Genomic DNA, 57,104 nt, shown 5'->3' with positions numbered 1-57,104 from the left:
ACCCGCTCCGCGCTCCGCCGCCCTGCCGGTTCCCACGGGCGATATAATGATGCCAGGATGGCGGTGGAGAGCTGGATCGTAGAGCCGAAGGACGCGGAGGCGGCCGCGCTTGCGGCCGCGCTGGATCTCCATCCCCTGGCTGCGGCGATGCTGCGCCGGCGGGGGGTGACGACCGTCGAAGCGGCCAGGCGGTTTCTCCATCCCAGCTTGGACGATCTGTCCGATCCCCTGGCGCTCCCGGAGATGCCCGGCGCGGTTGAGCGGGTGGCGCTCGCGCTGGCGGCGGGCCAGTCCATCGCCGTTCACGGTGACTACGACGTCGACGGCATCTCCGCCACGGCGATCCTCGTGCGCGGGCTGCGGGCGCTCGGCGGCGACCCGGGATGGTATCTCCCGCATCGGTTCCAGGACGGCTACGGGCTTGGGCTGCGGGCGGTCGAGGCCCTTGCGGCCCGGGGCGCGCAGGTGCTGATCGCGGCGGACTGCGGGATCACCGCGACGGAGTCGGTGGGACGGGCGCGGGCGTTGGGATGCGACGTCCTGGTCCTTGACCACCATGTCCCCACAGCCGAGCGGCCGGAGGCGACGATCGTGGCACCGCCGCGGGGGTCCGGCACCGCTCCCTTCTGTGCCGCGGGGTTGGCGTTTGCGTTCATCCTGGCGCTCGGGCGGCATCTGGGCGCCGCCTCGCCGCTCCAGCCGGGCCTGGTCTCGCTTGCCGCCCTCGGGACGATCGCCGACGTCGTTCCCCTGCTCGATGACAACCGTCGGTTGGCCGCCGCGGGACTGGCGGAGATGCGGGCGGCACCGCTGGCCGGGATCCGCGCCCTGGCCAGCGTGGCGGGGATCGCCGATGTGGATGCGTGGCACGTGGGATGGCAGTTGGGCCCGCGCCTCAACGCGCCGGGACGGCTCGGCGATCCATCGCCGGCCCTGCGGCTGCTGCTGACCGACGACCCGCAAGAGGCACGTACCCTCGCCGATCTCCTCGACGCCACCAACCGCGAGCGGCAGGCCGTGCTCGGGCGGGTTCTCGCCGAGGCCCTCGTTCAGGCCGAGGAGGACGCCGGGGCGCCGGCGTTCGTGGTGGCGGGCGACGGGTGGCACCCGGGGGTCGTCGGACTCGTCGCCGGTCGCCTGGCGGAGCGCTACCGCCGCCCCGTGGTGGCGATCGCGCTCGATCGGGACGCCGGCCGCGGGTCCGCACGCAGCGTGGAGGGCTTCGACCTGACCGAGGCGCTCGGGGCGTGCGGGCCACACCTGCTCGCCTTTGGCGGCCACGCCATGGCGGCCGGCCTGTCGGTGACGCGGGAGGCGGTGCCGGAGTTTCGACGGGCCTTCCAAGCGCGGGCCGCCGCAGGCGCCGCGGCATGGACGATCCTCCCGCGGCTCCGCATCGACGCGGAGGTGAGGTTGTCCGAGGTCACCCCATCGTTGGTGGATGCGCTGGAACGTCTCGGGCCTTTTGGGTCGGGAAACCCCGAGCCGCTGCTGGCGTCGCGCGGGGTCCGGGCGGTCAACCGCCGGCTCGTCGGCGGCGGGCAGCACCTCAGGATGGACGTGACGGACGGAGATGCGCTCGTGGAGGCGATCGGGTTCGCGATGGCGGCGCGCGGCGAACTGCTCTTGTTCACCGAGGCTCCCATCGACCTTGCCTTTGTTCCGGAGCGGGACCGGCTGGTCCCCGGCCGGATCCGGCTCCGCGTGCAGGCCCTCGACGTGCCGGGAATGGATCCGGAATCGATCTTGACCGACACCGGAGCCCTGCTCGACCGCCTCTTCCAGCACGCCGCGGAGTACCTCGATGAGACTCGAGGCGACGGGGTCGAGGAGGCGGCGGCGCTCTACACCAAAGTCGTCGGCGTGACCTTCGACGGACGGCAGGAGGCGATCGCCGCCCTGCGCCCCGGTGACCCGTTGCAGTTGGTCAGGGAGCCGGGGAACGAGCACGACCCGCACGCCGTCCGCGTGCTGGCCCCCGATGGCCGGCAGTTGGGATACCTGCGGGCGCCGCTGGCCGGTCGTCTGTCGCCGTCCATCGACGCCGGGGCGCGATATCGAGCCACCGTTCTGACCGTGACCGGCGGCGGGGACCGGTCGCTCGGCGTCAATATCTTTCTCGAACGCGACGACCCCGACCTCGGATCCGCGGGGTGGGATGTCCGGGGGCGGCCTTCGGCGCGGGCGATCCAAGAGCGGCTCCCCGCTTCCCTGAACGGCGGGCGGCCGCTGCCGGCACCACACCGCGAGGCGCTGGCGGCGATCGCGGCCGGGAGGTCGGTCGTGCTCGCGCTCCCGCCGGGCCGGGGCTGGGCGACCGCACTCGCCGGCGCGGCGGCGTTGACCGCCCAGGACGGGCGCTGCGCGCTCCTGATCGCGCCGCTCCGCCGGCAGGTGCGCCACCGGACCGACCAGATGACCGCGCGTCTGGGCGCCATGGGATTTCGGGTGTTGTCCGTCCACGGATTCCAGGACTTCCGCGAGCGCGAACGGGTCGCGGCGGCGCTTCGGGCCGGCGGGGTGGACGTGCTTGTGGCGAGTGCCGAGGCCGTGACCGGCGGGTGGGTGGGGGGCCACGCCGAGCGGGTCTCCGCGGTCCTGATGGACGGGGTGGCGGCGGAGACGGGGGCGGTCGCGGAAATGTTCGGTGGGCGGCCCGTGCTGGCGGTGACCGCGCCCGCTCCGCGCGACACGCTGGCTCGCCTCTATCCGGGCGCGGAAGTGATTTCCGATCCGGCCCTCAGAGCGGCCCTGCGGGTGGTCGATCGCCGCAACACCCCCGGGGCCCTCGGCGTGATGGAGGAAGCCCTTAGCCGAGACGAGAAGACTCTCATTTATGCCGGCGGGAGGGCAGAGTGCGTGCGTCTGGCGCGGCACCTGCGCGAGCGCGCTCGCGATCGATCCTCGAAAGTCGGGTACCTGCACGGTGGACTTCCCGCGCGCGTTCGCCAGATTGTGGCGCATGCTTTCCAGGAGAGCCGGTTGGGAATCCTGGTGGCCACGTCGGCGCTCGATGAAGAAATGCTCCCCGCGGACGTGCGCCAGGTGATGATCGCCGCGCTTCCCCCGGACCGGGCGCGATTCTCGGAGGCGCTTGGCTCGATGGGGTTCGAGACGCGCCCGCTCGCGCTGACGGTGCTTTTCGGCACGAACGAGATTGACGCGAGGCGCCGCGAGTTGGCCGCCCGCGCCCCGGACCGGGAGATCCTGGCCGCGATCTACCGGGTGCTGCGAGGGTGGCGCGGTGACGCACCGCTCGCTTGGCCGGATGACGCGACGTGGGCGGCGCTCAGCGGTGCGCTGCCGCACCTGACCCCAGCGACGGTCGACGCGGCGGCGGTGATCTTCGAGGAGGCGGGGCTCGCGACCCGGGAGATGGTGGACGCGCGACTCGAGATGCAGCTGCTCGATGTGGGTCGGCGAGATCTCGGGGCGTCGCTGCGCTTCCGGGAGGGGATGCGCGAGCGCGAGGCGTTCGACGCATTCGCGCGCTGGGCGGTTCGCGCGACGGGGTTCGAGTTGCTCCAGGTCGCCGCCGGGGCGGCTGGCGCAGGCTAGTGGGCGGCGGTTGCGGGTTGGCGACGTGGACCGGGCGAGGCCCGGCCGCCCCTCGAACAAGCGGCCCGGGGGCGCCGGGACGGCGGCGATGAAGCGATTTCATCTCACCCGGGGCAGCACCGAGGAGAACCTTCCCCCCGATGCCGTTCAGCTGTTGGCCCGTGTCAAACAGCTGACGCCGCACGCCGATCTGGAGCTGATCCGGCGGGCCTACCTGTTCGCGCAGGAGGCCCACGCCGACCAAACCCGTGCCTCCGGTGAGCCGTACGTCAACCACAGTGTCGCCGTCGCGTCGCTCCTCGCCGACCTTCGCCTGGACGCGGTAACGATCGCGGCGGCCCTCCTGCACGACGTTCCCGAGGACACCGCGCACACGATCGAGGCGATCCGCGACAAATTCGGCCCGGAGGTCGCGGGGCTGGTGGACGGGGTGACCAAACTCGGCCGGATCGAGTGGAAGAGCCGGGAAGAGCGCCAGGCGGAGAACCTCCGCAAGATGTTCCTGGCGATGGCTAACGACATCCGGATCATCCTGATCAAGCTGGCCGACCGCGTCCACAACCTGCGCACGATCGAGTATCTCCCGGAGTGGAAGCAGAAGCGCACGGCGAACGAGACCTTGGAGATCTACGCGCCGTTGACCGAACGGCTCGGCATCGGGAGCATCAAGCGCGAGTTGGAGGACCGGGCGTTCGCGGTCCTGCAGCCGGAGGCCTACCGGGAGATCGCCGGCGAACTCGAGCGCGCCAGCCAGGAGAAGGTGGTGGTGCTGGCCAGCGTGGTGGAGACGCTCCACCGCGAGTTGAACCGCGCGGGAATCCGCGTGGACCAGAGCCGCATCACCGGACGCCCGAAGCATGTCTACAGCATCTACCAAAAGATGCAGCGGCCGAAATATCAAGGGCAAGGGGTGGGCCGGATCTACGATCGGCTGGCGATCCGGGTGGTGGTCAACGATGTCCGGGAGTGCTACGAGACCCTCGGCGTCGTGCACTCGCTGTGGACGCCGATCCCCGGCGAGGTGGACGACTACATCGCCGCCCCCAAGACCAGCGGGTACCAATCCTTGCACACCGCGGTGATCTGCGAGGGCCAGCCGCTGGAGATTCAGATCCGGACGGCGGAGATGCACCACGCCGGCGAGAACGGGATCGCCGCGCACTGGCGGTACAAGGAGGGCGGCAAGAAGGCCGATCCCGGATTCGAGCAGAAGCTTTCGTGGCTCCGACAGTTGCTGGAGTGGCACCAGGACCTTCAGGATCCCCGCGAGTTCGTCCACTCGGTCAAGATCGACCTGTTTCAGAACGAGGTGTTCGTCTTTACGCCAAAAGGCGACGTCATCGACCTCCCCGCGGGGGCGACCCCTATCGACTTCGCCTTTCGCATTCACACCGATGTCGGCTACCACACCGTGGGCGCGAAGGCGAACGGACGCTTGGTCCCGCTGAGCCACCGGCTGCAGTCCGGGGACATCGTGGAGATCTCCACCAACAAGAGCAGCGCCGGCCCGAGCCGAGACTGGCTGGCGTTCGTCCAGACCAGCAACGCCCGCACGAAGATCCGCCAGTGGTTCAAGCGGGAGCGACACGACGAAAACATTCTGCGCGGCAAGGATCTCCTGGAGAAGGAACTGCGCCGGTTCGGGAGCGTCGCCGCCCTTCGGCCGGAACGGCTCCGCGAGGCCGCCGCCGAGTTCGGGCTCCCCGACGAGGAGGAGCTTTTGGCCGCGGTGGGCAACGGCGATGTCTCGCTCCTGCAGGTGGTGCAGGCCCTGCGCGGCGAGCGGCCCGTCGTGGAGGAGGCGCCGGCGCTCCCCACGGCCGCGTCGCCGCCGTCCCAGACCGCGCACGGGATTCGGGTGCGGGGGGTCGACAACGTCTTGATGCGGTTTGGGCGGTGTTGCAGCCCCTTGCCGGGGGATCGCGTGCTCGGGTACATCACGCGCGGTCGCGGGGTGAGCATTCACCGGGCGGACTGCCCGAACATCCAGTTCCTGCGGGGGCAGCCGGAGCGGTTGGTCGAGGTGGAGTGGGAGGCCTCACCGGACGGCACCTACCAGGTGGAGGTCGAGATCGAAGCGCTCGACCGGGTCGGCCTGCTCAAGGACATCCTGGCTGCGGTGACCGAGACGAAGACGAACGTGGTCTCGGTGAACGCCCGAGTCCGGAAGGACAAGGTGGGCATCGTCAACCTCGTCGTGGACATCGGGAATGTCACGCAACTCACCGCGGTGATGCAGCGCATCGGCCGGGTGCCGGAAGTCTACAACGTCGAGCGCGTCGTGCCGCACTAGCGGTCGTGCGCACGGGGTCCCCGCACGCGGGCGACCGGGGGGCGATCCCCCGGAGGACCGCGGGGCGATTCAGGGTGGAGGAGGCGGCGATGATCGAGACGGCAGCTCGGGTAGAGGTGTTCACGGAATCGGTGATTCGGGAGATGACCCGGCTCGCCATGGAGCACGGCGGAATCAACCTCGCCCAGGGATTCCCGGATTTCCCGGCACCGAAGGAACTCCTCGACGCGGCGGCCCGGGCGCTCGCGCAGGGCTACAATCAATACGCGATCACCTGGGGAGCGCCGAACTTTCGGCAGGCGATCGCCGAGAAGGTCCGTTGGTTCAACGGGATCACCGCGGATCCGGAACGCCACATCACGGTGACCTGCGGGGCGACGGAGGCGATGATGGCGACGCTCCTGGCCACGGTCAACCCCGGCGAGGAGGTGGTCGTCTTCGAGCCGTTCTACGAGAACTACGGCCCGGACACCAAACTGTCGGGCGCGGTGCCGCGGTTCGTTCAACTGCGGCTGGAGCCGGGGTTCCCGTTTGACCCGGCACAACTCCGGGACGCGATCACTCCCCGCACCAAGGCGATCATCATCAACACCCCGCACAACCCCACCGGGAAAGTCTTCAGCCGGGCCGAGCTGGAGATCATCGCCGAGCTCTGCCGGACACATAACCTGTTGGCGATCACCGATGAGGTGTACGAGCACATCCGCTACGACGGGCAGCCGCATCTCAGCGTGGCGACCCTCCCGGGGATGGCCGAGCGCACCGTCATCGTGAACAGCATGTCGAAGAGTTACAGCGTCACCGGGTGGCGCGTGGGGTGGACGATCGCTCCCGGCCCGATCGCGGACGTGATCCGGAAGGTGCACGACTTCCTCACCGTTGGGGCGGCGGCCCCGCTGCAGGAGGCCGGGGTCACCGCGCTGCGGCTGCCGCGGGAGTACTACGACAACCTGTCGGTGATGTATCAGCGCAAGCGCGACACGCTCCTGGGGATCCTCCAAGACGCCGGGTTCCGGTGCCTCGTGCCCTCGGGGGCCTACTACATCATCTGCGACATCACGCCGTTTGGGTTCGACGACGACTACCAATTTACGATGCACCTGATCAAGGAGGTGGGGGTGGCCCCCGTGCCGGGGTCCTCCTTCTTCCACGATCCCGCACTGGGGCGGCACTACGTCCGCTTCGCGTTCCCGAAGCGCGAGGAGACCTTCGATGAGGTTCGATCCCGGCTGCGGCGCCTGCGCCCCCGCGCCCGGATCACCGCCGTGCCGGCGGGGCAGCCCGCCGCCGAGCCGGCCCGGGCGCCGCGTCCGGAATCGGGGCGCAAGGGGCGGTCGGGCCGGTGACCCAGGTGGTCCCGGAACCTTCCCCGGCGCGCGGCGGGGCGATCGCCGAGGAGGCCCCGTCGTGGGGGGCCTATCGGGATGAGTTCCCGATCTTTCGCGAGGCCACGTACCTCAATTCGTGCTCGCTCGGCGCGCTCGGGATGAGGGTGCGGCACGCCGTCGAGCGGTGCCTCGACCTCTGGGCGTCGATGGGCGCCTCCGCCTGGTACGGACCCTGGTGGAAGGAGCTGGACGACCTGCGCGGCTCGGTCGCCCGCCTCATCGGCGCCGGGGCGGAAGACGTGGCGTTGTTCCCGTCAATTACGGGAGCGGTATCGGCGGTGGCGAGTTGTTTCGACTATCGCACGCGCCCGCGGGTCGTGGTCGCGGACATCGATTTCCCCACCGTCCCCTATCAGTGGCTGGCCAAACACGCCGCCGGGGTGGAGGTGACTTTCGTCCACAGCCCGGACGGCCTTACGGTGCCGCTGGAGCGCTTCGAGCGCGCGATCGACGAGCGGACGCAGCTGGTGGCCACCTCGCACGTCTATTTTCAGAGCGGGGCAATCCAGGACGTGGCCGCCCTGGCGCGAATGGCGCACCGCCACGGCGCCCTCCTGCTGGTCGACGCCTATCAGTCGATCGGTCAACTGCCGTTCGACGTGCGCGCCGCCGGGGTGGACTTTCTCGTGACGGGCGGGCTGAAGTGGCTCCTTGGGGGTCCGGGGATCGCGTACCTTTATGCACGCCGCGACCTGCAGGCGTCGCTGCGCCCCGGCGTGGTGGGGTGGTTTGCCCACCGCGATCAGTTCGCGTTCGATATCACCCACTTTGCGTACGCGGATGGGGCCCGCCGGCTTGAAGGGGGCACCCCCGCGATCGCGGCCGTCCACGCCGGCCGGGCGGGGCTGGAGTACGTCCACGAAGTATCCCCGACCCGACTGCGCGCGCGCCAGATGGAATTGACCGCGGCCCTGGTCGAAGCGGTGCGGGGCATCGGGCTGGAGCCGCGCCTGGTTGGCGATGTCGCCGCGCACGCTGGCATCATCACCGTCCCCGTCCCCGATCCTCCCGCGACGGTCGCGGCGCTGGCGCGGGAGCACATCATCGTCGATCAGCGGCCCGGAGTCGTGCGCCTATCGCCGTACTTCTACAACACCGTCGAGGACATCGAACGGACCGCGGCCGCGCTGCGGCGGCACGCGCGCTAAGCCCGGCCGATGCGAGCTCTCCTGCAGCGGGTGCGCCGCGCCGACGTGCGCGTGCGCGGCACCTCTCCCACCGAAGCGGCGGACGATCCCGGGGAGCTGGTCGGTCAGATCGGGCCCGGGCTGGTGGTGCTGCTCGGGGTGGGGGTGGAGGATACCCTCGAGGCGGCACGGCATCTCGCGCGGCGGGTGGCACACCTCCGCATCTTTGAGGACGAGGCCGGCCGACTCAACCGGTCGGCGCTCGAGGTTGGCGGGGAGATCCTCAGCATCTCCCAGTTTACCTTGTACGCCGATACGAGCGGCGGCCGGCGGCCGGGCTTCTCGAGAGCCGCCCCACCGGAGACCGCGGAGCCGCTGTACCTCGAGTTCAACCGCGCGCTTGAGGCAACGGGCCTGCGCGTCGTGCCGGGCCGGTTTCGGACCCACATGACCGTGGCGATTCACAACGACGGACCGGTCACCCTCATGCTGGACAGCCGGGAGCGATGAAGCCGCGCACGGAGGTTTTGGAACTCGCCGCCTGCGGGGCCGCCGCGGGCGCGGTGGGGGCGTGGGGGTTGGCCGCCGCGGCCCGCGTCGGGTGGCTTCGGGTGCTGCTGGACCTGTTCCCGCGGGCGAGCTGGGACGCGGTGACCTGGGGGATGATCCCGGCCGTGCTCCTCGCGCCGCTGATCCTCCAGGGGATGGTCGTCGCCGCGCTCGGTGCGGCGCGCCCGATCCCCGCGGGGCGTGGGGTTGCCGGCAGCGTCGGGGGAACGCTGCTCTTCGTGTTCACCGCCGGGGCGGTGTTTGCGGGAGCGGAGCGATACCTGCCGGCCTCGGTGATTGGAAAGCTGGCGCGGGCGCTTCCGCCGTCGACGATGCTGCTCGGCGGGCTGCTGGTGCTCGCGGGGTGGCTCCTCGCCGCCGGCCGTGCGCTGGGGAGCCTGTGGCTGCGCCGCGCGGCGGTGCCGCTCGCCATTTTGGCGGGGGCCGCGGCGTGGATGCGCGCCCGTGGATGGGTGCTGGCCGCGGCGAACGTTCTGGATCGTGCCGAGGCGGTGGTCTTCTTCACCGCGGTGGTGGTGGGTGGCACGCTCGGATCGGTCTGGGCCACACGCCGGGACGCGCGGGATTTGACAGCGCCGAAGAACGGCCGGTACAATGTGCGCAACCTGCCCGACTCGATCGAGCCGGGCGACAGCGGGGAAGGGCGGTCCCGTCGACGGTGAGCAGGTAGTCCTCACCGCGAACGGGTTTTTTGTCGGGATTTCCACAGGAGGAGACCCAGGATGGTCGTGAAGGCGCCGCGGGGGATGCAGGACATCTTGCCCGCAGACGTTGGCCGGTGGCGTCGTGTCGAGGCCGGGATGCGAGATCTTGCTCGCCGGTACGGCTACCGCGAGATCCGGACGCCCGTTGTCGAGCACGCCGAGGTGTTCCAGCGCGGGATCGGCAGCGGGACCGACATTGTGGACAAGGAGATGTACACGTTCCTCGACCGGGGCGGGCGGACCCTGGCCCTCCGCGCGGAGGGCACCGCGCCGGTGATGCGGGCGTTTCTTGAGCACAACCTCGGCGCCGCCGGGTTGCCCGTTAAGGTCTACTACATCTGCCCGATCTTCCGCTACGATCGGCCGCAGGCGGGGCGGTACCGGCAGCACACGCAGTTCGGCGCTGAGGTGCTCGGGAGTTCCGACCCCGCCGCGGACGCGGAAGTGTTGAGCCTCGGCGTGCGCCTGGTGGAGTCGTTTGGGGTGGCGGACGTCGAGGTCCATCTCAACAGCGTCGGAGACGCCGTGTGTCGGCCCCATTACGTCCAGGTGCTGAGGGACTACTTTCGCCCGCACCTCGCCGAGATGTGCGAGGATTGTCAGCGGCGCTTCGAAACCAATCCGCTGCGCCTCCTGGATTGCAAGCGGGACGAGCAGATCGTCCGCGGCGCTCCGCCGATCCTCTCGTACCTCTGCAACGACTGCCGGGTTCACTTTGAGGGGGTGCAGGCGCACCTGGGAGCGATCGGGATCCGCTACGCGCTCGATGCGCGCATCGTTCGAGGGCTCGACTACTACACCCGGACCGCGGCCGAGGTCTACTCGGGCAGGCTGGGGGCGCAGAGTGCCGTCTTCGGGGGCGGGCGGTACGACGGGCTTGCCGAACAGCTCGGCGGGCCGCCCACCCCGGGCGTCGGGTTCGGGTTGGGGGTCGAACGACTGCTGCTCGCGCTCGACGAGGAACGGGGCCTCCCCGCGGAGCCACCCCCGGTGGACGCCTACATCGCCACGGCCGGCGCGGAGACGGCGCGCGCGCTCGCGCTGGCGGATCGGCTCCGTGCGAGCGGCCTCGCCGTGGACACCGATGTGATGGCGCGCGGGCTGCGGGCCCAGATGAAACAGGCGGACCGTCTGGAGGCGACCTTCGCCGTGGTGCTGGGGGAGGAGGAGCTCCGGCGGGGGGTGGCTGGCGTCCGCGAGATGGGAACGGGGGCCCAAGACGAGGTCGCGCTGGAGGCGCTGTCCGAGGTGCTGGCGGCGCGGGTGCGGGCCCGGGTGGTCGGAAAGGGATCCGGATGAGTCACGAGCTCGGCGACTGGCGGCGGACCCACACCAACGGCGGTCTCCGCCGGGCCGATGTGGGCCGGCTGGTCACGCTGATGGGATGGGTGCAGACCCGGCGCGACCTCGGCGGGCTGATCTTTATCGACCTCCGCGATCGCGAGGGGATCACGCAGGTCGTCTGCAACCCCCAGGAGGCCCCGGAGGCCGCCGCGGTGGCCGCCCAGGTCCGCAGCGAGTACGTGCTCGCCGTGCGGGGGATCGTGGGCGACCGCCCCGCCGGGACCGCCAACCCCAAACTCGCCACCGGTGAGGTGGAGGTGCGGGTCCGCGATCTCCGCGTGCTCAACATGGCGGAGACGCCGCCCTTTCCGATCGCCGACGCGGTCGGGGTCGACGAATCCGTCCGCCTAAAGTACCGGTACCTCGATCTGCGGCGGCCGGCGATGTACCGGCATCTGGCGCTCCGCCACCGCCTGGCAAAGGCCGTGCGCGATCATCTCAGCGCGGAGGGATTCCTGGAGATCGAGACGCCGATGCTGATCAAGAGCACCCCGGAGGGGGCGCGGGATTTTCTCGTGCCCAGCCGCCTGCACCCGGGCAAATTTTACGTGCTCCCCCAATCCCCGCAAATCTTCAAGCAGCTGCTGATGGTCGCCGGGGTGGAGCGGTACTTTCAGATCGTGCGGTGCTTCCGCGACGAAGACGGCCGCGCCGACCGCCAGCCGGAGTTCACCCAGATCGACATCGAGATGTCGTTTGTCGGGGTCGATGATGTGATCCAACTCGCCGAGGCGGTGGTTGCGGCGGCGGTGCGGGACGCGGTCGACGTCGATGTCCGGCACCCGTTTCCCCGGATGACCTACGCCGAGGCGATGGATCGATACGGGAGCGACAAGCCGGACGTTCGATTCGGCATGGAGATCGTCGATTGCTCCGATCTCTTCCGCCACAGCGAATTTCAGGTCTTCGCCAGGGCGGTCGGCGCAGGCGGGGCGGTCCGGGGGATCCGCGTGCCGGGAGCGGCCGGCTACAGCCGGCGGGAAGTACAGCAATTGGAAGAGGTGGCGAAGGGCGCCGGCGCGCCGGGGCTCGTTCCCGTCCACCTGGATGGGGAAGGGGCCCGGGGGCCGGTGGCACGTTTCCTCGACCCGTCACAGTTGGCGGCGCTCCGCGAACGGCTGGCGGCGACGCCCGGGGATCTCCTGCTGCTCGTGGCCGACGCTCCCCGCCAGGCGAGCCTGGCCTTGGGGCGGCTGCGGCTCGAGCTCGGCCGGCGGTTGGGGCTCTTGACCGACCGACTGGCGTTTGTGTGGGTGGTGGAGTTCCCGTTGCTGGAGCACGGGCAGGACGCCGACCGTTTGGTCGCGGTGCACCACCCGTTCACGGCGCCGCTGGACGAGGATCTGCCGCTGCTGGACCGCGATCCGCTCCGTGCGCGGGCCAAAGCCTACGATCTGGTGCTGAACGGGGTGGAGCTCGGCGGGGGAAGCATTCGGATCCACCGACAGGAACTCCAGGCCCGGCTGTTTCAAGTCCTGGGGATTTCCGACGCGGCGGCGCGGGAGCGCTTCGGGTTTCTGCTGGATGCGTTTCAGTATGGAGCGCCCCCGCACGGCGGGATCGCGGTGGGGCTCGATCGGATCGTGATGCTGCTCGCCGGCCAGGAAACGATCCGCGAGGTGATCGCCTTCCCCAAGACCCAGAGCGCGGCGGATCTGATGACCGGGGCGCCGTCACCGGTCGAGGTGGAGGCGCTGGACGAGGCGCACATCCGGTTGAAGATGCCCCCGGCGTGATGCTATCATCGAAGCGGCTCCGGCGGTGCGCGCGAGCCTTGTAGCTCCGATCCAACAGGTCCACATTGGGAGCCCGGACTCCGGACGGGGACGGCACAGCCCCGGTTGGCTCTGCGGCCGCGGAGGCCGACAGAGGGGGATAGCCGGAACCACTCGGGAGGGCACCCACTTGATGCCTCGGGTTCGGGAGCTGCGGGCCGCGGCACCGCGGGAGCCCGAATGGTTCACCGCGGCCGCTCCACCCCGACCCAAAGTCCTTCATCCCAACGGTGCCGGATCCTGAGCCGCACGCGGCGGCCGCGCTCTACCCGCGTCGGCACGATCCAGTGCAGCAGCTCGTCCCCCCGGGTCCCGAGCCGCGGCAGAATCCGTCCGTCCGACACCTCCTCGTAGCTGTACAGCCGGACCGCGTTCGCGACCCCCGTGGCCAGCGGGGTCAGCGAGACCGTGCGATTGACCGGGTCGATCTTCCTCTGGAAGTCCGTGACGCAGGCGAGGACCGGCAGCGACATTTCCGCGGTGGCCCACGGCTCGCCGAACGAGGAGGCGGTGGACCCGGGGGCAACCTGCGTGGGGAGTCCGGAACGGTGGCCCATCCGGACGAGCTGCACGATGTGATGCGCGCGCGCCGGGATCACCGCCGCCCGCGGGGATCGGCGGAGCACCCTGGCGAGCGCGGCGACCATCGGCCACGCGGTCAGCCATGACGACCACATCTCACAGACGATCACCTCCGGCGGGTCCGCCGGCAGGCGGCCACGGAGCACGCTTCGCGGCAGCGGTACGAAGTTCGGGAACGTCCTGCGGAGACGCTTCAGGTACGGGTAGATGGTGCGGTCGATCTCAAACCCGTAGACGCGCCGCGCGCCGGCGGCGAGGGCATAATACGACATCGGGCCGATGCCCGCGCCAAGATCGTAAACGGTTCGACCGGGGACCGTGCGGGCGATCGCCGTCCGGTACGCGGCGTTGCGGTCGAAGTCGTTGAGCATGTCCCAATGGAATCCCACATCCGGCGGCATCGGTCGGGCCCCCTCATGACGTTCCACCCCTAGTTCACACCCGATCCGAGTCTATACCTCTTCGGGCGTCCCCGGCGGTCCCGGGGAGAGATAGTCTCTCTCAGGCGGTCAAGCCGCAAGGGAGGCATGATCTTCTCCCCGAAAGTGGCACCTCTTGCCATGTCTTATTCGACAGCCACTTTGACATAAAAGGGAGGCGGGACCGCGCATCGAAACAAAGGCTAGCGCGGTGCCCGTGCGCGCATGGAAAGGTCCGCCGGTGCCGATCGGTCCCCTCCCGAACCCCGCGTCTCCCCAGGCTCAGGCGACCTGGAACCTGTTCGTCTTCGTGCTGGCGCTTGGAGGCGCCGTGTTCTTGCTCATCGCCGGGCTGATCGTCGTGGCGGTCGTCCGGTTTCGCGACCGCCCGGGGCGTGCGGAACCGCGACAGGGTCCCGCGTCGCCGAGGGCGGAGATCGCCTGGGTCGTCGGCGCCGGCATCCTGCTCCTCGCGATCTTCGTGGCGACGGTCATCACGATGCGGATCGTCGATCCGCCGGCCGGACGGCGCATCCCGGATCTCGTGGTCACCGGGCACCAGTGGTGGTGGGAGGTGAGCTACCCCGGTCAGGGGATCGTGACCGCGAACGAGATCCACATCCCGACCGATCGGGCGGTGCTCGTCCACCTCATCTCGGCCGACGTCATCCACGATTTTTGGATCCCGCAACTCGCGCGCAAAATGGACCTCACCCCGGGCTATCCCACCGACATCTGGCTCCAGGCCGATAGGCCCGGCGTGTACCTGGGCGCCTGCGCCGAGTTTTGCGGCGCCCAGCACGCCTGGATGCGAATTCGGGTGATCGCCGAACCGGCCGCGGCGTTCGCGGCTTGGGTGCAGCAGCAGCGCCAACCCCCGCCGCCCCCGCCGGGTCCGGAGGCGGCCGTGGGCGTGCAGCTCTACCAAGAAGACACCTGCGGCCGCTGCCACGGGACCGGGATCGGCCCCGATCTCAGCCACGTCGCCAGCCGCCAGACGCTGGCCGCGGGGCTGCTGGAAAACACCCCCGCCGACCTGGCCCGGTGGCTCGCCGATCCGCAGTCGGTCAAGTCCGGGAGCCTGATGCCCAATTTCCACCTCAGCGCCGCCGACGTGCGGGCGCTGGTCGCCTACCTGGAGACCCTGAGATGAGCGAAGGCTCCGCGGCCTTTGCGGGCGCGGTTTCTCCTCCCGCGGCGGCGGAGGGCGCGGGGCTCTACCGGTGGATCGCCTCCCTCGATCACAAGCAGATCGGCATCATGTATTTGATCAGCACGTTCGTGTTCTTCGTCGTCGGCGGCATCGAAGCGCTCTTGATTCGCACCCAGCTCGCCGTCCCCAACAACACGATGCTCGGCCCGCAGGCGTACAATCAACTCTTCACCATGCACGGGACCACGATGATCTTCCTCGTGGTGATGCCGATGCTGATCGGGCTGGCGACGTATCTCGTCCCGCTCCAGATCGGCGCGCGCGACATCGCCTACCCGCGCATGAACGCGCTGAGCCTCTGGCTGCTGGTGTTCGGCGGGCTGCTGCTCTACTACAGTTTCCTGGCGGGAGGGGCTCCCGACGCCGGGTGGTTCAGCTACGCACCGCTCAGCGAGAAACCCTACGCGACGACGACGGGGGTGGACTACTGGGCGCTGGGGTTGCTGGCGACCGGCATCGGCACCGTTGCCGCCTCGATCAACCTCATCGTCACGATCCTGACGCTCCGCGCCCCCGGCATGTCCATGACCCGGCTGCCGCTGTTCACATGGATGGTGCTCGTCAACTCCATCCTGATCCTGTGCGCCCTGCCGGTGCTGAACGCGTCGCTCGTGATGCTCCTGATCGATCGGCTGCTCAACGCACACTTCTTCGCCCCCCAAACGGGAGGATCGGCGGTCCTCTGGCAGCACTACTTTTGGGCGTTCGGCCACCCCGAGGTCTACATCATGGTCCTCCCCGCCTTCGGGATCATTTCCGAAGTCATCCCCGTCTTCTCGCGCAAGTCCATCTACGGCTACGAGTTCGTGGCCGCCTCGACCGCGGCGATCGCGTTTCTCAGCCTGACGGTGTGGGCGCACCACATGTTCGCGGTGGGACTGGGGCGGTCGGCCGACCTCTTTTTCGCCGTGGCCAGCATGCTGATCGCGATCCCGACGGGGATCAAAGTGCTGAACTGGTGCGCGACGATGTGGGGCGGGGCGATTCGGTTGACGACCGCGATGTTGTTTGCACTGGCCTTCCTCGCCATGTTCACGATCGGGGGGATCACCGGCGTGAGCTTCACCGCCGTGCCGATCGATTGGCAGGTCGAGGACACCTACTACGTGGTGGCCCACATGCACTACGTGCTCTTTGGCGGCACCGCGTTCGCGATGTTCGCGGGAGTGTACTACTGGTTTCCGAAGATGACCGGTCGGATGCTGTGGGAGTCGTGGGGAAAGTGGCACTTCTGGCTGACGTTTGTGGGGTTCAACGTGACCTTCATGATCCAGCACCTCCTGGGGTTGATGGGGATGCCCCGGCGGGTGTTCACGTACCCCGCGCTCCCGTACTGGGGAACGTTCAACATGATCTCGACGGTCGGGGCCTATCTCCTGGCGTTCTCGGTGCTGGTGTTCCTCTGGAACGTCGCCGCCAGCCTGCGATCCGGGCGGCCCGCCGGCGAGAATCCGTGGCACGCCTGGACCTTGGAGTGGGCAACACCGTCACCGCCCCCCGAGCACAACTTCGATCTGGTGCCGCCGGTGCGGGGCCGACGTCCGTTGTGGGACCTGGAGCATCCCGACCGAGCGGCCCCGGCCCGGGGAGGCGGGTCGCAGCGAGCGGCCGGCCGCACGGCGATCCCCGCCCCCCGACTCGGGATGCTGCTCTTCATTGGGACCGAGGGCGTGTTCTTCCTGATGCTGATCCTGGCCTACGTGTACTACCACGCGGCGGCGCACACGGGCGTCGTGGCGGCGCGCGTGCTCGCGCCGGGTCGCGCCGCCGTGAACACGCTGTGCCTGATCGGGAGCAGCGTGACGCTCTACTGGGGGGGAAAGAGCCTGGAACGCCGCCGTCCCGCCGCCCTCGCCGGGTGGCTGGCCGTGACGATCGCCCTCGGCGCCTTGTTCCTGGTCGGTCAGGGGCGGGAGTGGCTCGCGCTCGTCCACGCGAACGTGACGGTGAGCCGGGACCTGTTCGGGACGACGTTCTTCACGCTGACCGGCTTTCACGGGCTGCATGTCCTCGTCGGGTTGATCCTGCTTGCCGTATTGTTCACCCTGGCGGCCGTCGGGCAGTTCCCCGGGCCGAGATCCGCGGGGGTGGAAGTGGTGACCCTCTACTGGCACTTCGTCGATGCGGTTTGGATCGTGATCTACGGCCTGATCTATCTCTGGGCGCTGGTCGGATGACCGCAACGGCGGAGGGGTGACCATGGCGGATGATCGCACCGTGCGCGGGGGGCTCCCGCAGGGCGCCCCCTCCCCGGCGCCGCCGGGGCGCGAGGGGTGGACCGCGGCGAAGCCGGAACGGCTCCCCAGCCGGACGCTGGTGCCGATCTGGGCGGCGCTGGGGATCGTCCTGCTCCTCTGGGGTGTCGTCACCGCGTACCTGGTCGCTGGCGCCGGGGCGGTCCTCCTGGGCGTGGCCGCACTCGGATGGATCGGGGAGCTGCGCCGTGAACGGTAACCGTCCCGCCTCCCCACCGGCGGAGTCGGCCGCGCCCCCGGGCCGGCGCGAGGCCCTGACCCGGGTGAGCGTGGCCCTCGGCGCGCTCGGCGCCGCGATCGTCGCCGTGCCGATCGTCGGGTTCCTGCTCGCGCCGCTGTTCGAGCGGCAGGTTCAGGTGTGGCGGCCGGTCGGCGCGGCGGACGGGTTCCGAATCGGAGAGACGGTCAAGGTCGACTTTCCCGATTCCTCGCCGCTGCCGTGGGCGGGGATCGTCGCGCAGACCGCGGCGTGGCTGCGGCGGGAGTCGGAGGACCACTTCGTCGCATTTTCGGTGCACTGCACCCACCTGGGGTGCCCGGTGCGGTGGCTTCCCGGTGCCGACCTGTTCATGTGCCCGTGTCACGGCGGCGTGTACTACAAGGACGGCACGGTCGCCGCCGGCCCCCCACCGAAGCCGCTGTCGCAGTACCCGGTGCGGGTGCGCAACGGACAGGTCGAGATCCAGACGAGCCCGATTCCGATCACGACGTGATGCGGATGGGAGTGCTGAAGCGCGCCTGGCGCGCGTTCGACGATCGGATAGGGGTGTCGGACATCCTCGGTCCCGTGCTCAAACACCCGGTGCCGCCCGACGCCCGCTGGTACTACATCTTTGGCAGCGCGACGCTCTTCGCGTTCCTCGTGCAGGTGGCGACCGGGATCGCGCTGGCGCTGGCCTACATTCCCTCGACGGCGAACGCCTACGATACGCTGCAGTTCATCACCCATCAGGCGCCGTTCGGGAGGCTTCTGCGCGGGATGCACTACTTTGGCGCCTCGGCGATGGTCCTGCTGATCGGCGTCCACATGGCGCGCACCTTTTTGATGGGGGCCTACAAGTTTCCACGAGAGGCGAACTGGCTCACGGGCGTGGTCCTGTTTGTGGTGACGATCATCATCGCGTTTACCGGTCAGCTGCTGCGGTGGGATCAGACCGCGGTGTGGTCGATTGCCGTCGCCGCCGAGCAGACGGGGCGGATCCCGCTGATCGGCCCGGCCCTGGCGCGGTTCCTGCTGGCCGGGGACACCTGGGGCGGGCAGACGCTCAGCCGGTTTTTCGCCTTCCACGTGTTCTTCATCCCGGCGGTGATCTTTGTGTTCATCGGCGTGCACCTCTGGTTGGTGCTGCGCCACGGCATCTCGGAGCCCCCCCGCGCCGGGCGGGTCCTCGATCCGCGGACGTATCGGGCCTGGTACCGGGCGTTGCTCAGCCGCGAGGGGCGGCCGTTCTGGCCGGATGCGGCGTGGCGGGACCTCCTCTTCGGGGTCGGCGTCATCGCCGCGATCGCTTTTGCGGCGGTCGTGTTGGGCCCCCCGGAACTCGGCAACCCGCCGGACCCGACGATCATCCAAGCGGACCCCCGGCCCGATTGGTACCTGCTGTGGTACTTCGGGTTGCTGGCGCTGCTCCCGCCGGCGATCGAGACCCCCGTGATGGTCCTGGCGCCGCTGGTGGCGTTGGCCGTGCTGTTGCTCGTGCCCGCCGTCTCCAACCGCGGGGAGCGCAGCCCCGCCCGCCGCCCATGGGCGATTGGATTCGTGTTCCTGACCTGCCTCATGATCGGCACCCTGTGGATTGCCGGGGCGAGGTCGCCCTGGTCCCCGGTGTTCTCCGCCGGACCGATCCCGGCGCGGATCGTCGGGACGACGGCCCAACCCGTTGCGTGGGGAGGGCGGCTGTTCTACGACAAGGGGTGCGAGTACTGCCATACGATCGCGGGGTACGGCGGCACGCGGGGGCCGGACCTCACCACGGTCGGCGATCGGCTGACGCCGGAGGAACTGACCTGGCGGATCCTCAACGGGGGGACCAATATGCCGGCGTTCGCCGGAAACCTCACCCCGGAGCAACTCGATGCGCTGATCGCGTTCCTCAAATCGCGGACCGCGCGCTGAGGAGGAAGGCGCGGAATTCCCGCCGCGGGACCGAGCGTTGTTCTTTGACGATTGTCGGAGAGTCCGCGGCCATTCCGCCGCGCCAGGAGGGAGGGGAGCCCGATGCAGCACCCGACCCGAGTACGGGAGATCCTGGGGTGGTATCGGAGCGACAACCCCGGGACGCTCGCAAACCTCGCACGACTCCTGACCCACGGCGTGTTGGGGGGGACGGGACGGCTCGTCATCCTCCCCGTGGATCAGGGGTTTGAGCACGGACCCGCCCGGAGCTTCGCCCCGAACCCTCCCGGCTACGATCCGCGCTACCATTTCGCCCTGGCGATCGAAGCCGGGTGCAACGCGTTTGCCGCTCCGCTCGGGTTCATCGAGGCCGGGGCGGCCGAGTTCGCGGGCGAGATCCCGCTGATCCTCAAGCTGAACAACCACGATCTCCTGACCGAGGAACGCGACCCCGCGCCCGCGCTGACCGCCAGCGTCCGCGACGCGCTGCGCCTCGGTTGCTGCGCCGTTGGATTTACGATCTACCCGGGATCGGCCAGGAGCCGGGCGATGTACCAGCAGCTCCGTGAGGTGGCCGAGGAGGCGAAGGCGGCGGGGCTCGCGGTCGTCGTCTGGTCGTACCCGAGGGGCTCGGGGCTCAGCCGAGAGGGAGAGACCGCCGTGGACGTGATCGCCTACGCCGCCCACATCGCCGCACAACTGGGCGCCCATCTCATCAAGGTGAAGCTGCCGACCGCCCATATCGAGGAGCCCCAGGCCCGCGCGGTCTACGCGCAGAACGCGATTCCGATCGACACCCCTGCCGACCGCGTCCGGCACGTGGTGCAGGCGACGTTCTCGGGACGACGCATCGTCATCTTCTCCGGCGGGCCACGGGAAGAGGACGAGATGATGTTCGACGAGGTGCGGGCGATCCGCGCGGGTGGGGGGTTCGGCTCGATCATCGGCCGCAACTCGTTCCAGCGCCCGCGGCCGGCGGCCCTCCGGTTCCTGCGCACGATCATGCAGATCTACGCGGGGGACGCGACGTGACGCGCGCGGCCGGAGCGGGGGGCGAGGCCGCCGGGGTCGGTCACCACACCGCGGTCAACATCGCCGGCCGAGGGGCGTCCGCGGGGTCAACACGATGGCCGCGCTCCGTGGTGGCGGACGCTCTCGCCGCCCCGGTCAGGGAGGAGTAACGGCGGGCTTCGTGACGCGCGCGACCGGGGGACGACGCTCACCCGCGACGTCCGGGACCCCGCTCCCCAAGCGCCCGCGGCGCATCCGGCCCCTCGGATCGGCCCGGCCCGAGGGCGCCGGCACGAGGGAGGTGAGGGTGTTCCTGAAGCGGGCCTACGAACGACCGTCGCGCACCGACGGCGCCCGCGTGCTCGTCGATCGCGTCTGGCCGCGGGGGGTGTCGAAGGCGACGCTCAAGATCGATGCCTGGCTGGGGGAACTGGGACCAAGCACCGGGCTGCGCAAGTGGTTCGGCCACGACCCGGCGAAATGGGCGGGGTTCCGCACGCGATACGGCAGGGAGCTGGTGGCGAAGCGCGCCCTGCTCGCGGATTTGGCGGGGCGGGCCCGGCGCGGAACGCTCACCCTCGTCTACGGAGCGCGCGACCCCGTCCACAATCAGGCCGTGGTGATCAAGGAGGTTTTGGAGAAGATGGGCCGGGGCGACGGTTGACCCCGGGGAGGAGATTCGCGATGCCCACCAACCCGCTGCTCCAACTTCAGGCGTTCGGACAGAGCGTCTGGCTCGACCTGCTGCGTCGCGGGATGATCGAATCCGGTGAACTCCGGCAGTTGATCGAGGAAGACGGGCTGCGAGGCGTGACCGCCAACCCCTCGATTTTCGAAAAGGCGATCGCCGGAAGCCACGACTATGATGACGCGGTCCGCGCCCTCGCCCGGCGAGGCCTGGCGGCGCACCAGATCTACGAGGCGCTGGCTATTGAGGACGTGCAGCGGGCGGCGGATCTCTTCCGCCCCGTCTACGAGGAGACCGGGGGGGGCGACGGGTTTGTCAGCCTCGAGGTGTCCCCCCACTTGGCTCGCGACACCGCGGGGACGGTGGCCGAGGGGCGCCGGTTTTGGGCCGCGCTCGCCCGCCCCAACGTGATGATCAAGGTCCCCGCCACGCCGGAAGGGATCCCGGCGATCCGGGAGCTGACCCGCGGCGGGATCAACGTCAATGTCACCCTGCTCTTCGCCATCGACCGCTACCGGGACGCCGCCGAGGCCTACCTCGCCGGGCTCGACGCCAGGGTGGCGGCCGGCCAGCCCATCGACCGGATCGCCTCGGTCGCCAGCTTCTTCCTCAGCCGTATCGATGTGCTCGTCGATCCCGTGCTGGAGGGGCTGATCCAGGCCGGAGGGGCCAAAGGGGAAGTCGCGAAGCTTCTTCGCGGTCAGGTGGCGATCGCCAGCGCCAAGGTCGCCTACCAGATGTACACGGACGTCGGACGGGGCGAGCGGTTTCGGGCGATCGCCGCCCGCGGGGGCCGGCCGCAGCGTCTGTTGTGGGCGAGCACGAGCACCAAGAACCCCGCGTACCCGGACGTGATGTACGTCGAGGCGCTGATCGGCGCGGAGACCGTCAATACCCTCCCGCTCGAGACGATTCACGCCTACCGGGATCACGGTCGACCGGCGGCCCGGTTGGGGGAGCGCCCGGACGACGCCCGCCGAGTCCTGGCCCGCCTCGGCGAGGTGGGGATCGATCTCGGAGCGGTGACCGCGCAACTCGAGCGGGAGGGGGTGGAAAAGTTCAACGCCGCCCTCGATCACCTCGAGGCCACCTTGGAGGAGCGACGCCGCACGGCGGTGGACGACCGAGTCGACCGGCAGCGCCTGGATCTCGGCACCGCGGCACCGCTGGTCGAGGCCGGGCTCGAGCGCCTCGACCGGGACGCGTTTGCCGCGCGCCTCTGGCGGGGGGATCCCGGCCTCTGGACGTCCGACCCGCAGGTCGCGGCGGGCATCCGCGGGGCGCTCGGCTGGCTGCACGTGGCCGACAAGATGGAAGAGGCCCTCGACGCCCTCGGGAGGTTCGCCGCGGAGGCGCGCGCCGCCGGGATCCGCCGCGTGGTGCACATGGGCATGGGGGGCAGCAGCCTCGCCCCCCTCGTGCTTCAGCGGACGCTGCCGACGGGGAAAGGTGCCCTTCCGCTGACCGTGCTCGACACCACGGACCCGGCGACGATCCTCGCCGTGGAGCGTGCGGCGCCCTTGGCCGAAACCCTGTTCATCGTCGCGAGCAAATCGGGGACCACGGCCGAGCCGGCGGCGTTCGGCGAGTACTTTTACGCGAAGCTCCGGACGCTGAAGGGGGATCGGGCCGGGGAGAACTTCGCCGCCATCACCGATCCCCAGACGCCATTGGCGGCGGAGGGGCAGCGGCGCCGGTACCGACGGGTGTTCCTCAACTTCCCCGATATCGGCGGCCGGTACTCAGCGCTGTCGTACTTCGGCCTGGTGCCGGCCGCACTGATGGGGGTCGATGTCGCCGGGGTGCTCGACCGGGCGCTGCACATGGCGCATGCCTGCGCGTCGTGCGTTTCCTCCCGTGAGAATCCCGGGGTGGCGCTCGGGGCGGCCTTGGGCGAACTCGCCCGGCACGGGCGGGACAAGGTCACCCTGCTCGTCGACGAGCCGATCGCCGCGCTCGGGATGTGGCTCGAGCAGCTCATGGCCGAAAGCACGGGCAAGGCCGGGACCGGCCTCCTGCCGGTGGCGGACGAGCCGCTGGGAGATCCGGCGGTGTACGGGGAGGATCGGGTGTTCGCGCACGTCCGCCTCGACGGGGGGGCGGTTGGGCGAGGCGCCGATGCGCTGCGCCGGGCCGGGCATCCCGTGGTGACCATTTTGTTGGACGGTCCGCTCGATCTGGGCCAGGAGTTTTTCCGCTGGGAGATCGCGACCGCGACCGCCGGCGCGATCCTGGGCATCAACGCCTTCGATCAACCCAACGTGCAGGAAAGCAAGGACAACACCAACCGCCTGCTCGACGTCGTCCGCAAGGACGGCCGGTTGCCCGAGGAGGCGCCCGCGCTCGTCGACGGCTCGCTCCGGGTCTACGGCCAGCCGGTGGGGAAGACCGTCGCGCTGACCCTTGGCCGGTTTCTCGCCCAGGCGCGGCCGGGTGACTATGTGGCGATGATGGCCTACTTGACGGAGGAGCCGGTGGCCGACCGGGCGCTGCGATCGATCCGCCGGTGCCTGCGCGATGCGACCCGCCTGGCCACTACCCTCGGGTACGGCCCCCGATTCCTCCACTCCACCGGGCAGTACCACAAAGGCGGCCCCAACACCGGACTCTTCATCCAACTCACGGCCGACGACCGGGAGGACACCCCCGTGCCGGGGGCACCGTACACGTTTGGCGTCTTCAGGCGCGCTCAGGCGCAGGGGGACCTGGAGGCACTGCGCAAGCACGGGCGCCGCGTCATCCGCATCCACCTGGGAGGCGAGGCGCACAGCGCGCTGCGGGCGCTCGAGGACGCCGTCACCGACGCCGCGGCGGGCCTGAGGCGGTGACGTCGGCGCCGATCACGGGACTGTTTCTCGACATCGGCGGGGTCCTGCTCACCAACGGCTGGGACGGGGGGATGCGCAAGCGCGCCGCGGATCGATTCGGGCTGGACCCCGGGGAGATGGAGGCGCGCCACCGTCTCGCCGTCGACGCCTACGAGGAGGGGACGTTGAGTCTTGACGACTACCTGGCCCGGCTGGGGCTCGAGACGGGGCGCCAGGCAGCGCGCGAGGAATTCAAGTCGCTCATGTTCGAACAATCCCAGCCGTTTCCCGACATGATCGCGTTGATGCACGGACTCAAAGAGGCCCACCGCCTGCGGGTCATCGCGGTCAACAACGAGGGTCGCGAGTTGAACGTGTATCGCATCGCCAGGTTCCGGCTCGGGGAGTTCATCGATGCCTTTCTGTCATCGTGCTTCGTCCATCTCCGCAAGCCGGACCCGGAGATCTTTCGGCTCGCCCTGGACGTCGCCCAGACACCGGCGGCCCAAATCGCCTACGTCGACGATCGGTCGCCGCACCTCGAGGCGGCCCGGCGGTTCGGCATCCGCGGCGTGCACCACACTGGGTATGCATCCACGCGGGCGGCGCTCGCCGGGTTGGGGCTGGCGCTCGCGGGCTAGCGGGAGGGAAAATGGACGCACGGCGGTACGAGGTGGGGATGGTCGGCCTCGGCGTGATGGGCCGCAACCTGTTGCTGAATATGGCGGATCACGGTGTTCCCGTCGCCGGCTACGACAAGGACCCGGCCCAGGTCGCTTCGTTGCGCCGCGAGGCCGAGGGCCGAGCGGTCGCCGCGGCGACCACGGTGGAAGAGTTCACGGCGACGCTCGCCCCCCCCAGGGCGGTGCTGCTGCTCGTCCCGGCGGGGCCCCCCGTCGATGCGGTCATCGGGGCCCTGCTGCCCCATCTCGCCCCGGGAGACCTGCTCGTTGACGCGGGCAACTCGTGGTTCAAGGATACGGACCTCCGTGCCCACGCTCTGGGCGGGCGGCGGATTGGGTTCCTGGGGATGGGCGTGTCCGGCGGGGAGCAGGGGGCGCGGCACGGGCCCAGCCTGATGCCCGGCGGCTCCCCGGACGCGTACGCGCGGATCCGGACGGTCGTGGAGGCCGTTGCCGCCCGTGTGGACGGCGAGCCGTGCGCGACGTATCTCGGCCCGGGGTCGGCGGGGCACTACGTGAAAATGGTCCACAACGGGATCGAGTACGGGTTGATGCAGGCGATCGCCGAGAGCTACGATCTGATGAGGCGGGGGTTGGGTCTTTCGGACGACGAGTTGTGCGAGGTGTACGACGGCTGGAACCGTTCGGAACTCGCCTGCTACCTGATCGAGATCAGCGCGCGGATCTTCGTGCAGGTCGACCCGCGCACCGGGAAGCGACTCGTCGACGTGATCCTCGATGAGGCGAAGCAGAAGGGGACCGGGATGTGGACATCGCAAAACGCGATGGAGCTGGGGACGCCGGTCCCCACGATCGATGCGGCGGTCACCGCCCGAGCGCTCTCCGGGTTGGAGCCGGAGCGGGTGGAGGCGAGCCGCGCCTTGGCCGGCCCACGGCCGGCGGGACTGGGGGAGCGCGCGGAGACGCTGGCGAGCCTGCGAAACGCGCTCTACGCCGCGATGATCATCACCTTCGCGCAGGGGATGGCCCTGCTCCGGCGGGCGTCCGACGTCTACGGGTACCGCCTTCCCCTCGGCGAGGTGGCGGCGATCTGGCGAGGAGGCTGCATCATCCGCGCCGCCCTGCTCGAGAAGGTCCGGGGGGCCTACCGGGCGCGGCCCGACTTGCCCAACCTGCTCGTCGACCCCGCTCTCGCCCGGGAGGTGATGATGCGCCAGCAGGACCTGCGGACGATCGTCAGCCGGGGGGCCGGCGTGGGGATCCCCGTTCCCGCGCTGGCGGCATCGCTCGCCTATTTCGACGGCTACCGCAGTGCCTGGCTGCCCGCGAACCTGATCCAGGCACAGCGCGACTTCTTCGGCGCCCACACCTACGAGCGTGCCGATGCGCCGGGCGTTTTCCACACCGAGTGGAGCCATGGCTGAGTCGGGCGAGCGGGGAGTCGGGCTGTGCCCCGACCCAGCGATCTTGGTGATTTTTGGCGGCGGGGGCGACCTGACCTGGCGCAAGCTGGTGCCGGCGCTCTACGACATGCTCCTCGACCGGCGACTCCCCGAGCGCTTCGCCCTGATCGGCGTCGGGCGGAAGCGGATGGGGGACGACGAATTCCGCGCCCGGCTGCGCCAAGGGGTGGATCAGTTCTCGCGGCGGGGGCGCCCCGCCCAAGCCGAGTGGGAGCGATTTGCCGCCGGGCTGACGTTCCACGCCGGTGACTTCGAAGATCGGCGGACCTACGCGGCGCTCGGCAAGCGGCTGGCGGCCCAGGAGCGAGATTGGGGCGGACCCGCGGTCCGGGTCTTCTATCTGGCCACGCCCCCCGACGTAGTCGCGACGATCGCCGGGGGGCTCGGCGCCGCCGGGCTCTCGCGTGACGGGACCGCGCGGATCGTCGTCGAGAAGCCCTTCGGGCATGACCTGGCGTCGGCCCGGGCGTTGAACCTCACCCTGGGCGAGACGTTTCGCGAATCCCAGATCTTCCGCATCGATCACTATCTCGGGAAGGAGACGGTGCAGAACATCCTCGCCTTCCGATTCGCCAACGCCCTCTTCGAGCCGGTGTGGAACCGCCGCTACGTCGATCACGTGCAGATCACCGTCGCCGAGACCGTGGGGGTGGAGCAGCGGGGCAACTACTACGAGGGCGCGGGAGCGCTGCGCGACATGATCCAAAACCACCTCCTCCAGGTGCTGTGCCTCATCGCGATGGAGCCGCCGGTCCGGTTTGACGCCGACGAGATCCGCAGCAAGAAGGTCGACGTGCTGCGCGCGATCCGCCCGACCGCCCTCGGCGAGACGGCGCGGTACGCGGTGCGCGGCCAGTACGGGGCGGGGGAGGTCGGGGGGATGCCGGTGCCGGCCTATCGCGCCGAGCCCGGGGTGGGGGCGGAGTCGGGAACCGAGACGTTCTCCGCCGTGCAGTTCTGGGTGGACAACTGGCGGTGGCAGGGGGTACCCTTCTACGTGCGGACCGGCAAGCGCCTCCCGGCGAAGGTGTCGGAGGTATCGATGCTGTTTCGGCCCGTGCCCCACCAGGCGTTCTCCCCCAGCGCCCTGGAGCATTGGGAGCCCAACCGGCTGATCGTGCGCATTCAACCCGACGAGGGGATCCTGGTGCGCTTCCAGGCCAAGCACCCCGGGCCCGACATGCACCTGGATCCGGTGGACATGCTCTTTTCGTACCGCCTGGCGTTCCGTGACTCACCGCCGGAGGCATACGAAACCTTGCTGCTCGACGTGATTCGCGGTGACCAGATGCTGTTCATGCGCGACGACCAGGTGGAGGCCGCCTGGTCGGTCGTGATGCCGATCCTTGAGGCCTGGCAGGCGGCCCGGCCCTCCGCCTTCCCCAACTATGCAGCCGGGAGTTGGGGACCGGAGGCGGCGGATGTGCTGCTGGCGCGCCACGGACGTCGGTGGATGCTGCCCACGGCGCTCGAGGCCCCCGACGGCAAGGATCACGCCGGAGGGCGGGCTCACTGCCCCGACCAGCCGCCTACCCCCCGTGGATGAAGGACGGGTACAAGGTCATCCCGCCGTCGACGAACACCGTGGTCCCGGTCAAGTAGGCCGCGACGTCTGAGACGAGGACCACCGCGATGCGGGCGAGTTCCTCCGGCTGGCCCAACCGACCCATCGGGATTTTCGTCAACAGGTCGGCCAGGCTCTTCGGATCCCCCCACACGTCCTGGTTGATGGGGGTCTGAACCGCTCCGGGGGCGAGCGCCAGGACGCGCACGCCCCGCGGCGCTCCCTCCTGTGCGAGCGTTTTGGTCAGCATGCTCAACCCGGCCTTGCTCGCGGTGTAGGCGCTGTAGCCGCTCCAGGGTATCGTCTCGTGAACCGAGGTGAGGTTCAGGATCGCCCCTCGCCCCTGCGGGATCATGCGCCGCAGGGCCTCTCGCGCGCAGTGGTACGCGCCGACGAGGTTGACGTCCAGGACCCGGCGCCAGACGTCGGGCTGGCTGTCCCACCCCGTGGCGCGTGCCCCGTCCATGCCGGCGTTGTTGATGAGGATATCCACCCCGCCCCAGGCCCGGTCGAGCTCGCCGAACATCTGGGCCACCTGGGCGGCATCCGAGACGTCGGCGCGGAGGGGGAGGCCCTCCCAGCGCCGCGCCTTCATCTCGGTGATCAGGGCGTCGGTGGCCTCGGGGTGGGCGATATAGTTGATCCCCACCCGGGCGCCGGCCTCGGCGAGCGCCTCGACCATCGCCCGCCCGATTCCCGAGTTCCCCCCCGTGACGAGGGCCCGCCTGCCGCTGAGCTGGATCTCCATGCGACCACCTCCGCTTTCGGTTCGACATCGACCTGGGCTACTTTCCACGACGGACCACCGGGGTACCTCCGGGGGTCGTCGCGGCCCGGGCGTAGCTTGACACGTTTGGGCGCCGGGGGCATGATGAGGCCATGGAGTTGTTTAAGCAGAGCGCCGCTGGGGATCTCGCGCGGCACGCTCCGCTCGCGGCGCGCATGCGGCCGCGGAGCTTGGAAGAGGTGGTGGGACAGGCGCACCTCCTTGGGGCCGGGCACCTGCTGCGACACACGATCGAGCAGGACGCGTTGACCTCGGTGATTCTGTACGGACCGCCGGGGACCGGAAAAACCTCGATCGCCCATGTCATCGCGCAGGCCACCCGCGCGCATTTCGAGACGATCAACGCCGTGACGGCCGGGGTCGCCGATCTGCGGCGGCTGATCGAGGAAGCGCGCGATCGGCGCGCGCTGTACGCGACGCGGACGATCTTGTTCATCGACGAGATCCACCGGTTCAACAAGCTCCAGCAGGATGCGCTGCTCCCGTGCGTCGAGGACGGCACGGTGACGCTGATCGGGGCCACGACGGAGAATCCGTTCTTCGAGGTCACGCCGACGCTCGTCTCGCGGTCGCGGGTCTTCGTCCTGGAGCCCCTCACCGCGGAGGACCTCGTCGAGATCCTGTCGCGCGCCGTCTCCGACCCCCGCGGCCTCGGGCCCGACCGGATCGACCTGTCGGGAGAGAGCGCCCGATTCATCGCGGGGGTGGCGAACGGGGACGCCCGCGTGGCGCTGAACATCCTGGAGGTGGCGGCCGTGGCGGCGCCCCGAGCGGCGGATGGGGTGAGGCGGATCACGCGCGAGATCGCGGAAGAAGCGAGCCAGCGCCGGGCGCTGCTCTACGATCGGGACGGGGACGCGCACTACGATATGATCTCGGCGTTCATCAAGAGCATCCGCGGATCCGATCCCGACGCCGCGGTCTATTGGCTGGCCCGGATGCTGGCGGCGGGCGAAGACCCCCGGTTCGTGGCGCGTCGGATGGTCGTCCACGCCGCGGAGGACGTCGGGCTGGCCGATCCCCAGGCCTTGGTCGTGGCCGTTGCGGCGGCGCACGCCGTGGAGTTCGTGGGCCTCCCCGAGGCGCGGATTCCGATGGCCGAAGCGGCGCTCTATCTGGCCGCGGCGCCGAAGAGCAACGCCACGCTCATGGCGATCTCGCGGGCGTGGCACGACGTGGAACACACGGAGGCGCATCCGGTGCCCCGGCATCTGCGGGACGCGCACTACCCGGGGGCGGCCCGGTTGGGCCACGGTGCCGGGTATCAGTACCCGCACGACTCGCCGGGCGGGTTCGTCGCGCAGCAGTATCTGCCGGACAACGTCCGGGATCGCCTGTACTACGAACCCACCGAAGCGGGGCAGGAACGCGGCATTCGCCAGCGGCTCCGGACCTGGTGGGCGGGCGTGAAGCCCTACGCCCCGTAGAGGGAGGATCAAAGGGTCGATGGCACGGGTGGCGGTGGCGATGAGCGGCGGCGTGGACAGCGCGGTGGCGGCGGCGCTGCTCGTCGGTGAGGGACACGACGTGGTGGGGATCACCATGAACCTCTGGCCGACCTGGGTGCCGCGGACCGCGGAGGGCTCCGGGTGCTGCGGCATCGGGGCAATCGACGACGCGCGGGCGGCGGCGCGGGCCCTCGGCATTCGGCACTACGTGCTCAACCTTCGCGAAGAGTTTGAGCGGGAGGTCATCGGCTACTTCACCGCCGAGTACGCCCGCGGTCGCACACCCAACCCCTGCATCGCGTGCAACAAGGCGATCAAGTTTGACCTGCTGCTTCACCGGACGCGTTCGCTCGGGATGGACGATCTCGCCACCGGTCACTACGCGCGGACCGATCGGGGTCCGGACGGCCGGGTGCGCCTGCTCCGGGCGGTGGATCGGCACAAGGACCAGTCGTACGTCCTGGCCGGGCTCACACAGTCCCAGCTCGTCCACGTCCGGTTCCCGGTGGGGACGTACACCAAACCCCGCGTCCGGGAGATCGCCCGCGGCCTGGGGTTGGGCGTCGCGGAGAAACCCGACAGCCAGGAGATCTGCTTCGTGCCGGGAGGCGACTACGCGGCGGTGGTGGGACGGTTCGAACCGCAGGCGCTGCGGCCGGGGCCGATTTACGACCTCGAGGGGCAGCGGCTCGGGGAGCATCGGGGAGTGGCGCGCTACACGGTCGGGCAGCGCCGCGGGCTCGGCCTCGCGGGCGACAGCGCCTGGTATGTGGTGCGAATCGATCCCGACCGCAACGCCGTGATCGTGGGCGATGCGGGGGCGGTGCGCTGTCCCGAGTTGCTGGCCGGCGACATCAACTGGGTCGCGCTGCCCGGGCTGGCCGCGCCGCGGGCCGCGACGGTCCGCATCCGGCACGCCTCTGCCGATCTCCCGGCGGTCATCGCCCCCGCGCTCGGCGGAGCGGTCGCCGTGCGGTTTGAGACGTGGCCCCGTGCCGCGGCCCCCGGTCAGGCGATCGCGTTCTATGATGGAGACGTGGTGCTGGGCGGTGGGGTGATCCACGACGTTGAGATCGGTGGGACCCCGGTCGGGGAACGGAGCCCGGCGGGCCGCGCTGCTGTCCTGTCCGGCGTCGGATGCGGGAACCATACCGTTGGTGAGGGAGGGGATGGATGTCCACCGTCGCCACCGTGAGTCTGGTCGTCATTGCCGCCACCTGCATCATCGCCGTGGTGGCGTTTGTCGTCTTCCTGGCGCTGCTCTGGAGGGTCGTGTCGCGCGTCGAGGCGATCCTGACGCTGGTCCAGCGCGCGCTGCCCGGCATGGTGATCGACGTGCGGCGTATCCTGACGAAGGTCGACCAGGAGATTTTGGGTGAGGTGGTCCGGAACCTTGAGCGCGTCAGTGCCGTGATCGGATCGGGGGCCAGCACCCTCGAGCACATGCAGCAGACCGTCCGCCGAGTCGCTCAGGACGTGATCCTCCCGCCGATGGCCACCGCCGCCGGCCTGCTGTCGGCGATCCGCGAGGGCCTGCAGTGGTTTCGCCCCAGCGGAGACGGGAGCCGGCGGTAACCGCAGAACCAGGGCGCAAGCCCAAGGAGGGATGTGCGATGGAAGAGCCCAGGGACTTTCTGTCGGGATTGATCGTCGGAGGGTTAATCGGCGCCGCCCTCGGGTTGCTCTTCGCCCCCGAGGCCGGGGAGAAGACGCGCGAACGGCTGCGCAAGCAGTCCGAAGAGTGGCGGGACCGGGCCCGGGAGCAGGCGGACCGGGTGGCCGATCGTGTGGCCACCACGGCGGGTGAGGTCGCCGAGCGCGTCCGCGAACGCGCGGATGAGTTCGCGTCGCGGGCGCGGAGTACCGCGGAAGAAGCGATCCACCGCGGCCGCACCGTATTCGAGGAGAAGTCCGGTCGCCTGCGGCGCGCCTACGACGAGGGGCGCGACGCCGTGCCGGGGTGGTCGCCGGAATCCCCCGAAGCCCCCGAACGGTCGGAGGGGTAGGGTGCCGGGGCGGAGGCGCACGGGACAGGCGGCGGAGGCGGTCGGGGTCACGATCCCGGCGAAGCCCGAGTTTGTCAGCGTCGCGAGGTTGACCGCGGCGACCGTGGCAGCGCGGCAGTCGTTCTCCTATGACGAGATCGAGGATTTGAAGATCGCGATCTCCGAGGCGTGCAACGCGCTGATCCTTGCGGGGACGTCGGGATCCCCGCTCGCCCTCCGATTCGGCCTCGAAGGAGCGACGCTGGAAATCCGGATCGAGACCGATGGCCCCGGGGTGGAGCTCGATCCCCCCCCGGGGCCCGATGGGGCGCCCCTGAACGAGGGTCGCCTCGGAGTGTTCCTGATGCAGTGCCTGGTCGACAAAGTCGACTCGCGTCGGACCGCGCAGGGAAAGGCGGAGCTCCGGCTCGTTAAGCGTCGCCAGCGATAATGACGGCGCGTCCCCGTGGTCGACGTCCGCTCCCGCGGTCGGAGGTCCGCGCCCTTTTCCAGCGGCTTCGCCGGACCGGAGATCCCGAGGCGCGCGAGGCGCTCATTCTCGGCCACGAGAGCCTGGCGATCTATCTCGCGCGGAAGTTCAGCGATCGCGGAGAGCCGCTGGAGGACCTGATCCAGGTGGCTCAAATCGGCCTGATCAAGGCGATCGACCGGTACGATCTCACCCGGGGCATCGAGTTCACCACCTACGTCACGCCGACCATCGTCGGCGAGATTAAGCGGTATTTTCGGGACAAGCTGTGGTCGATTCGTGTCCCGCGGCGGCTCCGGGAGGTCAACTATGCGCTGATGCGCGCGGTCGACGAACTCTCCCAGCGCCTCGGCCGTTCGCCGACGATCACCGAACTGGCAGACCAGACGGGAGTGGCGTTCGAGGTCGCGCTGGAGGCGCTCGAGGCCGGGCGCGCCTACGCCCCCGCCTCCCTGGACGCGGAGACCCTGGAAGAGGGCGGAGAACACAGCGTCCCTCTGAGCGAGATGGTCGGCGGGGAGGACCATTCCCTTGAACGTCTGGAGGATCGGGCCACGCTGGAGTGGGCCCTCCGCAAGCTGCCCGAGCGCCATCAGCAAATCGTGCGCCTGCGGTTTTTCGACCGGATTTCGCAGGCCGAGATTGCCCGCCAGCTCGGCATCTCGCAGATGCACGTGTCCCGTTTGCAGCGGGAGGCCCTCGAGCATCTGCGCGCCCTCGTCGTCGGCCAACCCACCGACAGCTCCGGCTAGCGCCGCGGCGTGATGCGACGTGGAGTCGGCGGCATGAACATCGGCACGGCACCTCCTCGAGCGCACGGCGGACGCGGCCGCGGGGCGAGGTCGTCCGCGGCCGGCACGACCGTCTATGGGCAGCTTCCACACCGCGCGTGATATCGTCCGGCGCCTGAAGGCCGCCGGGTTTGACACCTACCTCGCCGGCGGATGCGTGCGCGACCGCCTGCTGGGCCGCGACCCGGCCGACTACGACATCGCCACCGCTGCCCCTCCCGAACAGGTGCGCGCGCTCTTCGACCGCACCGTTGACGTCGGCGAGGCGTTCGGCGTGATCCGGGTCCGCGAGGACGATGGCGAGTACGAGGTGGCGACATTTCGCGCCGAAGGGCCCTACCTCGACGGCCGCCATCCCGCTTCGGTCCGGTATGCCACCGCCCGGGAAGACGTGGCGCGGCGCGACTTCACGGTCAACGGCCTGCTCTACGACCCTGAAGCGGACGAGGTGCTCGATTACGTCGGCGGGCGCCGGGATCTGGCCGCCCGACAGATCCGGACAATCGGTGACCCGGTCACCCGATTCACCGAGGACCGGCTGCGCCTGCTCCGCGCCGTGCGGCTGGCGGTCGAACTGGGTTTTGAGATCGCCCCCGAGACCGGGGCGGCGCTTCGGCGGTTGGCGCGCGGGATCGCCGACGTGAGCCCCGAGCGGATTCGCGATGAGCTGATCCGGATCGTGACCGGGCCCGATTCCCGCCGGGCGCTCGGCCTGCTGCACGAGACCGGCCTGCTCGACGTCATCCTCCCCGAGGTGGCCAACGAGGTCGGGGTGCCGCAGCCGGCGGCGTTCCACCCCGAGGGGGATGTGTTCACGCACACCCTGCTGGCCATGGCTCAGCTGCGGGCCCCATCGGCGACGTTGGCGATGGCCACCCTGCTGCACGATGTCGGAAAGCCTTCCACGCTGGTGCACGCCGACCGGATCCGGTTCTCCCGGCACGACGAGGTCGGGGCCGCGCTCGCCCGCGTCGCCCTGGAGCGTCTCCGGTTCCCCCGCCGTGCCGCCGATCGGATCGTCGCGTTGGTCGGAAGGCACATGGTCTTCAAAGACGTCATGCAGATGCGGCCCTCACGGCTCCGGCGCCTCGTGGCGGACGAGGCCTTTCCGGAGTTGTTGGAGCTCCACCGAGCCGACTGCGCCGCGAGCCACGGGGACCTCTCGACGTACGCGTGGGTTCGGGCGTTCGTGGAGCGCCTGGCGGGGGAGCCTCCGGTTCCCCCGCCGCTGATCACGGGGACGGACGTCCTGGCCCTCGGGCTTCCCGCGGGGCCCGGCGTGGGGCGGGTGCTCCACATCGTCGAAAACGCCCGACTCGACGGCGAGATCCAAACGCGCGAGCAGGCGCTGGCGCTGGCGCGGCGCCTCACGTCCGAGGGCGCCCCGCCGGCACCGGGCGGGGTCGGGGACGGATCGACCTCGACCCGCTGACGCGTCTCCGATGCGATCTGCGGAGGAAATAGTGCAGGGAAGGTCGAACTGCGCCAATGGTGCAGGCGTGCACGGATAGCGCTGCGCATGGATACGCGCAGCGGCCTGGTCGTGGGGAGGGAAGCTGTGGACGAAGAAACGAAGCCCACGGCGCGCCTGATCGCCCTGGTCAACCAAAAGGGCGGGTGCGGCAAGACGACCACGGCGGTGAACCTCGCCGCCTGCCTTGCCGTCAGCAAGCGGCGGGTTCTCCTGATCGACCTCGACCCGCAAGCCAACGCCACGGTGAGCCTCGGGGTCGATCCCGGCCAGCTGACCAGGACGATCTATCATGTGCTTGTCGATGATCCCATCGACGGCGGCTCGGCGGTCGACCTGGCGGGCGTGGTCGTTCCCTCCAACGTGCCGAACCTCGATGTCGCCCCGTCTTCGATCGACCTGGCCGCCGCGGAATTGGAGCTGTCGGCCCGCATCGGACGCGAGAAGTCGCTGCGGAAAAAGATCATCCCGATTCGAGACCGGTATGAGTACATCATCATCGACACCCCCCCGTCGTTGGGGCTGCTCACCCTCAACGCCCTCGTGGCGTGCGAGGAGGTGATCATCCCGATCCAGACGCACTATTACGCGCTGCTCGGGATGCGCCAACTGCTCCGCACCCTCAAGGTCGTACGGGAGGAAGTCGGCCACCAGATTGAGATCGCCGGGGTCGTGCCGACGATGTACGATGCCCGGACGGCCATCAGCAAGGAGATCATCCACGGCATCCGCGAGTACTTCGGCGACAAGGTCTTCGCCAGCGCCATCCACTTCAACATCAAGCTCGTCGAGTCCAGCATGGCGGGCGTCCCGGTGTTTGTGCACCTGCGCACCTCACGCGGGGCGCAAGAGTACATGAACCTCGCCAAGGAGGTCATGGCGCTTGAACAAAAAGCAGGAAGCGCTGCGGCGCGGACTTAGATCGTTCATCGAAGACACCTCGCGCGAACTCGCCGATCTGGAGGGGCGGGAGATCCCCCGCCGCCCCCCCGCCCCGGTCGAGGCCGAGGACGTGCCGGCCAAGGCCCGCGGCGGCGCCCACGACGTCACGATCCAGCCCTCGACGTCTGCCCCTCCAAACGCGCCGGTAGGGAGAGACGGCATCGTCGAAACCGCGATGGCGTCGGCGGGGGGACTCGCCCCGGCCGCGGTCCCCGAACGACCTGGGCCGCCGCCTTCCTCCGCGCCTCCGACGGGCCATCAGGGCGGAACGCGGCCGGCGCCCGTTCGCGTAGAACCGGCCGCATCATCGGCTGCTGCGGCGGTCTCCGGACCTCCAATTCCGACGCGGATCGCTCCCGCTCAGCCGTTCAGGCCCGCGCCCGTGGAACCACCCGCACGCCCCGCGCCCGATTCGGCGCCCCCCGCCGCGCGGTTGGTGCCGCCCCCCCCTCCGAGCGTCGCAGGGGCGGCGCTGAAGCGACCGCGACCGGAGCGCGGCCGCCGGCGGACCCGCCACCGGGTGACCTCCTCCGGCCTGGGGGTCGATGGGGTGCGCGCGGAGCAGGCCACCGAGCGGAAAGGGGTCTGCTTCACGTACTTCACGAACCGCGAGTGCTGGCAGGTACCGGAGGCCTACTGCAACACCGCGCTGCAGGTCTGCATCACCCGGGAGTGTCCGGTCTACCACCTGCACAGGGAGTCGATGGAGCGCCGGTTCGCGAAGAAGTTCAAACACTTTTGGTAGGGTGCCCGGCGGCCGCGGAGCGCGCCCCCTTCGGCGTGGTGGGGGTGTGCGGGCGGGCCGTCGCTACGTGGTGAAGTCGAGCGCGAGCAGTTCCCCGAGGTGGGCGACGCAGCACCAGGGGTGGATTCCCCGATCGCCGAGTTCTTCCGCACTGCGCCGATAGGCGATGAACCGGGCGCCCGCCTCGGCGGCCGCGGCCCCGTCGATCCACGAATCCCCGATCACATAGGACCGCTCCACGGAGCCGAGGCGGCGTACCGCTTCCCAGACGCCGTCCCCTGCAGGTTTCAGCGCCCCGGCGTCGTCGCGGGCGATCACGGTTTCGGCCAGCCCGCCGAGGCCGGAGGCGTGCAGGGCGTCAACGGCGCCGGTCCGGCCGTTGTTCGTGAGGACCGCGATCCGGAACCCGCGCGCGCGCAGGGTCCCAAGGACCTCGGCGGCGCCATCCAGCGGCAGGGCGTCACGCAGCCCCTCGGCTTCGTGCGCTTCGATGATCTCCCACATCCGTCGGGCCAGCGCGGTGCCGTGATGGCGATCGTGCGCGGCCCCTATCGCCACGAGCTGCGCCAACGCGCGGCGCATCAGGACCTCGTCGGATTCGTCCACCGCGCCCGTCGTCCGCAGCATCGCGATCAGCGATCGTCGGATTGCCGGGAAGTCGATCCGCGAGCCGATCAACGTGTTGTCCATATCGAAGATCAGCGCGACCCGCGCGGGCGTCACCACAGCGGCATTGTACGCCGCGCCCTCCACACCCGCAAGTACGCCGGCGCGGCCGAGAGGAGATGGCCAGCCGCCCGGCGTAGCCAGTGACGCATGGTATGGCGGTGGGCGGTCCCTCTCGCCGCGCTCGCGGCCGCCGCCTGCGGCGGTTCCCCATCACACGGTGAGGTCGGGGCGATCCCTCGCCCGCCGGTCCCGGCGGTGGTCCCCCACGACAGCGGGCTCACCCCCCGAACGGCGCGAGTGGCGTTGCTGCGGACCCGACGGCCGGAGACCCTCGGCCCGGCAAAGGCGGCCCGGGTGCTGGCGCTCGTCCAGGAGGCGCTCCAGCACGCGGGACCCATGACCCCGTATCAGGACGGACCGCGGCTTCTCGTGAACCTCCGCCTGAACGAGCATCTCGTGGTCGTCACGCTGGGGGTGCCGCAATCGCTCACGGTCGGGCGCCGGCGAGTCCCGGGGGTATCGCAGGTGATGATTCCGTTCACGGGGAGTTGGCGCAAGCGCATCCTGGTGGTGCGGGAGGGCCGGGTGGAGGCGTCGAGACCGCTGCTCGCCGAGTCGAGCCTCGTGGACCTCGAGTGGATCGTGGAAAAGGAGGGTGGGCAGCCATGACCGATGGGGTACGGCGCGCATGATGACCACCACGATCGACGCGTTGGGGACGCACGTCGGCGAGGAGGTCGAGCTCCACGGGTGGGTCTACCATCTCCGGAGCAGCGGGGCGATCCATTTCCTTGTCCTCCGGGACGGGACGGGGATCCTGCAGGCGGTTGCCGTCCGGCACGAACTGCCTTCCCCGGTTTTCGAAGCGGTCGGCGCGCTCACGCAGGAATCCTCGGTCACCGTTGGCGGGGTCGTGCGCGAGGACCGCCGCGCGCCCGGCGGGTTCGAGTTGAGCCTTCGCCGCCTCGCGGTCGTCCAGCGGGCCGAGCCGTACCCCATCACTTCGAAGGAGCATGGGGTGGAGTTTCTGATGGACCACCGCCACCTCTGGCTTCGCAGCGCCCGACCCCATGCGATCATGCGGGTGCGGGCGGAGGTGGAGCGGGCGATCTGCGACTACCTCGACGACCGGGGGTACGTGAGGATGGACACGCCGATTCTCACCCCATCGGCCTGCGAGGGGACGACGACGCTGTTCGAGACCCCGTACTTTGAGCGCACGGCCTACCTCGCCCAGAGCGGCCAGCTCTACAACGAGGCGACCGCCGCTGCCCTCGGGCGGGTCTACTGTTTCGGACCGACGTTTCGGGCGGAGAAGAGCAAGACCCGTCGGCACCTCACCGAGTTCTGGATGGTGGAGCCGGAGGCGGCGTTTTTGGACCTCGACGGCTGCGTCGCGCTGGCCGAGGGAATGGTGGCCTTCATCGTCCAGCGGGTGCTGGAGCGCCGACGGGCGGAGTTGCTGACCCTGGAGCGCGATCTGGCGCCGCTGGACCGCGTGCGCGCTCCGTTCCCGCGCATCTCGTACGATGAGGCCGTCGCGGCGCTGGCGGCTCGCGGGCACCCCGTTCGGTGGGGTGAGGACTTCGGCGGGGACGAGGAGACCGTGATCGGCCAGCTTCACGACCGGCCGGTGTTCGTCCATCGGTACCCCGCGCAGTGCAAGGCGTTCTACATGCAGCCCGATCCCGAGCGTCCTGAGGTGGTGCTGGGGGCCGACCTGATCGCCCCGGAGGGATACGGCGAGATCATCGGGGGCGGGGAACGGATCCACGACATCGAGCTGCTCGAGACCCGGATCCGAGAGGCGAAACTCCCGCGAGCGGAGTACGCCTGGTATCTCGACCTTCGGCGCTACGGCTCGGTTCCCCACAGCGGGTTCGGCATCGGGATCGAACGGACCGTCGCCTGGATCTGCGGGCTCGAGCACGTTCGAGAGACGATCCCGTTTCCACGGTTGATCAACCGCTTGTATCCATGACCACGCCCGCCCCGGCGGAGCCCTACGACCTGGCGATCCGCGGAGGGTGGGTCATCGATCCGGCGCAGGATCTCAACGGGCCCGCGGACGTCGTGATCCGCGGGGACCGGATCGTCGCGGTCGGGCACGTCCCGGGCGCGTCCCGCACGGTCGTGGACGCCTCCCAACGTTTCGTCTCCCCCGGGTGGATCGACCTGCACGCCCACGTCGCGCACCGGCTGACCCGGGGAAGCCTCGACCCCGACCGCGACGCGGGTGTGGCGAAGGGCGTCACCACGGTCGTGGACACGGGTTCATGCGGGGCCTGGAACTACGACGCGTTCTCGACCTACGTCATCCAACGCGCCGCGACGCGGGTGATGGCCTTCGTCAACGTCTCGCTCCCGGGGTTGACGGTGTCCCCGGTGCACGGGGCGTGGGAGCACTTCGATCAGGCGCAGACGGTGGCCACGGTGGAGGGACATCCCGGGGAAGTCGTCGGGGTGAAGGTGTTGGCGAGCTACCTCCACTGCGGCGTGATGGATATCACGCCGGTTGAGCTGGCGGTCCAAGCGGCGAGGCTCTCCGGTACTCGGGTGATGTGCCACCTCGGACTGGGGCCTCCGGTGATCGACGAGGTGCTGGATCATCTGGAGGAAGGGGACATCGTGACCCACTGCTGGCACGGGAAAGGGCCCGGCTCGATCCTGGATCGCGTGGGCCGCCCGATCCGGGCGGTGCGGGCGGCGGCGGATCGCGGGGTGCGGTTCGACATCGGCCACGGCCTCTCGAGCTTTTCCTTCGCGACCGCGCGGCTGGCCATGGCGGCCGGGCTGCCGCTGCATTCGATCAGTACCGACCTCCACGAGCTCAACCTCCGTCATCCGGTTCGCGATCTGGCCACCACCATGGCCAAATTTCTCCACCTGGGCATGAGCCTGCGCGACGTTGTCGCGGCGACGACCCTCGGGCCCGCCAGCGCCATTGGATGGGAAGGGGAGATCGGGACGCTCCGTCCCGGGGCGTGCGCGGACGTGACGGTCTTCCGGCTCCGTGAAGGTCCGGTTGAATACAGCGACGCCAGCGGGCACACCGAGCTCGCCTCGGTCGGCCTGGAGCCCGTGACCACGGTGCGGGGGGGGCGTCTCGTTGCCGTCGCGGCGATCGCGGGGGATGCTCCCTGAGCGTCTCGCCGGCGGTGGGGTGGCTTCGGACCGTCGGAGCAGGACGGTCCCGGTGCCCGAGCGGGGCGGTTGCCCTCGCACCACCCCCCAATGCTCAGTGACGTCTCAACTCAAGACGCGCCGGTGTCTGGGGCGTTTGGTGTCAGCCCCGACACCAGTTCGCCCCTGATCTGGGTGGAGTGGCCGCGGAAGACGGCGACTAATCTTCTGCTCTGGTCGGTGACGGTCACGTCGTACACCCCGGACCTTCCGCTGCGGTGCCGCTCAACCGCCTCGGCCGTCAGGACATCGCCCACGTGCGCGGCGGCGGTGAACGTGATCGCGCAGTTGTTCGCCACCGTGACCGTGTTGTAAGAGTTGCAGGCGAAGGCGAACGCCGAATCGGCGAGCGCGAAGATCATCCCACCGTGACAGATGAGATGCCCGTTGCACATCTCCGGCCGCACCGCCATGCGCAGCATGGCGTGGCCCGGACCGATCTCGACCACCGCCATGCCAAGGGTGCGGCTGGCCCTGTCCTGCGTCCACATCGCATCGCGGGCGGCTTCGGCGATCTGTTGCGGCGTCGGCTTCATCGTCACCCCTGCCGTCCTTCGCCACACCCGCGCGTGCCGTCGGCCCCCCCGGCCTCGGGCCCGCCGGAGATGATCGACCCCGGAGGGTCACCGTCTGCCCTCGCCGGGGGGACGGCATCTGTGCCAAGGCGCGTCGCGGGTGATCGGCGGGGCGACACCCTGCTCGGGGCGGCGTGAGCGCGGGCTACAGCTGCACTTTCCCCATACCCGCCCTCAGATCGTCCCCATTCATGACGGGGCAGAATTCGACGGTAGCGTTGAAGTTATGGAAAAACGGTTCCGCGATCCGAGGCAGGTCGCTCACATCCTTCAGGTCGAAGAAAATGAGGCCGGTGCGGGCCCCATCGATCGCGCCGAAGTAGGCCGCCTCAGGCTTGAGCGCTTCCAGCGACGACTGCATCGTTTTCTGAAGGGTCCCGTCTTTGAACGCTTTGTTCGCCTGCTCCACTTGCATCGTGACGCGCATCAGCATCCGCATTATCCGCCCCCTCTTGGTCTCGAAGTATTTCGCAGGATTCGCCCCGGACGCTCGGTTGTCCCGCCAGCGCCCGCGGCCGCCCCTCAGTATACGACAGCGAACGGCGGGGTTGGGCGAGGAGGCGATATTTCCGGCACCCACGCGAGGCCCCCCAGGCGCCTTGTCATCGGCGTTCGGCGTATGCTATACTACAGACGGTTTCAGTTAGGTCCCGTGCCCCAATCTTGACGCTTTCAGGGGAGTGGGTGCGCTACCCACTCTCTCGTTCTTGGAGGCGCCGAAGGCTGGGGCGCACGTTTGTGGGGAGTTTTTGGATGAAGCGTCACGAGGTAGCCGAGCAGGTGGCGGTGCTCGCCGGACCTATCGCGGCCCGTATGGGTTTGGAGTTGGTCGACGTGGAATGGGTCGGCGGCGGAGGACATCAGATCTTGAGGGTGCTCGTTGACCGAGACGGCCGCGCGGGCGTGGAGGACTGTGCCCGGTTGAGCGAGGCGCTCAGCCGGGAGTTGGATCTGTACGATCTGCTCGCGCATTCCTATACACTGGAAGTGGCGTCGCCGGGCCTCGACCGGCCGCTCCGCCGGCTGCCCGATTTTGTGCGGTTTTCGGGTCGGACAGCGGCGGTGACGACGGTCGTCCCCCACGACGGGCAACGGCGGTTTCGTGGACGATTGCTTGGCCTCGTCGACGGGCGCGTCTCGCTCCTACTGGAGGACGGGAGGGAGATCCGCCTGGCGGAAGAGGAGATCGCGCAGGCGAAGCTCGTTGTGGAGATGTCGGATTTGCGTGAAGACTTCAGGCGATCCAGGGCGGCCTCCGCCTCGCCCTCCCGAACGGCTTCGGGGGGAAGCGCGCAAGGGGAGGGCGCTCCCGAAGGTGAGCGGGGTGGGCCGGCGAAGGGGCATCCGGAGCGCTGGGGGTGAGTGGTGAGTGAATAACACTGAGCTCATCAAGGCGATCAAACAATTGGAAGAGGAAAAGAGCCTCAGCAAGGACGTCCTCATCGAGGCGATCGAGGCCGCCCTGCTGTCGGCGTATAAGAAGAACTTTGGGTCCGCTGCCCAAAACATTCGGATCGAGTTGGACCGCGAAACGGGTGAGCAGCACGTCTTCAGCGTCCGGACGATCGTCGACACGGTGGCCGACCCGACTACCGAGATTCCCATATCCGAGGCGCGGGGGTGGGATTCCGAGATTCAGGTGGGCGACACCGTTGAGGTGGAAGTGACCCCCAAGGATTTCGGCCGGATCGCCGCGCAGACCGCGAAGCAGGTGATCGTTCAGCGCATTCGTGAAGCCGAGCGCGACATGGTGTACAAGGAGTTCCGCGATCGGGAGGGTGACATCGTCACCGGCACGGTCCAACGCGTGGAGCGGCGGAACGTCTACATGGACCTCGGCCGGATCGAGGCCGTGCTCCCTCCGACCGAGCAGGTGCCGCGGGAAGGGTACCGGCAAAACGACCGCGTGAAGGCCTACGTGGTCGAGGTGAAGCAGGGGAACCGGGGACCGCAGATCGTCGTCTCGCGCACCCATCCCGGGCTGCTGAAGCGGTTGTTCGAGATCGAGGTGCCCGAGATCTACGAGGGCATCGTCGAGATCAGGGCGATCGCCCGCGAGGCAGGTGCGCGGAGTAAGGTGGCGGTGATTTCCCGTGACCGAAACGTCGACGCGGTCGGGTCGTGCGTGGGGCCGAAAGGATCCCGGGTGCAGTCGATCGTGGACGAACTGCGCGGGGAAAAGATCGACATCGTCCCGTGGGCCAGCGACTCGGCGCTCTTTGTGGCGAGCGCGCTCAGCCCGGCGAAGGTGATCCGGGTCGAGATCAGCGAGGAGACGAAGACGGCCCTGGTGATCGTGCCGGATAACCAGTTGTCGTTGGCCATCGGCAAGGAAGGCCAGAACGCACGGCTGGCCGCAAAGCTGACCGGGTGGCGGATCGATATCAAGAGCGAATCGCAAATCAAGGAGCTTGAGGCCCGGAAGATCTTTGCGGACCTCCCCCCGGAGGAGGAACCGGCCGCGGCCGACGATGGGGTCGCCATCCCGGCGGCGGAGACGCCCGTGCCGGTGGAAGAGACCCCCGCCGTCGGGGACGGACCGGTGGTGGAGAACATCGCCCGGGTCGAGGAGAAGACGGTCGCGGAGTGAGCAGATGGCGAAGGTACGACGGCTCCCGGAGCGCCAGTGTGTGGCCTGCGGCCAAGTGCGCACGAAACGGGATCTCGTGCGCGTCGTTCGGACCGTGTCGGGTGACGTGCGGGTCGATCCGACGGGGAAGTTGTCCGGCCGCGGGGCGTACGTGTGCCCGGCGGCGTCCTGCATCGAGCTCGCCGTGCGTGGAGGGAAACTCGCACGCATGCTCGAGCGCGAGATTCCCGCTGAGGTGGCACAGGGGTTGCGTGGGGCATCGCAGCGGCCGGCAACCCCGCGCCCCCCTGTGGTGCACCGGATCCCCCTGGCCAAAGCCGCGGAGCTGTTCGACGAGAAGCCCGCGCGGAAGCCGGGAGCGCCCTAGGCGCATGGAGGGGTATCGTGAAGGTTCATGAACTCGCCCGGGAACTGGGGCTGACCAGCAAGGAACTCATCGCCAAGCTGGAGGCTCTGAAGGTCCCGGTCCGCAACCACATGAGTGTGCTCGACGACTCGGTCGTCGAACACCTCCGCAAAGCTCATGCCGGAGGACGGGAATCTCAGCCAGGTTCCGCCGGCACATCGGCGGGGGCGCAGGCGCACGAGGTCCGCGGCACGGCCACGGCGGTGGACGCGGAGAAGGTACGCCAGAGTGCCTTCCTTCAGGCGAGTTATGGATCCGAGATCAGAGGCGTGCGGGTGATCCGCGCTCCCCGAGTTGAGGCGACGCCGGCTCCCGCGACTCCGGCGCACCCGCCGGCTGCTCCGGGGAAGCCTTCCGCGGCGCCGACCCCCAGCGAAAAAGGCCCGGTGAAGAGCCCCGCGAAGCCTGCCGACCGCCTCGCCGCCAAGAAGACGGTCGAGGTCAAGCCCGACGCGAAGAGGACCTCCCTCGACACGAAGCCGGTGCACCCGGAGAGGGGGGTCAGGGAGCATCCGGCGGCGGCGGCCGGCCCCGCCGGCGCCCAGGCCGCGGCGGCGCCTTCGGCGCCGACCAAGGACAAGCCTACCGTTCGATTCGCCGACGTCCGCAAGGTCCCTCGATACGAACCTCAAGTCGGCGAGGGCACGGCGATGCCGCGCCTTTCACCCGAGACGCCCGCCGTCGAACCACCGAAGCGAGAACCGGCGAAGCCGGAGGCGGTGAGACCGGTGGAGGTGCCACGCGTGGCTCCGGAGCCCCCGCCCCCCGCCGCCACTGCCGCTCCGCAGCCCGTGCGCTACCTTGAACTCGACGGCCCGATCCAGGTTGGCGAGCTGGCGGTTCGGATGGGCGTGCCACCGGGCGAGGTGGTGAAGCGGCTGGTCGAAGCGGGGGTGATGGCCGGGATCAACCATATGATCCCGCTGGAGATCGCCGGCAAAGTCATGGGGATGTTCAACTTTGCGGCCAGGGCGCGTGAGGTCGCTCAGGTGACCGATCTCGCCCCCACCTTGGAAGTGCCGAGCGCGACGCCGGCGGAGAAGGGTCGGGACCTCCGGCCGCCCGTCGTGACGGTGATGGGCCACGTCGACCACGGGAAGACCAGCCTCCTCGACGCCATCCGGAAGACCAGCGTGGCCTCGCAAGAGTACGGCGGCATCACGCAGCACATCGGCGCGTACACCGTCGAGGCCGCGGGCAAACCGATCACCTTCCTCGACACCCCCGGCCACGAAGCGTTCACGGCTCTGCGGGCGCGCGGCGCGCACGTGACCGACATCGCCGTGCTCGTGGTGGCGGCCGATGACGGGGTGATGCCGCAGACGATCGAGGCGATCAACCACGCCAAGGCCGCGCGGGTTCCGATCATTGTCGCGGTGAACAAGATCGACCTGGCGCAGATCAATCCCGATCGCGTCAAGCAGCAGCTGGCCGATCTCGGTCTCGTCCCGGAGGAGTGGGGCGGTGATACCATCACCGTGCCGGTCTCCGCGCGGCAGGGCACCGGGCTCGACGCCCTGCTCGAGATGATCCTCCTCGTCGCGGAGCTGCGCGACCTTCGGGCCACCCCCGACAAGGCGGCACGCGCCACGGTGATCGAAGCCCGCCTCGACAAGGGACGGGGGCCGGTCGCCACGATCTTGGTGCAGGACGGTACCCTGCGGGTCGGGGACGCCGCGGTGGTCGGGGAGACGTACGGGCGGATCCGGGCGATGACCGATGACAAGGGCGCGCGCATCCAAGCGGCCGGACCGAGTGTACCGGTCGAAGCGATCGGGCTCAGCGATGTCCCCCAGGCCGGGGATCTCGTGGAAGTCGTTTCCAACGAGCGGATCGCGAAGGCCGTGGCCGAGGAGCGGAGCGAGCGCCGGCGGGCCACCGAACAGGCCAGGGTGCGCCAGGTCAGCGTCGAGGAGATCTCCAAAGAGACGGGGGCGGTGACGGAAAGTAAAGAGTTGCGCCTCATCGTGAAGGGCGATGTCCAGGGATCGGTGGAAGCCCTGGTTCCGGCTTTGGAGCGTCTCACCAGCCGGGAAGTCATCATCACGATCCTGCACGCGGGCGTGGGGAACGTGACCGAGTCTGACGTCATGCTTGCGGCGGCGAGCTTCGCCCGCGTGATCGGCTTCAACGTCCGCCCGGAACCGCCGGTCAGACGTCTGGCCGAGACCCAGGGGGTCGATGTCCGCCTCTACCGCGTGATCTACGAGGTGCTCGACGACGTCAAGAAGCTCTCGACGGGCTTGCTGGCTCCGGAGATGGCTGAGGTCATCTTGGGGCGGGTGGAAGTGCGCAAAGTCTATTCGATCAGCCGGATCGGGACGATCGCGGGCTGCTACGTGACCAGCGGGAAGATCGTGCGGGGCGCCAAGGCCCGCCTGATCCGGGATGGCGCCGTCGTTCACGAAGGGGTGATCGGATCGTTGCGGCGCTTCAAGGACGATGTCCGCGAGGTGGTCGAAGGGTTCGAGTGCGGAATCGGCCTCGAACGCTACAACGACATCAAGGAAGGCGACACGATCGAGGCATTCGCCATGGAGGTGAAGCCGGCCTGACGGCTGGCGAGACCACCCCGGGGACGGTGCCCCCCTAGGGGAACAGGAGACAGACCATGGTGGTCGGGTTGCTGCGGGTCGAGTGTAGCCTTCCGGGGACGCAGAGCATCAAAGACAAGCGGCGGATCGTGAAATCGCTTTTGGACCGATTGCACCATCGGTTTCGCGTTGCCGCCGCCGAGGTGTCGCACCAGGACTCCTGGCGGCGCGCCGGGCTTGCGGTGGCGTACATCAGCACGACCGCCCGCCACGCCGACGAGGTTCTCGCCCACGTCGCCAGCGCGATCGAGCGGCACACCGATCTCGTGGTGCTCGATTACGCGGTGGAGATGCGGTGATCGCCTTCCCCACGTCCATCTCTCCCGCGCCGCCGCTTCGCGCTCGGGGTGGAGGTGCGACGGAGGAGCCCGCCGGGAGGGAGGCCCAAGCATGAGCGTGCGCATCGCCAGGCTTCGTGAACTGTTCAAGGAGGAGATCAGCACGATTCTCCAACGCGAGATGAAGGATCCCCGGATCGGGTTTGTCTCCGTCCTGGACGTCGAGCTGAGCCAGGATCTGCGGCACGCCAGGGTATTCGTCAGCATTTTGGGAGACGCGGAGGCGAAAGCCAAAACGATGGCCGGCCTCGCCAACGCCCACGGGTTCATCCGGAAAGAGCTGGGGCGGCGGATTCGCCTCCGGCACATGCCCGCAGTGTCGTTTAGGCTCGACGAGTCGATCGAGCGCGGTGTGCGCATCCAGCGCCTGTTGCGCCAGGTGGCGGAGACGGAAGGCGAGGGATCCGGGGATGCATCCGGTCGGTCGGATCGCGGAAGCCCTTCAAAGTCGGCGTAACGTCCTGCTCCTCAATCACGTCGCGCCGGATGGCGACTGCTTGGGGTCCACGCTGGCGCTCGCCCGAGCCCTGGCGGCCCGTGGACAGCGGGCCGTCGTCGGGAGTGCGGACGGTGTGCCGACGATGTATCAATTCCTCCCCGGGAGCGAGCGGGTGGTCGCCGAGATCCCGGCTGGCGAGAGCTTCGACGCCGTCGTGTTCATGGAGTGCAGCTCCCCGGAGCGGGCCGGCGGGCTGGTGGCACGCGCGGCCGGCGTCCCCGTGTGGGTCAACATCGATCATCACGTGAGCAACAGCGGCTACGGGGACCTCGTGCTGCTGGATACCGAGGCGGCGGCGGTCGCGGAAGTGGTGCTGCCGATCGTCAAAGCGCTGCACGCCGAGCTCGACGCCGATACCGCCACGTGCCTGCTCACCGCGCTGCTCACGGACACCGGCAGTTTTCACCATGCCAGCGTGACCCCGCGAAGTTTCCAGATCGCCGCGGAGTTGGTGGCCGCGGGAGCCAGTCCCACGGCGGTGTACACGCAGGTCTACGAGAACCGCTCCGAGGGGGCGCTGCGCCTCGCGGGGATGGCGCTCAGCCGCCTCACCGTCTGTGAGGCCGGCCGGGTGGTCTGGACCACGGTCACCCAAGCCATGCTGAAGGAAGCCGGGGCGACGATGGACGAGTCGGAGGGGATCGTCGGGGCGATCAGAGCGACTCGGGGGACGCAGGTGGCCGTTCTCTTCAAAGAGGAGCCCGAAGGCATTCACGTCAGCCTCCGCGCCCAAGGCGGGGTCCGGGCCAACGTCATCGCCGAGGCGTTCGGCGGTGGGGGCCATGCGGCGGCGGCGGGATTCACCATCAAGGAGGGGCTGACTGCGGCCGTCGATCGCACGCTCGACGTCGTTCGGCGCGAACTTGGCGCGCCGAACCCCACGGTTCCGGGGGGATCCGCCTGACGATGGACGGAGTCCTCAACCTGCTGAAGCCGCCCGGGATGACATCGCACGACGTCGTCAACGTCGTCCGGCGGGCCGCCGGGCTGCGTCGCGTCGGCCATACCGGGACGCTCGACCCCGGCGCCGCCGGGGTGCTGGTGTGCTGCCTGGGGCGGGCGACGCGGTTGAGCGAGATCCTGATGGACGCCGACAAAGAGTACCGGGTGGAACTGCGCCTCGGGGCGCGGACGAGCACCGGCGATGCCTACGGCGAGAGGCTGGCCCCTGCGGAGACGTCCGGGGCACATCGCCCCGTCACCCGCCAGTCGCTCGAGGCGGTCCTGAAGCGATTCACCGGAGAGATCCTGCAGGTGCCGCCGATGGTGTCCGCGATTCATCACGATGGCGTGCGGCTCTATCAGCTGGCCCGCCGCGGAGAAGCGGTCGACCTGCAACCGCGGCCGGTCGTGGTGCAGCGGATCGATGTCCTTTGGATCGGTCACGACCACCTGTCGGCGCTCCTCGAGGTGGCCTGCGGCAAGGGGACGTACATCCGGAAGCTGTGCGCGGATATCGGGGACGCCATGGGGTTGGGCGGGTACGCCCACTTCATGGTGCGCACGCGCGCCGGTCGGTTTTCCTTGCGGGACGCGGTCACCCTGGAGGAGTTGGCCGAGTGTGCCGGCCGCGGCGCGCTCGCGGACGTTGTCATCCCGATGGACGAAGCGGTTGGCCATCTGCCGGCGGTGGACCTTTCGGAGCGCAGCGTGATCGAGGTCCTCAACGGCCATCCCGTCCCGCTTTGGAAAGTGGGGGAGACCGCCCTTTCCGAGGATCTCCCCGTCCGTCTCCGCAGCCGTCGGGGCGCGCTGATCGCGCTGGCCAAGGTCGACGGCGGAATGTTGCGGCCGTTCAAGGTGCTGGCCGGAACCGGAGGAGCGCTGGTTGCGGATCGTCCACGGTCTGGATGAGTTCCCCGCACAGGGCGGGGACTCCGTCCTGGCCCTCGGGACGTTTGACGGCCTGCACGTCGGCCACCAAAAGGTAATCGGAGAGGCCGTCACCCGCGCCGGCGAGGTCGGGCTCCAGTCCGCGGTGGTGACGTTTGACCCCCACCCGCTCGAGATCCTCCGCCCCAGCGTGGAGCCGATTCTGCTGACGATCATCGAGGAGCGGTTCCCCCTGCTTGAACGATTGGGGGTGGATCTCGCGGTGGTGCTCGGATTCGATCTGGGGTTCTCAAGGACCCCGGCGCAAGTGTGGCTCGATGAGATCCTCACCCGACGACTGAGGGCCCGGACGATCTTCGTCGGCTCCTCGTACACCTTCGGCCATCGGCGGGAGGGGACAGCGGCGCGCCTCACCGAGTGGGGCCGGGCTCACGGCGTGGAGGTGCACCTGGTTCCGGCGGCGCTGGTGCGGGGGGAGCCGGTGAGCAGCAGCAGGATACGCAGCGCCCTGCGCGAGGGATTGGTGGACGAGGCCGCGCATCTGCTTGGCCGATACTACTCCGTGCTTGGGCGGGTCGTGCCCGGTCAGGGGCGCGGCCGGACCATCGGATTTCCGACCGCCAACCTGCTGGTGCCGTCGCCGCGCAAGATCCTCCCGGGACGGGGGGTGTACGCCACGATCGTCGAGACCGGCGGGCGCCGGTACGGTGGTGCGACCAACATCGGCTACCGCCCGACGTTCGGTGGCGGAGACCTGTCCGTGGAGACCCACCTCCTTGATTACGATGGGCCCCTGGTCGACAAACCGATGAGGCTCGAGTTTGTCGGGCGGGTTCGGTCCGAGCGCGCCTTCCCAAGTGCCGCGGCCCTGACCGCGCAGATCCGCGAGGACGTGGTCAGGGTGCGAGAGTTGCTTGCGGAAGCCCAACCGAGTATAATACGGTAGTGCAGGCGGCGAACGAGTGTACGGAAGCCCAGCGGGCGGACGCAGCCCTCGAGTAAGAACCTGACCACCAGCTACGGTGGTCAGTTTGTTTACCGGGGCGCGGAACGGAGCGTATGCGGCGAAAGGCACGGGCGGCGGCGTTACAGGTGCTGTTCCAGATGGACGTCGGGAAGCTGTCCCTGGAGGACGCCCTAACATCCGTCGCGGCCCCGGATTGGGTTCCCGACGATTTGACGTGGGTGGAGACCTTGTGCCGGGGCACCCGGGGACATCTGGGTGAGATCGACCCCGTGATTGCCCAGTGCGCCGAGCGGTGGACGCTTGAGCGGATGGCGGCGGTCGACCGCAACATCCTCCGCCTGGCCATCTTCGAACTCCGATATACGGATACCCCGATCCGCGTCGTCATCAACGAGGCGGTGGAGCTCGCTAAGCGGTTCAGCACCGAGGAATCCGGTCGATTCGTCAACGGCCTGCTCGGCAAGATCGTCCGATCCACCACCCCCCCTTTGGTGGGGCACGCGGCCGACGTGTGAGGCCGGCCCGCGTTCTGTGCGCGTCCAAATTGCGGTGACGGGACGGGTGCAGGGGGTCGGGTTTCGGTTCTTCGCCCTCACGCGCGCCCGAGCGCTGGGGCTCAGCGGTTTCGCGCGCAACCTTCCGAACGGACAGGTCGAGGTGCTGGCGGAGGGAGCGCGGGATGCGCTCGAGGCGTTCCTCGTCGCGATGCGCGAGGGTCCGCCGGGGGCCGCCGTTCGCGGGATCCAGGTCGACTGGGAGGATGTTCCATCCCGGGAGCGGGAGTTTGTGATCCGGTAGCGAGGATGCCGCTGACGTCGCGCGTACCCGCAGGCTCGTTCCCTCTGCCCCCCACGGATGCGCTCGCCGCTGTCGAGGCCCGCCTGGCCGACCTCGGCAGGCGTGTCGAGGGGGCGCTTGACCGCGCGCTGGTGTCCGAGGACACTCCCCCCCAGGTCGTGCACCAGGCGATGCGGTACAGCGTGTTCGCCGGCGGCAAGCGACTCAGACCCATCCTGGTCTTGGCCGGAGCGGAGGTCGCGGGGATGGGGCCGGACGCCGTCCTGCCCGCCGCCGCCGCGGTCGAGCTGATCCACACGTACTCGCTGATCCATGATGATCTGCCCGCCATGGACAATTCGCCCACCCGGCGGGGCCGCCCGACCTGTCACGTGGTCTTCGGCGAAGCGATCGCGGTCCTCGCGGGCGACGCACTCCACGCGCTGGCCTTCGAATTGCTCGCCGGGATCGCGGACGGCGATGCGATCCCACCGGATCGTGTGGTGGGGGCGATCGTCGAAGTCACTCAGGGTATCGGCACGAAGGGGATGGTCGGCGGTCAAGTGCTCGATCTCCTCGCAACCCGGGGTCCGGTCGAAGCCGCGGATGTCCGGGAGATCCACCGGCTGAAGACGGGGTCGCTGATCCAGGCCTGTGTGCGCATCGGCGGGATGCTGGCGGGGGCGTCCCCGAACGATCTCAAAGCCTTGAGCGCGTACGGGGAGCACGTCGGGTTGGGGTTTCAGATCATCGACGACATCCTCGATGTTGTCGGCGAGGAAGGCAAGCTCGGCAAAGGCACCGGCAGCGACGCCGCCCAGGCAAAGGTGACTTTTCCCGCCGTCTTCGGGCTGGACGCATCCCGGGACCTCGCCCGGGCCGCGACCGCTCAGGCGATCTCTGCGCTCGAGCCGCTCGGCGTGCGGGGGGAGTGGCTCCGGAGCATCGCCGCGTTTCTCCTCAGCCGCGAGCGATGACGCCGGGGACGGGGATGGACAGCGGGGTCAGGTTGGATCAATGGCTGGTTGTCCAGCGCCACGCCGCAACCCGCGGGGAGGCGCAGGCGGCGATCATGGCGGGCCTGGTCACGGTCGATGGCCGGCTTGTCGACAAGCCGGGCCGCAGAGTGGCGCCGGGGGCGACCGTGCTGGTTCGGCGCCGGGGGACGGCGTACGCGAGCCGCGGCGGCCTCAAGCTTGCTCACGCCCTTGAGGTCTTTGGCATTGATGTGCGGGGTAGGGTGGCGGTGGACCTCGGAGCGAGCACGGGGGGATTCACGGATTGTCTCCTCCGCGCCGGAGCGTCCAGGGTCTACGCGGTCGACGTCGGCCACGGCCAACTGGCCTGGGGGCTTCGAACCGACCCGCGGGTGGTGGTGCTCGAGGGCGTGAATGCCCGGTATCTCACCGTCGAGCAGGTCGGCGGCCGGTGCGACTTGGTGACCGCAGACCTCGCGTTTATCAGCCTGCGCTTGGTCTGGCCGGCGATCGCGGGGCTCGTGGCCGCGCACGGGTCTGTGGTGGCCCTGGTCAAGCCCCAGTTCGAGGCCGGGCGGGCTCACGTCCCGCGGGGCGGGGTGGTGCGAGATCCGGACGTCCACCGGGAAGTGCTCTCCCGGGTGCTGGCGGCCTCCGGCGCGGCCGAATTGACCGCCGTCGGCGTCACACCGTCACCGATCACCGGGCCGGCCGGAAACATCGAGTACCTGGTCCACCTCCGCCCGGGGACCGAGGCGGGGCTATCCCCCGAGGCCATCGACGCCAGCGTCGCGCGGGCGCACGCTGGCGGGGTTACCCCGAGGCGCTCGTGATCGCGGTCGGTCTGAACGTCAACGTCGAAAAGGTCCACGCCAATCCCGATGTCGCGCGGTTGGCACGGGAAGCCGTGGACCTCCTCGTGGAGCGCGGCGTACCGGTCTGGATCAACCGAGAGAGCGCGGAGATCCTCGGGCACCCCGCGCTCGGGGCGAGCGAAGCCGACCTGATCAAGCGGGTCGGTGTCGTGGTGGTCTTCGGGGGAGACGGAACCATCCTGCGCACCGCGCGCGCGGCCGGCCCCCAAGGGATCGCCATCCTGGGGGTCAACCTCGGAGCGTTTGGATTCCTGGCCGAGGTGAACGGCCCGGAGGTGGCGAGCGCACTCCACCGGGTGTTGGAGGGCGACTATCAACTCGACGAGCGGATGATGATCCGCGCCCGAGTGGAGCGGGACGGGCAGGTTCCCCAGGAGTTCCTCGCGCTCAACGATATCGTCGTCACCAAGAGCGGCTACGCGCGTCTTCTCAGGCTGCGCACCTTCGTCAACGGCGAGCACCTCGCCACGCATCTGGCCGACGGCCTGATCGTGGCCACCCCCACCGGGTCCACCGCGTACTCCCTCTCCGCCGGCGGTCCGATCGTCCATCCCGCGGTGGACGGGATCGTGCTCACGCCGATCTGCGCCCACACGCTCAACGCTCGCGCCGTATTGGTCTCCGGGACCGACACGGTGACCATCCGGGTCGACCCGGTTGGCGCCCCACCCCCACCGCCGATCTTGACGGTGGACGGGCAGGAAGGGTTCCCGCTCAAGGAAGGCGACGAGGTGCGCGTGGAACGCTCGCCCCACCGCACTCGGCTCGTTCGCCTGGGTCGGGGCGGTTTCTACAGCATCCTCCGCGCAAAGCTCACCTGGGGAGAACGGTAGGCGCATCCGAGGCAGCGGCGACGAACCATGAATCGGCGGAGGGGGGGGCGCAGCGAATGACGCAGCAGGGGTCGAAGTACATCTTTGTGACGGGGGGAGTCACCTCCGCGCTGGGCAAGGGCATCACCTCGGCGTCGCTGGGGCGGTTGCTCCGGAGCCGGGGGTGGCGCGTCACGCTGTTGAAGTTCGATCCCTACGTGAACGTGGACGCGGGAACGATGAACCCGTTTCAGCACGGGGAGGTCTTCGTCACCGACGACGGCGCGGAGACGGACATGGACCTCGGCCACTACGAACGCTTCATCGACGAGAACCTCTGCCGCGACAACAACACGACCACCGGGAAGATCTACGGCGCCGTGATCGCCCGCGAGCGCCGGGGCGAGTACCTGGGCGGGACGGTGCAGGTCATCCCCCACGTCACCAACGAGATTCGCGACGAGATCACGCGGGTCGGCCGTGCACAGGGCGCCGACATCATCATCGTCGAGGTCGGCGGCACCGTCGGGGACATCGAAAGCCTGCCGTTTCTCGAGGCGATCCGGCAGTTTAAGTTCCACGTCGGCGAAGAGAACGTGATGTACATCCACGTCTCGCTCATTCCCTTCCTCCGCAGCGCCGGCGAGCTCAAGACGAAGCCGACCCAACACAGCGTGAAGGAGCTGCGCGGGATCGGGATCCAACCCGACGTCCTCGTCTGCCGGACCGAGCGCCCGCTCTCCCGCGGACTGCGGGAGAAGCTCGCGCTCTTTTGCGACGTCCCGCTGGAGGCCGTGATTCAGGCGGTCGACGCGCAGAGTATCTATGAGGTCCCACTGATCCTCGAGGACGAGGGTCTCCCCCGGATCGTGGAGCGCCGCCTGCGCCTCCCGGTGCGACCCCCCGACCTCGCCGAATGGCGGGCGATGGTGGAGCGAATTCGGCATCCCTCCTCGACCGTGCGGATCGCGCTCGTCGGCAAGTACGTGGGGAACGAGGATTCGTACGTGAGCATCGAGGAAGCGCTCCGGCACGGCGGCATCGCCAACGGCGCCCGGGTGGTGATCACCAAGCAGGACTCGGAGGAGCTGGATTCCCTCGACGACCACGGGGTGGCGGCGCGGCTCGCGGGGTACGATGGGATCCTGGTCTGTCCGGGGTTTGGCGCGAGAGGGGTGGAGGGCAAGGTCAAAGCGGCACGCTTCGCGCGGGAGCGCCGCATTCCGTTCTTCGGCGTCTGCTACGGAATGCAGTGGGCGGTGGTGGAGTTTGCCCGGGACGTCTGCGGCCTCGCCGGCGCCAACACGACCGAGGTGGACGCGAACACGCCGCACCCGGTGATCGGGCTGCTCCCCGAGCAGGAGGCCGTCACCGACAAGGGGGGGACGATGCGTCTGGGATTGTACCCGTGCCGGCTCACCCCGGGGTCGCGCGCGGGGGAGGCCTACGGGGTGGCGGAGGTCCAGGAGCGGCACCGCCATCGCTTCGAGGTCAACAACCACTATCTGCCGATCCTGACGCAGCACGGTCTTCGGGTGACGGGGCTGTACCCAAGTCGTCAGCTCGTGGAGATCGTCGAACTGCTCGATCACCCCTGGTTCGTCGGCACCCAGTTTCACGGCGAATACCGATCGCGGCCCAACCGGCCCCACCCCCTGTACCGCGAGTTCATCGCCGCTGCGCTCCGGCAGGCGCAGCACCCCGCCGGGCACGTCCCGGAGGAGCCATTTACGCCGGCGGCGAACAGGTGAAGGATTGACGCAGATGCGACTCGGGAGGCGAGCGCGATGAGTGCGGTGGTCTACGTGAATGGCCGGTTCGTCCAGAAGGCGGAGGCGACGGTCTCCGTCTACGACCACGGATTCCTGTACGGGGATGGGGTGTTTGAGGGTATCCGCGTGTACAACGGCCGGGTCTTCAAGCTGGACGCGCACGTCGATCGGCTCTTCGAGTCCGCGCATACGCTGGGCCTCGAGATTCCGCTCACCAAGGCGGAGATGACCGAGGCGATCCTGGAGACCGTGCGTCGGACCGGGCTGCAGGACGCCTACATCCGCCCCGTGGTGTCGCGCGGCCCCGGGGATCTCGGGATCGACCCGCGAAAGTGTCCGCGGCCCAACGTCGTTGTCATCGTCGATTCGATCCAGCTCTACCCGGAGGAGGCGTACCGGAAGGGCCTGCGGATGATCACGACCACGACGCGGCAGCGACCGGTGGACGTCCTCAACCCTCGGGTGAAAACGTGCAACTATCTGAACAACATCCTGGCTCGGATGGAAGTTAACCTGGCCGGGGTCGACGAGGGGTTGATGCTCACCACCCAGGGCTACGTCGCCGAGTGCACCGCCGACAACGTCTTCATCGTCAAGGCCGGCCGGGTGCTGACCCCGCCCGCGTATCTCGGCATCCTGCAGGGCGTGACCCGGCAGACGATCGTGGACGTGTGCGCGCAACTGGGTGTCCCCTGCGCCGAGCAGGTCCTGACCCTCCACGACATGTACACGGCCGATGAGTGCTTCCTCACCGGGACGGGGGCGGAACTGGGCCCGGTGGTCACGCTGGATGGGCGGTCCATCGGCACCGGCAAGCCGGGCCCGATCACCCAGCGCGTTCTCGTGGCGTTCCGAGAGCTGGCCTCGCGTGAAGGGACGCCTGTGTACGTCGCGACGGGCGCGTCCGCCAAGGCGTGAACGGTTCCATTCACCCTCCCGCCGGGGTCTGATGCGGCGGCTGGTGCGCCGCCGCCGGGTGTTCGAAGGACGGCGGGTGACGGTCCGCCTGGATGAAGTCGAGTTCCCCGGCGGCCAGCGCGTCGAGTATGAGATCGTCGAACACCCCGGGGCGGTGGCGATGGTTGCCCTGACCGCGGACCGGCACGTCGTGCTCGTCCGCCAGTATCGCGCCGCGGTGGAGGCCGACCTTCTCGAGATCCCCGCCGGCACCATGGAACCCGGCGAAACCCCAGAGCGGTGCGCCGAGCGCGAACTCGCCGAGGAGGTGGGCCGCGCGGCCGGGCGGTGGGAGTGCCTCAGCGCCTTCTACCCGTCGCCCGGCATCCTTTCCGAGGTACTGCATGTGTTCCTGGCCCAGGACCTCCGCCCCGCCGCGGCGGACCGCGAGGAAGTCGATCTCCGGGTCGAGACCGTGGCGCTCGACGAGGCCCGGCGTCGGATCGACTCGGGCGAGATCCGCGACGCCAAATCGGTGATCGGGATCGCCCTGGCATGCCGGCGCCTCGGGCGCCCCGGCTGACCCGGTTCGCCGGCGGCCGACCCGGCGCCGGCTCGGGGCGCCGACGGTGACCCGCCTCCGTCGCGTGATCGTGATCGTGCTCGACAGCTGCGGCGTCGGCGAGTTGCCCGATGCCGCCAGGTTCGGGGATTTGGGGGCCAGCACCCTGCCGCACACCGCGGCGGCCTGCGGAGGGCTGAGGATGCCGACGCTGGGCCGGTTGGGACTCGGGCGGATCGTCCCCATCCTCGGCGTTCCGGCGGATCCCGCGCCCACCGGCGCGTTCGGCAAGATGGCCGAGGTGGCGCCGGGGAAGGACAGCACGACCGGGCACTGGGAGATGATGGGGCTGATCCTCGACCGGCCGTTTCCCACCTACCCGCACGGGTTTCCCCCCGAGATCATCGAACCATTCGAAGCGCGGATCGGGCGGCGGGTGCTCGGCAACCGGCCGGCGTCCGGGACGGCGATCATCCAACAACTCGGCGAGGAGCACCTGCGCACGGGCCGGCCGATCGTGTACACGTCGGCGGACAGCGTGTTCCAGATCGCGGCGCACGAAAGTGTCGTCCCGGTAGAGGAGTTGTACGGGGAGTGC

Annotated in this window: 56 protein-coding genes (1 of these 56 running past the window's edge); 51 read left to right on the top strand and 5 right to left on the bottom strand. The window is 69.5% G+C overall.

All coding sequences use genetic code 11. From position 1 onward, the window contains the following. The 9 genes from VKV57_03685 to aspS all read left to right on the top strand — a co-directional run. Position 1 carries a 1-nt sliver of a LapA family protein gene (locus VKV57_03685; protein ID HLW59008.1) on the top strand. 329 nt of this gene lie to the left of the window's left edge, so a 1-nt sliver of its 330-nt coding sequence is all that appears in the window; its start codon lies off the left edge, out of view; the stop codon is cut by the window's left edge — 1 of its three bases falls inside, at position 1. 62 nt (positions 2–63) lie between these two features. Then, on the top strand, positions 64–3,558 hold the full coding sequence (gene recJ, locus VKV57_03680) for a single-stranded-DNA-specific exonuclease RecJ (GenBank protein ID HLW59007.1): 3,495 nt from the start codon (positions 64–66) through the stop codon (positions 3,556–3,558). 88 nt (positions 3,559–3,646) lie between these two features. Then, positions 3,647–5,851 (top strand): bifunctional (p)ppGpp synthetase/guanosine-3',5'-bis(diphosphate) 3'-pyrophosphohydrolase, encoded by a 2,205-nt coding sequence (locus VKV57_03675; protein HLW59006.1) that lies wholly within the window; start codon positions 3,647–3,649, stop codon positions 5,849–5,851. Positions 5,852–5,940: 89 nt separating this feature from the next. Continuing rightward, entirely contained in the window at positions 5,941–7,197 is a 1,257-nt protein-coding gene (locus VKV57_03670; GenBank protein HLW59005.1) for an aminotransferase class I/II-fold pyridoxal phosphate-dependent enzyme, read from the top strand. Beyond that, the gene (locus VKV57_03665; GenBank protein HLW59004.1) at positions 7,194–8,387 is read left to right on the top strand and encodes an aminotransferase class V-fold PLP-dependent enzyme; all 1,194 of its coding nucleotides are present in this window, start codon (positions 7,194–7,196) and stop codon (positions 8,385–8,387) included. The genes VKV57_03670 and VKV57_03665 overlap by 4 nt, the downstream gene beginning before the upstream one ends. Before the next feature lie 9 nt (positions 8,388–8,396). Next, the gene (dtd, locus tag VKV57_03660) at positions 8,397–8,876 is read left to right on the top strand and encodes a D-aminoacyl-tRNA deacylase (GenBank protein ID HLW59003.1); all 480 of its coding nucleotides are present in this window, start codon (positions 8,397–8,399) and stop codon (positions 8,874–8,876) included. Next, the gene (locus VKV57_03655; GenBank protein HLW59002.1) at positions 8,873–9,598 is read left to right on the top strand and encodes a hypothetical protein; all 726 of its coding nucleotides are present in this window, start codon (positions 8,873–8,875) and stop codon (positions 9,596–9,598) included. Before dtd ends, VKV57_03655 begins: the two co-directional genes overlap by 4 nt. Before the next feature lie 60 nt (positions 9,599–9,658). Next, entirely contained in the window at positions 9,659–10,939 is a 1,281-nt protein-coding gene (gene hisS / locus VKV57_03650) for a histidine--tRNA ligase (GenBank protein HLW59001.1), read from the top strand. Next, entirely contained in the window at positions 10,936–12,720 is a 1,785-nt protein-coding gene (gene aspS / locus VKV57_03645; GenBank protein HLW59000.1) for an aspartate--tRNA ligase, read from the top strand. Before hisS ends, aspS begins: the two co-directional genes overlap by 4 nt. Before the next feature lie 224 nt (positions 12,721–12,944). On the opposite strand, the gene VKV57_03640 is transcribed toward aspS, so the two are convergent. Next, complete coding sequence (locus VKV57_03640; protein ID HLW58999.1) at positions 12,945–13,742, bottom strand: hypothetical protein; 798 nt, start codon at positions 13,740–13,742, stop codon at positions 12,945–12,947. A gap of 259 nt (positions 13,743–14,001) precedes the next feature. Between VKV57_03640 and coxB the strand changes: the two genes are divergently transcribed. The 12 genes from coxB to zwf all read left to right on the top strand — a co-directional run bounded on the left by coxB (position 14,002) and on the right by zwf (position 27,503). Then, entirely contained in the window at positions 14,002–14,913 is a 912-nt protein-coding gene (gene coxB / locus VKV57_03635; GenBank protein HLW58998.1) for a cytochrome c oxidase subunit II, read from the top strand. Then, a complete protein-coding gene (gene ctaD, locus VKV57_03630; protein HLW58997.1) occupies positions 14,910–17,150 on the top strand; it encodes a cytochrome c oxidase subunit I in 2,241 nt (746 codons plus the stop codon). The genes coxB and ctaD overlap by 4 nt, the downstream gene beginning before the upstream one ends. A gap of 22 nt (positions 17,151–17,172) precedes the next feature. Then, positions 17,173–17,427 (top strand): hypothetical protein, encoded by a 255-nt coding sequence (locus tag VKV57_03625; protein ID HLW58996.1) that lies wholly within the window; start codon positions 17,173–17,175, stop codon positions 17,425–17,427. After that, complete coding sequence (locus tag VKV57_03620) at positions 17,417–17,941, top strand: Rieske (2Fe-2S) protein (GenBank protein HLW58995.1); 525 nt, start codon at positions 17,417–17,419, stop codon at positions 17,939–17,941. The genes VKV57_03625 and VKV57_03620 overlap by 11 nt, the downstream gene beginning before the upstream one ends. A gap of 5 nt (positions 17,942–17,946) precedes the next feature. After that, positions 17,947–19,344 (top strand): cytochrome b N-terminal domain-containing protein, encoded by a 1,398-nt coding sequence (locus VKV57_03615; GenBank protein HLW58994.1) that lies wholly within the window; start codon positions 17,947–17,949, stop codon positions 19,342–19,344. Positions 19,345–19,446: 102 nt separating this feature from the next. Continuing rightward, positions 19,447–20,376: a class I fructose-bisphosphate aldolase gene (locus tag VKV57_03610; protein HLW58993.1), complete on the top strand. Its 930-nt coding sequence runs from the start codon at positions 19,447–19,449 to the stop codon at positions 20,374–20,376. Continuing rightward, entirely contained in the window at positions 20,373–20,525 is a 153-nt protein-coding gene (locus VKV57_03605; GenBank protein ID HLW58992.1) for a hypothetical protein, read from the top strand. The genes VKV57_03610 and VKV57_03605 overlap by 4 nt, the downstream gene beginning before the upstream one ends. A gap of 137 nt (positions 20,526–20,662) precedes the next feature. After that, a complete protein-coding gene (locus VKV57_03600) occupies positions 20,663–21,019 on the top strand; it encodes a DUF488 family protein (GenBank protein HLW58991.1) in 357 nt (118 codons plus the stop codon). A gap of 20 nt (positions 21,020–21,039) precedes the next feature. Next, entirely contained in the window at positions 21,040–23,871 is a 2,832-nt protein-coding gene (locus tag VKV57_03595; protein ID HLW58990.1) for a bifunctional transaldolase/phosoglucose isomerase, read from the top strand. Next, positions 23,868–24,491 carry an HAD family phosphatase gene (locus tag VKV57_03590; GenBank protein HLW58989.1) on the top strand — a complete coding sequence of 208 codons (624 nt, stop codon included), beginning with the start codon at positions 23,868–23,870 and terminating at the stop codon, positions 24,489–24,491. Before VKV57_03595 ends, VKV57_03590 begins: the two co-directional genes overlap by 4 nt. Positions 24,492–24,502: 11 nt before the next feature. Further along, positions 24,503–25,918, top strand: coding sequence for an NADP-dependent phosphogluconate dehydrogenase (gene gndA, locus VKV57_03585; GenBank protein HLW58988.1), 1,416 nt, complete (start codon positions 24,503–24,505; stop codon positions 25,916–25,918). Beyond that, positions 25,911–27,503, top strand: a complete 1,593-nt coding sequence (zwf, locus tag VKV57_03580) for a glucose-6-phosphate dehydrogenase (protein HLW58987.1) — start codon at positions 25,911–25,913, stop codon at positions 27,501–27,503. Before gndA ends, zwf begins: the two co-directional genes overlap by 8 nt. Here zwf and VKV57_03575 read toward each other — a convergent pair. Next, positions 27,487–28,269, bottom strand: a complete 783-nt coding sequence (locus tag VKV57_03575; GenBank protein HLW58986.1) for a glucose 1-dehydrogenase — start codon at positions 28,267–28,269, stop codon at positions 27,487–27,489. The two genes, zwf and VKV57_03575, sit on opposite strands and share 17 nt — an antisense overlap. A gap of 131 nt (positions 28,270–28,400) precedes the next feature. Here VKV57_03575 and VKV57_03570 point away from each other — a divergent pair, with 131 nt between their 5' ends. From VKV57_03570 to VKV57_03530, 9 genes are all read left to right on the top strand, one after another. Further along, positions 28,401–29,735, top strand: a complete 1,335-nt coding sequence (locus VKV57_03570; GenBank protein ID HLW58985.1) for a replication-associated recombination protein A — start codon at positions 28,401–28,403, stop codon at positions 29,733–29,735. A 19-nt stretch (positions 29,736–29,754) separates the two neighbouring features. Next, positions 29,755–30,951 (top strand): tRNA 2-thiouridine(34) synthase MnmA, encoded by a 1,197-nt coding sequence (mnmA, locus tag VKV57_03565; protein ID HLW58984.1) that lies wholly within the window; start codon positions 29,755–29,757, stop codon positions 30,949–30,951. Beyond that, a complete protein-coding gene (locus VKV57_03560; GenBank protein ID HLW58983.1) occupies positions 30,930–31,331 on the top strand; it encodes a hypothetical protein in 402 nt (133 codons plus the stop codon). Before mnmA ends, VKV57_03560 begins: the two co-directional genes overlap by 22 nt. A 38-nt stretch (positions 31,332–31,369) precedes the next feature. Beyond that, a complete protein-coding gene (locus tag VKV57_03555) occupies positions 31,370–31,762 on the top strand; it encodes a YtxH domain-containing protein (GenBank protein ID HLW58982.1) in 393 nt (130 codons plus the stop codon). Between the two features lies 1 nt (position 31,763). Next, positions 31,764–32,192, top strand: coding sequence for an ATP-binding protein (locus VKV57_03550; GenBank protein HLW58981.1), 429 nt, complete (start codon positions 31,764–31,766; stop codon positions 32,190–32,192). Continuing rightward, the gene (locus VKV57_03545) at positions 32,192–32,983 is read left to right on the top strand and encodes a SigB/SigF/SigG family RNA polymerase sigma factor (GenBank protein ID HLW58980.1); all 792 of its coding nucleotides are present in this window, start codon (positions 32,192–32,194) and stop codon (positions 32,981–32,983) included. Before VKV57_03550 ends, VKV57_03545 begins: the two co-directional genes overlap by 1 nt. 115 nt (positions 32,984–33,098) lie before the next feature. After that, positions 33,099–34,454 carry a CCA tRNA nucleotidyltransferase gene (locus VKV57_03540; GenBank protein HLW58979.1) on the top strand — a complete coding sequence of 452 codons (1,356 nt, stop codon included), beginning with the start codon at positions 33,099–33,101 and terminating at the stop codon, positions 34,452–34,454. Between the two features lie 87 nt (positions 34,455–34,541). Further along, positions 34,542–35,414, top strand: a complete 873-nt coding sequence (locus tag VKV57_03535; protein HLW58978.1) for an AAA family ATPase — start codon at positions 34,542–34,544, stop codon at positions 35,412–35,414. Further along, complete coding sequence (locus tag VKV57_03530) at positions 35,377–36,180, top strand: hypothetical protein (GenBank protein HLW58977.1); 804 nt, start codon at positions 35,377–35,379, stop codon at positions 36,178–36,180. The genes VKV57_03535 and VKV57_03530 overlap by 38 nt, the downstream gene beginning before the upstream one ends. Positions 36,181–36,243: 63 nt before the next feature. Here the strand turns inward: VKV57_03530 and VKV57_03525 are convergent, their stop codons facing one another. Continuing rightward, positions 36,244–36,933: an HAD family hydrolase gene (locus VKV57_03525; GenBank protein ID HLW58976.1), complete on the bottom strand. Its 690-nt coding sequence runs from the start codon at positions 36,931–36,933 to the stop codon at positions 36,244–36,246. A gap of 63 nt (positions 36,934–36,996) precedes the next feature. Between VKV57_03525 and VKV57_03520 the strand changes: the two genes are divergently transcribed. Genes VKV57_03520 through VKV57_03510 form a run of 3 tightly spaced genes read left to right on the top strand, consistent with a single transcriptional unit; the run spans position 36,997 to position 39,993 of the window. Further along, the gene (locus VKV57_03520) at positions 36,997–37,518 is read left to right on the top strand and encodes a hypothetical protein (protein ID HLW58975.1); all 522 of its coding nucleotides are present in this window, start codon (positions 36,997–36,999) and stop codon (positions 37,516–37,518) included. A 22-nt stretch (positions 37,519–37,540) separates the two neighbouring features. Then, positions 37,541–38,830: an asparagine--tRNA ligase gene (gene asnS, locus VKV57_03515; protein ID HLW58974.1), complete on the top strand. Its 1,290-nt coding sequence runs from the start codon at positions 37,541–37,543 to the stop codon at positions 38,828–38,830. After that, positions 38,827–39,993, top strand: coding sequence for an amidohydrolase/deacetylase family metallohydrolase (locus tag VKV57_03510; protein HLW58973.1), 1,167 nt, complete (start codon positions 38,827–38,829; stop codon positions 39,991–39,993). The genes asnS and VKV57_03510 overlap by 4 nt, the downstream gene beginning before the upstream one ends. A gap of 110 nt (positions 39,994–40,103) precedes the next feature. On the opposite strand, the gene paaI is transcribed toward VKV57_03510, so the two are convergent. Further along, a complete protein-coding gene (paaI, locus tag VKV57_03505; protein HLW58972.1) occupies positions 40,104–40,568 on the bottom strand; it encodes a hydroxyphenylacetyl-CoA thioesterase PaaI in 465 nt (154 codons plus the stop codon). Positions 40,569–40,752: 184 nt separating this feature from the next. Then, positions 40,753–41,046 carry a hypothetical protein gene (locus VKV57_03500; protein HLW58971.1) on the bottom strand — a complete coding sequence of 98 codons (294 nt, stop codon included), beginning with the start codon at positions 41,044–41,046 and terminating at the stop codon, positions 40,753–40,755. A 314-nt stretch (positions 41,047–41,360) separates the two neighbouring features. Between VKV57_03500 and rimP the strand changes: the two genes are divergently transcribed. The 18 genes from rimP to VKV57_03410 form a co-directional block, all read left to right on the top strand. Then, positions 41,361–41,969: a ribosome maturation factor RimP gene (rimP, locus tag VKV57_03495; protein ID HLW58970.1), complete on the top strand. Its 609-nt coding sequence runs from the start codon at positions 41,361–41,363 to the stop codon at positions 41,967–41,969. 7 nt (positions 41,970–41,976) lie between these two features. Beyond that, positions 41,977–43,197, top strand: a complete 1,221-nt coding sequence (nusA, locus tag VKV57_03490; protein HLW58969.1) for a transcription termination factor NusA — start codon at positions 41,977–41,979, stop codon at positions 43,195–43,197. A gap of 4 nt (positions 43,198–43,201) precedes the next feature. Next, a complete protein-coding gene (locus VKV57_03485; GenBank protein HLW58968.1) occupies positions 43,202–43,564 on the top strand; it encodes a YlxR family protein in 363 nt (120 codons plus the stop codon). Positions 43,565–43,581: 17 nt separating this feature from the next. Continuing rightward, on the top strand, positions 43,582–46,158 hold the full coding sequence (gene infB, locus VKV57_03480; GenBank protein ID HLW58967.1) for a translation initiation factor IF-2: 2,577 nt from the start codon (positions 43,582–43,584) through the stop codon (positions 46,156–46,158). Positions 46,159–46,214: 56 nt separating this feature from the next. Beyond that, positions 46,215–46,496 carry a DUF503 domain-containing protein gene (locus tag VKV57_03475; GenBank protein HLW58966.1) on the top strand — a complete coding sequence of 94 codons (282 nt, stop codon included), beginning with the start codon at positions 46,215–46,217 and terminating at the stop codon, positions 46,494–46,496. Positions 46,497–46,587: 91 nt separating this feature from the next. Further along, entirely contained in the window at positions 46,588–46,992 is a 405-nt protein-coding gene (gene rbfA / locus VKV57_03470; GenBank protein ID HLW58965.1) for a 30S ribosome-binding factor RbfA, read from the top strand. Further along, entirely contained in the window at positions 46,946–47,938 is a 993-nt protein-coding gene (locus VKV57_03465) for a DHHA1 domain-containing protein (GenBank protein ID HLW58964.1), read from the top strand. The genes rbfA and VKV57_03465 overlap by 47 nt, the downstream gene beginning before the upstream one ends. Positions 47,939–47,940: 2 nt before the next feature. Further along, positions 47,941–48,888: a tRNA pseudouridine(55) synthase TruB gene (gene truB / locus VKV57_03460; GenBank protein ID HLW58963.1), complete on the top strand. Its 948-nt coding sequence runs from the start codon at positions 47,941–47,943 to the stop codon at positions 48,886–48,888. Next, complete coding sequence (locus VKV57_03455) at positions 48,863–49,813, top strand: bifunctional riboflavin kinase/FAD synthetase (GenBank protein HLW58962.1); 951 nt, start codon at positions 48,863–48,865, stop codon at positions 49,811–49,813. The genes truB and VKV57_03455 overlap by 26 nt, the downstream gene beginning before the upstream one ends. 113 nt (positions 49,814–49,926) lie before the next feature. Further along, complete coding sequence (nusB, locus tag VKV57_03450) at positions 49,927–50,349, top strand: transcription antitermination factor NusB (protein HLW58961.1); 423 nt, start codon at positions 49,927–49,929, stop codon at positions 50,347–50,349. Positions 50,350–50,365: 16 nt separating this feature from the next. After that, positions 50,366–50,632, top strand: a complete 267-nt coding sequence (locus tag VKV57_03445; protein ID HLW58960.1) for an acylphosphatase — start codon at positions 50,366–50,368, stop codon at positions 50,630–50,632. Between the two features lie 5 nt (positions 50,633–50,637). After that, positions 50,638–51,588: a farnesyl diphosphate synthase gene (locus VKV57_03440; GenBank protein HLW58959.1), complete on the top strand. Its 951-nt coding sequence runs from the start codon at positions 50,638–50,640 to the stop codon at positions 51,586–51,588. Further along, positions 51,585–52,421 carry a TlyA family RNA methyltransferase gene (locus VKV57_03435; GenBank protein HLW58958.1) on the top strand — a complete coding sequence of 279 codons (837 nt, stop codon included), beginning with the start codon at positions 51,585–51,587 and terminating at the stop codon, positions 52,419–52,421. The genes VKV57_03440 and VKV57_03435 overlap by 4 nt, the downstream gene beginning before the upstream one ends. Continuing rightward, positions 52,418–53,296, top strand: a complete 879-nt coding sequence (locus VKV57_03430; GenBank protein HLW58957.1) for an NAD(+)/NADH kinase — start codon at positions 52,418–52,420, stop codon at positions 53,294–53,296. Before VKV57_03435 ends, VKV57_03430 begins: the two co-directional genes overlap by 4 nt. Positions 53,297–53,352: 56 nt before the next feature. Beyond that, complete coding sequence (locus tag VKV57_03425; protein ID HLW58956.1) at positions 53,353–55,026, top strand: CTP synthase; 1,674 nt, start codon at positions 53,353–53,355, stop codon at positions 55,024–55,026. A gap of 36 nt (positions 55,027–55,062) precedes the next feature. Then, positions 55,063–55,965 carry a branched-chain-amino-acid transaminase gene (ilvE, locus tag VKV57_03420; protein HLW58955.1) on the top strand — a complete coding sequence of 301 codons (903 nt, stop codon included), beginning with the start codon at positions 55,063–55,065 and terminating at the stop codon, positions 55,963–55,965. 31 nt (positions 55,966–55,996) lie between these two features. After that, a complete protein-coding gene (locus VKV57_03415; GenBank protein ID HLW58954.1) occupies positions 55,997–56,527 on the top strand; it encodes an NUDIX hydrolase in 531 nt (176 codons plus the stop codon). Between the two features lie 46 nt (positions 56,528–56,573). Then, positions 56,574–57,104 (top strand): phosphopentomutase (locus VKV57_03410; GenBank protein HLW58953.1); only part of this gene is annotated, 531 nt, incomplete at its 3' end.

It is taken from the genome of bacterium (assembly GCA_035307765.1).
Lineage (GTDB): Bacteria > Sysuimicrobiota > Sysuimicrobiia > Sysuimicrobiales > Segetimicrobiaceae > Segetimicrobium.
Note: the sequence above shows the minus strand (reverse complement) of the source record. Positions and strands in the feature narration are given on the sequence as shown.

Bases quoted from the DNA above. Each gene is read 5' to 3' on its own strand.
- VKV57_03425 (HLW58956.1), top strand. From the start codon at position 53,353: ATGACGCAGCAGGGGTCGAAGTACATCTTTGTGACGGGGGGAGTCACC.
- VKV57_03570 (HLW58985.1), top strand. From the start codon at position 28,401: ATGGAGTTGTTTAAGCAGAGCGCCGCTGGGGATCTCGCGCGGCACGCT.
- zwf (HLW58987.1), top strand. From the start codon at position 25,911: ATGGCTGAGTCGGGCGAGCGGGGAGTCGGGCTGTGCCCCGACCCAGCG.
- VKV57_03465 (HLW58964.1), top strand. From the start codon at position 46,946: ATGCATCCGGTCGGTCGGATCGCGGAAGCCCTTCAAAGTCGGCGTAAC.
- VKV57_03545 (HLW58980.1), top strand. From the start codon at position 32,192: ATGACGGCGCGTCCCCGTGGTCGACGTCCGCTCCCGCGGTCGGAGGTC.
- VKV57_03655 (HLW59002.1), top strand. From the start codon at position 8,873: ATGAAGCCGCGCACGGAGGTTTTGGAACTCGCCGCCTGCGGGGCCGCC.
- VKV57_03615 (HLW58994.1), top strand. From the start codon at position 17,947: ATGGGAGTGCTGAAGCGCGCCTGGCGCGCGTTCGACGATCGGATAGGG.
- VKV57_03475 (HLW58966.1), top strand. From the start codon at position 46,215: ATGGTGGTCGGGTTGCTGCGGGTCGAGTGTAGCCTTCCGGGGACGCAG.
- VKV57_03555 (HLW58982.1), top strand. From the start codon at position 31,370: ATGGAAGAGCCCAGGGACTTTCTGTCGGGATTGATCGTCGGAGGGTTA.
- VKV57_03575 (HLW58986.1), bottom strand. From the start codon at position 28,269: ATGGAGATCCAGCTCAGCGGCAGGCGGGCCCTCGTCACGGGGGGGAAC.
- truB (HLW58963.1), top strand. From the start codon at position 47,941: ATGGACGGAGTCCTCAACCTGCTGAAGCCGCCCGGGATGACATCGCAC.
- ilvE (HLW58955.1), top strand. From the start codon at position 55,063: ATGAGTGCGGTGGTCTACGTGAATGGCCGGTTCGTCCAGAAGGCGGAG.
- paaI (HLW58972.1), bottom strand. From the start codon at position 40,568: ATGAAGCCGACGCCGCAACAGATCGCCGAAGCCGCCCGCGATGCGATG.
- aspS (HLW59000.1), top strand. From the start codon at position 10,936: ATGAGTCACGAGCTCGGCGACTGGCGGCGGACCCACACCAACGGCGGT.
- VKV57_03520 (HLW58975.1), top strand. From the start codon at position 36,997: ATGGTATGGCGGTGGGCGGTCCCTCTCGCCGCGCTCGCGGCCGCCGCC.
- VKV57_03510 (HLW58973.1), top strand. From the start codon at position 38,827: ATGACCACGCCCGCCCCGGCGGAGCCCTACGACCTGGCGATCCGCGGA.
- VKV57_03440 (HLW58959.1), top strand. From the start codon at position 50,638: ATGCCGCTGACGTCGCGCGTACCCGCAGGCTCGTTCCCTCTGCCCCCC.
- VKV57_03535 (HLW58978.1), top strand. From the start codon at position 34,542: ATGGATACGCGCAGCGGCCTGGTCGTGGGGAGGGAAGCTGTGGACGAA.
- VKV57_03625 (HLW58996.1), top strand. From the start codon at position 17,173: ATGGCGGATGATCGCACCGTGCGCGGGGGGCTCCCGCAGGGCGCCCCC.
- VKV57_03485 (HLW58968.1), top strand. From the start codon at position 43,202: ATGGCGAAGGTACGACGGCTCCCGGAGCGCCAGTGTGTGGCCTGCGGC.
- rbfA (HLW58965.1), top strand. From the start codon at position 46,588: ATGAGCGTGCGCATCGCCAGGCTTCGTGAACTGTTCAAGGAGGAGATC.
- asnS (HLW58974.1), top strand. From the start codon at position 37,541: ATGACCACCACGATCGACGCGTTGGGGACGCACGTCGGCGAGGAGGTC.
- VKV57_03415 (HLW58954.1), top strand. From the start codon at position 55,997: ATGCGGCGGCTGGTGCGCCGCCGCCGGGTGTTCGAAGGACGGCGGGTG.
- nusB (HLW58961.1), top strand. From the start codon at position 49,927: ATGCGGCGAAAGGCACGGGCGGCGGCGTTACAGGTGCTGTTCCAGATG.
- rimP (HLW58970.1), top strand. From the start codon at position 41,361: ATGAAGCGTCACGAGGTAGCCGAGCAGGTGGCGGTGCTCGCCGGACCT.
- VKV57_03435 (HLW58958.1), top strand. From the start codon at position 51,585: ATGACGCCGGGGACGGGGATGGACAGCGGGGTCAGGTTGGATCAATGG.
- dtd (HLW59003.1), top strand. From the start codon at position 8,397: ATGCGAGCTCTCCTGCAGCGGGTGCGCCGCGCCGACGTGCGCGTGCGC.
- VKV57_03670 (HLW59005.1), top strand. From the start codon at position 5,941: ATGATCGAGACGGCAGCTCGGGTAGAGGTGTTCACGGAATCGGTGATT.
- VKV57_03540 (HLW58979.1), top strand. From the start codon at position 33,099: ATGGGCAGCTTCCACACCGCGCGTGATATCGTCCGGCGCCTGAAGGCC.
- mnmA (HLW58984.1), top strand. From the start codon at position 29,755: ATGGCACGGGTGGCGGTGGCGATGAGCGGCGGCGTGGACAGCGCGGTG.
- VKV57_03560 (HLW58983.1), top strand. From the start codon at position 30,930: ATGTCCACCGTCGCCACCGTGAGTCTGGTCGTCATTGCCGCCACCTGC.
- VKV57_03675 (HLW59006.1), top strand. From the start codon at position 3,647: ATGAAGCGATTTCATCTCACCCGGGGCAGCACCGAGGAGAACCTTCCC.
- gndA (HLW58988.1), top strand. From the start codon at position 24,503: ATGGACGCACGGCGGTACGAGGTGGGGATGGTCGGCCTCGGCGTGATG.
- ctaD (HLW58997.1), top strand. From the start codon at position 14,910: ATGAGCGAAGGCTCCGCGGCCTTTGCGGGCGCGGTTTCTCCTCCCGCG.
- hisS (HLW59001.1), top strand. From the start codon at position 9,659: ATGGTCGTGAAGGCGCCGCGGGGGATGCAGGACATCTTGCCCGCAGAC.
- VKV57_03610 (HLW58993.1), top strand. From the start codon at position 19,447: ATGCAGCACCCGACCCGAGTACGGGAGATCCTGGGGTGGTATCGGAGC.
- VKV57_03595 (HLW58990.1), top strand. From the start codon at position 21,040: ATGCCCACCAACCCGCTGCTCCAACTTCAGGCGTTCGGACAGAGCGTC.
- VKV57_03500 (HLW58971.1), bottom strand. From the start codon at position 41,046: ATGCGGATGCTGATGCGCGTCACGATGCAAGTGGAGCAGGCGAACAAA.
- VKV57_03640 (HLW58999.1), bottom strand. From the start codon at position 13,742: ATGCCGCCGGATGTGGGATTCCATTGGGACATGCTCAACGACTTCGAC.